The following is a 46,569-nucleotide window of genomic DNA, read 5'->3' as shown; positions in this document are numbered from 1 at the left end:
GTGCAAAATAATGTGAGTATTTATGAGGGAGTAGAATGCGAAGATGATGTGTTTTTAGGACCCTCAATGGTTTTTACTAATGTCATCAATCCACGCGCTTTTATTAATCGCAAAGAAGAATTCAAAAAAACTTTGCTCAAAAAGGGCTGTTCTGTAGGGGCTAATGCCACAATTGTATGTGGGGTTACCATAGGAGAATATGCTTTTATTGGGGCAGGAAGTGTCGTGGTGTGCGATATTCCAGCCTTTGCCCTTGTAGTAGGCAATCCCGCTAAACACATTGCTTGGGTAGATAAAGCGGGTAATCGCTTGGAATTTGATTCTAACGGGATTGCAACCGATAGTTATGATAAAAGCACATATCGCCTCTATAATGACAAAATTATAAAGATATGATATGTTAGCCCCACTCCCCACATTAGAATCCGCCCATATCGCCGTGATTGGCTTAGGCTATGTAGGATTGCCTTTACTTATGGCATTAAGCAAACACTACCCTACTATTGGCTTTGATATAAATCCTACTCGTATAGAATCACTTAAAAAAGGCATTGATACGACACAGCAAGTAAAAGCAGAGGAGATTCTACGCTCTAGCTGTAGCTTAAGCAATGCGCTTTGTGATATTGCACAGGCAAATATTTACATTATTTGCGTGCCTACACCTATTGATGAATATAAAGTCCCAGATCTCTCCGCACTCTTATATGCAAGTGAGCTTGTAGGCAAGGTGCTACAAAAAGGCAATATCGTTATTTATGAATCCACCACCTATCCCACTTGCACCGAAAATGAATGCAAAGACAAGCTTGAAGCCACCTCACACTTGCGCTATAATGAGGATTTTTATCTAGGCTACTCGCCAGAGCGCATTAATCCTAGTGATACCACCCATACCCTTAGCAGCATTTGCAAAATTACTTCAGGCAGCACAGATGAGGCGGGAGATTTGGTAGATTCTCTTTATGCTTCTATTATTACCGCCGGGACGCATCGTGTCTCTTCAATCAAAACAGCAGAAATGACAAAAATCATCGAAAATGCCCAACGTGATCTTAATATTGCCTTTGTTAATGAAATGTGTATCATTTGTGATTATTTAGAAATTGATACACTTGAGGTACTTGAGGCAGCAAAGACAAAATGGAACTTTTTGCCTTTCACGCCCGGCTTGGTGGGGGGACATTGCATTAGCGTTGATCCCTACTATCTCACGCATAAAATGAATAGTATTGGCTATATCCCGCAAGTTATTAGCTCTGGGCGTCTCATTAATGATACGATGCCGCATTTTATCGCACAAAAAATCATTAAGCTAATGATAAAAGCCCATATACAAGTGCTTGGAAGCAAGATTTTGATTCTTGGAATTACCTTTAAGCAAAATTGCCCCGATATACGCGATTCTAAAGTGCCACTCGTCAAAAAAGAGCTTGAAGATTTTGGAGCGCAAGTAAGTGTGTATGACCCACTTGCTAATCCTAAGCAAGTAGAGCAACACTATCACTTTTCACTCATTCAATCCCTACCCACAAAGTATTTTGATGCGATTTTTCTTGCCAAACCACATAATGAATTCTTACATCTTAAGCGCACAAATCTCGCCAAAGATAATCACATCTACTATACACTCACTCCCCATACACTTTTATAAACCATAAAGCTAAAAAATAAAAGCGCGAGAGAATGGAGGGCATAATAGAGCTTTTTTGTAAAAATTGCCCCAATAGCACAGAGAGCAAAAAGACAGAGAAACCACAATGGCGTATAAAATTCGATAGCATCAATATGCAGATTCATAGCCCATTGTAAAAAGCTATCACACAAAGCCCCAAATCCAAAAATATGTGCCACAAGCATAGCAGGAAAAAAGAAGACAAAAAGCAAACTAAGGGGGATACTTATCACACATAGTGGCGTAAAATAAGGAAAAAACCAATGCACAAGCGGAATCATATCAAGGAAAATAAGCGTATTAAATGCAAATGGCACATAGACTACTTTATGCCATAGCCCACGATTGAAGTGCATATATCGCACAAAAAGATAGATAAAAAACACTCCACTCACAGAAAGTCCAAAACCTACACTAAAAATAAGACGAGGAAAAAGTGCTAAACACACGCATACAACGACAAAAAGCAATCGAAAACTTACAAGCTTAATCCCGCTATATACAACCAAGAATCCACATATTGCCATTACAAATGCACGCAAAAATGAGGGGGAGAAATCAAGGATTAAAAGATAAACAAAAAGGCTTATGAGCACAAAAAATCCCACATCAAAATATTTATTACGATAACTTAGTCTTTGATGAAAGATACTATACACAAGACTTAATGCCCCACCAATAACAAAGCTTAGAATCCCCAAATGAAAACCACTAATAGCTATAAGATGTGCAATACCTAATTTATTGCTTAAATCGCGCCATTGTTTTGGAAGAAAATCCGCCATAAAAAGCGTTTGGTATAGCCAAGCAATCAAAGGCTCATCGTGTTGGGATTGTATCCATTCCCTAAGCCAATCCCTATAATCACGCTCTTCAAGTAATGATATACGATAGGAGACAAAAAAGCAATGTTGTAAATAAGCCACAAAAGAGCAATCTAGTCTTTTACCATAGATTCTAATAAAACGATGAGAAAGATCTTTAATATCCTCCCTGCTTGTTGTGTAAAATATCTCCCCCTGCTTTGTTTTAAGCTTAAGCACTTCATAATCTTTGCCATTTTTATGCTTTGTATATTGAGCAATCACTTGCGCATATATCTCTTGCGCCCCTTGAGGTGCAGTAAATTGCATATAAGAGCGATATTCCTGCCAAAGATTCAAAACAAACACACTCACACAAAGACATAAAAAAGTAAGCCATTGTTTTTTATTACTAAAAAGTTCTATATCAAAGGGAGAGTGGGGAGCTTTGATAGAATCTTGCACAATTAAAGGATTTTTGGCATTTCAACTTGCGGAGTGGATTGAGCATTTATTTCCTCCATAAACGCCTCGCCCTCAATGCTTGTCTCTCTCATTTCATATTCTGCTTCACGTGGCTTATCTTCAAAACGTGTGAAACGTTTATTAAACTGAATCTCAATAGTTTTGACTTCGCCGTTACGATTTTTAGCAATGATGATTTCTGTAGGCTCAATCTCGCGCTCTTGATGCTCGGGCTTAAAATCTTTTTCTTTTCCCTCTTTTTTTAATTTCGCATATCGCTCTTTATCCTCGCGCTTTTTATAAATATCTTCACGATACAAAAACAAAATCACATCAGCATCTTGCTCTATCGCGCCAGAATCACGCAAATCAGAGAGCGTAGGACGCTTATCATCTCTACTTTCTAAAAGACGATTGAGCTGTGAAAGAGCAATAATTGGCATTTCAAGCTCACGAGCAAGCATTTTTAATCCACGCGAAATTTCGGCAATTTCTACTTGCTTATTCTGCTCACCCCTACCTCCACTCATTAGCTGCAAATAATCAATAACAGCTGTACTAATTTCAGGGTGCTGTCTTTTTAATCGGCGCAACTCTCCCTTAAGTTGCGCAATGCTTAAAGATGAAGCATCAACAATATAAAGTGGCTGACTTGCCATTTTATCGGCTATTTGGCTTAAACGGCTAAGTTCGTCATTGGTAAGATTTGCTGTGCGTAGATTCTGCAGAGCAATGGAAGATTTTGCGCTTAACATTCTCATACCTAGCTGCAAATAAGGCATCTCAAGGCTAAAAATCACTACGCCTTTATTTGTATCTAAAATATGTTGCGCAAGATTAAGCACAAAAGTGGTTTTACCCATTGAAGGACGCGCACCAATAACAATCAAATCACCTTTGTTGAATCCTGTTGTGAGGCGATTAAGCTCCCTAAAGCCTGTATCAAGCCCTACTACGATATTATTACCACGATTTTTAAGCTCTTTGAGATAATCAATCACGCCACCTGCAACTGCTTGAGCATCATACACATTATTTTGTGCCTTATCTAGCGCTACATCATTGAGCCTACGTTCAACTTCATCAATAATCTCCGCTACATTTTGATTATTATCAAGTGATTTTTCGCGTAAAAAATTTGCTAAATGCTGTAATTCACGCTTGATACTTGCTTCTTTGATTTCATTGATATAAGCTTCAATATTTGCAATAGGATTAATAGCAAGAATCTCAAGTAGCTCTTCTTGTGTAATTTTCTTATTTGAAGGCATTTTGCTTAAAAGAATCTCGCTATCAATAGGGAGATTACTTTTTTGGAGAAAAAGACACATCTCAAAAATATGTTTATGAGAGGAGTGGAGAAAATCATCAGCCTTGAGCTGGGCGGCGATTTCTTCGAATTTTTCAGGGGAGAAAAAAATCGATGAAAGGACGACTTTTTCAATCATAATGATAGGCTCTTGCATAAACACTCCTTAAATAAAAGAACTATTCTACCCTTTTTTGCATTATGCTTCCTTGAGATTATGAACTTTATTCCATAAAAGTGTAAAGCAGCTCCCCTGCCCTCTTTGACTTTGCACTTCAATACGGATATGATACTCATCACAAATGCGTTTAATAAGCGTCAAACCTATGCCAAAGCCTCCTTGAAAATCATTACATCGCACATATCGCTCAAAAATCTTTTTGCACTCTTGTTCAGACATACCACAACCATTATCACTTATGCTTAAAAATCCCTCCTTAAGCGTAATACCAATCCTGCCACCCTTCTTATTATATTTAATCGCATTACTTAATAAATTATCAATCACACAGCTCATTTTTTCGCTACTTGCCACAATAAAACTCGGCGCAATCTCACTTTGTACCTGAATGGATTTTTGCTCAAAAAATGGCGCAAAATATTCTAGCCGCTCTCTTAAAAGCGCATCAAGTGCAATATTTTCGTTTTTATTGCTGATTGCGTGGGGAAAATTATATGCAACTAAATCCTTATACAAATGACTTAAGCTCTTTGAGGCAAGCTTAATGCGCTCTATTTTTTGCATCTGCTGTGGGCTAAGATGATCTTTTTGCAAAGTCTCTATGCTCATCAAAATAATACTAAGGGGTGTGTTAATCTCGTGTGTAGAATCTTTAATAAAACTATTAAGCGAGTTAATCTTTTCGCGCATAGGTTTGAGGCAAAGGCGCACCAAAAAATAAGCAATCACGCCCACTGCAAAAAATGATAAAAGAAAATATACAATAAGTTTAATTTGCAAAAACAACATTTGAGAATCAAGGCTATTATCTTGTATAAACACTTGATAACGTGGATTCTTATAGAGCTTGGAGGGTGGTGCTTTTTCTATTTTTTGCTCTCCTTCTTGCCTTTTGGGTGGAGGGGTAAATCGTGGAGAATACTCGTGCATTGAGGGTTCTATAATCACTTTATTACCACGATAGGCAATACCCTTTTTACGCTCGCTCTCACTTAAAGTTGTATCAAGCGTATCATAAACAATCTGTCCTTTGCGATTATAGATACCCAAAGGATAAGTGATATTTGTTTCAATTTGCTCTAAAGCCAAAGATAAATCATCTTTATTTGTATATAAAATATCATATACTTCAAGGCTTACTTCACGCAAAGTGCTAATTTGCTGTGCAAAGAGATGTCTTTTTTCCTTCGTATATAAAAATCCAAAAAATAAGCACAAAAAAATCCCTGTCGTGCCAAGATAAAGACATAAAATCTTTATAATCGCTTTTTTTGAATTCTCCATTGCGCTTAGACTTCCTCTACTCTCTTGCTATTTTCATTGTAGCAGTAGCCATATCCACGACTATTAATGATGCTATCCTTGCCTAGAATCTTGCGTAGATTCTTCACATAAACGCGCAAACTCATCTCACTTGGCTCTTGATCAAAGCCCCATAATGTATCAAAAATAAGCTCTTGTGGGACATATTTTCCTTTATTTTGAAGCAGAAGTGATAAGAGGAGAGTTTCTTTTTGCGTAAGAGGAACAATAGTTTGGTTTTCATCATAGAGTAATTGCGTGAGAATGCCAAATTTAAAACCATTAGCAAGGGGTATATAATCTTCTTGAGTATGAGAAAACGAACGTTTGAGCAATGTGCTTATACGATATTGAAGTTCTAAGAGTTCAAAGGGTTTTTTGAGATAGTCATCACAGCCTGCCTTATAGCCACTCTGCAAATCATCGATTCTATCAAGTGAAGTAATAAAAATTGCCGGTGTTTCTTTGCCACAATCTCGCAATTCCTTTAATACATCAAAGCCATTACCATAGGGCACTTTTACATCTAAAATCCATAAATCAAAATGTTGCTCATACGCCCCATCAAGCGCATCTTTGGCATTATCATACAATTTTACCTCATATCCTTGCTCCTGCAAAAATTCCAATAAAATTTCAGAAAGCACAAAATCATCTTCGAGCAATAAAATCTTAGCTGACATTTTCCTTCCCTTATTTCTTGCATATTTTAAGCCCTACCCTTAAAGAATAATTTTACAATCTAAAAGAGTGAGGCTTATACTTAATCTAATAAAAAGACTTTATTTCTTATCTTTTTTGCCTTTTTTATCATGCGGGCATTTTTTATCACCATTCATATGTGGCTTTAAACCACTCTCTTGCAATTCCTTAACGCTCATTGAAGAAATGCGCTTTTGAAGTGCTTCGTGTGTCGCTTTTTTGTATTCTCTTAACTGCTTCACAACCATATTTTCAGTGGCTTTTTCATATTGAGCTTTAAGCTTTTCTCTAAAAGCTTTTGCATCTTTTTCGGATTTTTTCTTTAATCGTTTTGAGATTTCAATATGATAATCAGGAAAATCCTCCACCTTTACACTACCAGAGAGCTTAATCAACTCTGCATCACTTTTTTTGCTATAATCTGCGGCATTAAGAGTAGCACAAAGCAATGCACTTAAAGCCATAGCCGCCACACAAAATTTAAGGTTTGTATTTTTCATCACAAACTCCTTATAAAATAAATTTGTCTTTATAGACTTTAAAATCTTGCAATAAGAATATAAAATCAAAGTGAATTAAAAATATTCTTTATAGAGCAAATTTGCACAAGCACAAAGCGAGACAATCACTACAAGAGGTTTAATGATACGCGCTCCATAAGTGGTAGCAAGAGCGGAGCCTAAGTTCGCCCCCACAAATTGCCCAAGTGCCATACATAGCCCCACAATCCACAGAATCTTCCCCCCAAATGCAAAAACAATCACAGAGGCAAGATTTGTAGCGAAGTTAAAAAGTTTCGTATGGGCAAGGGATTGAAGCAAACTAAAACCACCAAGCATAATAAGAGCTAACATAAAAAATGATCCTGTCCCCGGACCAAAAAATCCATCATAAAAGCCAATCCCTCCTAGCACAAATCCTAGAGGGATAGCCCCTATAAGTGCGGGGGATTGTGAATCTTGTGTAACTTTTGGAGAAAAGAGAAAATACAGTGCAAAAATCATAAGCAAAAAAGGAATACATTTACGCAAAAAATCAGATTCAAAGCTCTGCACACATAAGCTCCCAAGCATAGAAGCACAAAATACGACAACCACAAAAGGCAAATGTTTTTTAAGCTCAATATGTCCCTTTCTATAAAAATGCACGCTTGCCCCAAAACTCCCAAAAGAGCTTTGAAATTTATTTGTCCCAAGTGCTTCAAGCGGAGGGATTCCAGCCATTAGTAAAGCAGGGATAGTAATCATTCCTCCACCTCCTGCTATGGCATCAACACAGCCAGCTACAAAAGCTGCTACCACCAAAGCACAAATCGTCCATATACTTATATCAAGCTCCATATTAATCTAAAACCTCATACGATAATATTAAAAGGTGCATTATAGCAAATTGCTACATTGAATTATGTATTTACACCTTAAAATATAAAGCTAAAATCACAGCGCAATATCGCTAGAGACAGGGGATAACTCCCGCTCAAGCGCCTAAGAATCCTTGACAAAAAAGGAGGGTTGTATTATAATACCTCCCTTTTATGTCGGGGCGTAGCGCAGTCTGGTTAGCGCACTTGGTTTGGGACCAAGGGGTCGAAGGTTCGAATCCTTTCGCCCCGACCATTCTTCTTTTATGGTGGGCGTAGCTCAGCTGGTTAGAGCATCAGGTTGTGGCTCTGAGGGTCGTGGGTTCGAACCCCATCGCCCACCCCATTTATTCCCTTTTTTATGCGTTCGTAGCTCAATTGGATAGAGCACCAGACTTCGGATCTGGGGGTTAGGGGTTCGACTCCCTTCGGGCGTGCCACAATTATTTCTAAACAAAAAATAAGCTAGTAAGTTTGTAGCCAACAAAAGCAAAAATATATGAAACTACACTTGTAAAAATAAAAAGATAAGCAATGTATCGCTTTCCACCTGCTTCCTTGCCAAAAACAATACTTGCAGCAAAGCAAGGATTATAAAACATAATAAAAAGAATAAAAGCAACAGCACTTGGCAAACTGATATGCTCTTGCAACACATCGCGCAAAGGCAAATCATTGTTTTCATTAATTTCATCGCCAAGCGCATAAAGCACTCCCATACTTGAGATAATTGTCTCTTTTGCCAAAAGCCCATTAAGGAGCGATACAGAGAGTTTCCAATCAAAATCCATAGGCGAAAAAATAGGCTGTATAAACTGCCCTATGCGTCCAAGATAGCTCTGCTCCACCACTGCGGCTTGATAATTATGCTCTATACTATCAATTTGCTCTTGCAAAGATTCTAATCCACCTTGAATCCTTTCAATATTTCTAGCCTTCTGCTCGTCATCTCTGCCCTCAACACAAGGCACAAAGGCAATGCCCTGCTCTGTCTCCACGAGACACTTATTTGTATCTTGTGCATTCAAAATATCTATCATTATTTGCAAAGTCTGCGTGGATTCTAGCATCTGCTCTTTGAGATGCTCATTTTTAGGAAACTGCGTCCCCACCCAAATAATCACTGAAGCAAGAAGAATAAAAGTTCCTGCTTTTTTGATATAGCTCACAGCTCTATGCCACAGGCTAAAAACAATAAGTTGTGCGCTTGGAAAGCGATATTTTGGCATTTCCATTACAAAGGGTTCATCATCGCCTTTAAACGCAGTAAGCTTAAGAATCTTTGCCATACATAGCCCCACTAATGCGCCAAAAATATAGATTCCATATAGCATATTACCTGCCACTTGAGGTGCAAAAAACGCCCCAATAAAAAGCGTATAAACAGGCAAACGCGCGCCACAACTCATAAAATTAATAATAAAAAGTGTGAGCATTCTATCATTGCGATTTTTAAGCATTCTTGTGCTCATATACGCAGGAACAGAGCAGCCAAAACCTGTAACCAAAGGAATAAAACTTTTGCCGTGCAATCCAAACTTATGAAAAAATCCATCAAGCAAAAATGCTACGCGTGCCATATATCCTGTGCCTTCTAAAAGCACGATACCAAAAAAGAGAATCAAAATATGAGGCAAAAAGCTTAAAACCGCGCCAACTCCAGCAATAATCCCTCCAGAGAGTAAAGAGGCTAAAAACTCATACGCTAAATGCTCCTCTACCCAACTCCCCACATCTGCCATACCTTGCTCAATCCACACTTTAGGGAATTCACCTAGATAAAAGGTTATTTGAAATAAAAACCACATCAAAAGTAAAAAAATGGGAATCCCAAGATATGTATTGAGCAAAATATGATCAAGTTTTTGCGTAAAAGAAAGTCGTGTAGGCACATTTAAATGGCTTGATTCCATACTTGCACCCTTGGCAAAACTAAGCATATCATTATGAAAAATATTCCGCACATTTTTTTCATCACTCTGTTTATAAAGCCTATTAATACATTTTTGGCTAAAACTACTCAACTCTCCCCAACACCCCTTATCGTGTAAATTTTGACTGATAAAATTATCTTGTTTTAAAAGCCTTAACGCTATATCACGTGTATTACGCACACCTTTGTGATTAAGCATAAGGAGATGAGTGATTTCATCATATTGCTTCTCCTGCAAAAACTGATCTATATTATTTATCTCTTCCTCTAAAAAATCTGCATAGATGCGTTTATTGGGTTTTTTCTCACCTGTGGCAACTCTAAGGATAGCATCTAAGAGTGCATTGATATTATCCCCATAAAAAGCCGATACACTCACGCATTCTACGCCAAGAATCTCACCCAAATGCGCACTATCAATCTCAATCCCTTCTTTTTTTGCCTCATCACTCATATTCAGTGCCAAGCACAAAGGTGTATGCAAATCTAAAAGCTGAGTGCTAAGAAATAAGCAACGCTCTAAATTTGTAGAATCTATTACATTTAAAATTACATCATATTCTTCATTTTCTAAAAATTGCCTCGTTACACGCTCTTCAAAAGAATAATCATTTAAAGAATAGGTGCCGGGCAAATCGATAATGCGCAACACATAGCCTTTGTATTCAATGCTAGCTTCTGATTTTTCAATGGTTACACCTGTGAAATTCCCCACCTTTAAATGCACCCCACAGATTCTATTAATCAGCGAAGTTTTGCCAACATTTGGCTGCCCCACGCATACAATCGTAATTGTTTTCATTATATACCTTTAATATATTTTGTATGATTCTTACATAGAATCTTAAATCAATAAAATTAATATTTATTCTTAGATTTTGGTTTAAAATGCTAATTTTATACCAAGATTCACATTGGTGCTATGTGGGTAGTATCGCTCGGACCCGCCGTGAGTATTAAGCACATTTAAAATCGCACTTAAATGTTCGGTAAAGCCAAAATCAATGAGCAAGTTTGCCTCATTGACTCTATCGTAGGGATAACGCATATTTGTTAGACTCATTGCGCGAAACTTCGTGCTACCATATACAATCGCAAAACTTACACGATCAATCGCAAACATTACTTTTCCATACCACAAACTCGCATCAACTCCCTCAAGCAATGCTTTTCCACCCCACATAAAAAATGGACTGATACTATTGCCAAGGGTATTAAGCGACCCCCAACCAATATTTGCACCACTTCCTATATAGCCCCCACTCGCTTCAGCCATACCTTTAACACCCACATATATCTTCACATCAGTATTATAGCCATTGCCATTTTCACCCTTATATCTTCCATATGTTTGCTCAAAACTTGTCGCAAAATGCCCACTCAAGCCAATGTAGGATTGCGAACTTTCATATCGTGCGCTAGCTTTTGCTCCCGCCGCATAAAAGATAGAAGGATTAGCAATACCATAAAATTTTACATCAAACTTTTCGCCAAAATAATATTTCAAACTTGCCTGTGTAAGCCCTAATACGCTATGAGGATTGACTGCATAAAAACCTGTCATTTTATTGTATTGCACATAACCATTATTCTTTACCCACAGCGCTTCTATAAGTGTATTAGGCAAAGAACGATTACGCACATTCACACCATCGATAAGTCTATCTGCCCATTCTGAATCCGCAAATACCCTCCCCACCTTAATGCTTGTATCACCATCAAAATACTCTATATAAGATTGCCCAAGCATTGTGCGATCATTCATATAAAAGTCTCTTGAGGCATCACCTATACCATAACGACTAGGGTTATTAGCAAATTCATTTGCGCCCCATTGTGAATTTTTATCATTTTCATACATCACACCTAATGCACGAAAACTCACTGCGACACGCAAATATTTCCAAAATGCCGAGTGATAAGCTAAACCCACGCTCCCCACGACATAACTTGCTTGACTTAAATCATTTTTTGCACGAGAATTTAGCGGTGTATCTGCCCCATTTGTGTAATTTCCATAAAATGTAATATCTCCGCTTGAAACACCATTTTCGAGCGCCTCATCAAGGCTATCATACGCCCACACATTAGCACAAATTATCAAAATTAAAGTAATTTTTTTATACATAGCTATATCCATAAATTATCCAAAAGTCGTGTTTGCCCCACCTTTGCCGCGAGTAAAAATATACTCTCTCCTTGCGTAATATGCGTAATGGGAGCAAGGGAATGATTATAAAAATCTGCATAAAAAATATAATCCACACTCCCCAAACTCTGCAAGGCAAGAGAGCGCAGAGGCGCAACTTCATATTGTCCCCCCTCTATCTCCTCTTTAATACGCATAATCGTGCGAGGAATACATAATGCCCTCTCTCTCTGCTCTGGGCTTAGATAAATATTGCGCGAACTCAATGCCAACATATCACTATCCCTTTGTATGGGGCAAGGCACAATTTCTATGGGTAAAAATAAATCATTAACCATTTTTTGAATAATTAATACTTGTTGGGCATCTTTTTGCCCAAAATACGCCCTATGCGGCATAATAAGAGAAAAGAGTTTGAGGACAACTTGTATAACTCCTGCAAAATGTGTAGGACGATCAAAACCCTCTAGAATATAGCCCATTTTAGGGGGTGGATTAAAACTTATTTCATCAATACCATACATTTCTTGTGCATTAGGAGCAAATACCGCATTTACTCCCGCCTTTTCACATAAAGCTATATCTTGCTCTAATGTTCGCGGGTATGCACCAAAATCCTCATTTTCGCCAAATTGCGTAGGATTCACAAAAATAGATACAATTGTAAAATCATTTTCTTTTAAGGAAGTATGAATAAGACTTAAATGCCCAAGATGTAGCGCACCCATTGTTGCTACAAAACCTATGCGCCTATGAGCAAGGCTTTGGCGATAGGCTTTTATCTCTGCAACGCTATGAATGACTTTCATCGCACCTCCTTCAAATCGATTGAGCATTAATTTTATAGCTAATAAAGCAAAACATTATTGCATACCCTCAAAGCAAAGAATCCTCTCTACCACAGCAAGGGGATTATCTGCCTTATAAATAGGGCGACCAATTACCACAAAATCACTCATTGCTTCCTTAGCGCTCTCAAGTGTTGCTACACGTTTTTGATCATCTGCTTCCTCGCCAAAAGGGCGAATACCCGGTGTAATAGTTAAAAAATCCTGCTGTGTAGAATCTTTAATTGCCCTGCTTTCTTGCACAGAACATACCACACCATCAATCCCCGCACGATAAGCAAGGGTAGAGAGTTTTAGCGTATGAGAGAAAAGAGGGGCATTATAAATTTCCATAAAACCCTCATTTTCAAAACTTGTAAGCGCACTCACACCCACGATTAGAGGCATATTGCTTCTACTTTGTTTCAATGCTGCAATCTTCTTCATCGCCTCAAATCCACAACTTGTATGAATAGTAAGCATATCCACGCCTATTTTTTGCACCTCATCTATGGCATCAAGCATTGTGTTTGGAATATCATAGAGCTTCAAATCAAGAAAGATTTTATAATCTCCGCTATGACGCAAAGATTCTATGCCTTTAATACCATCACGGATAAAACTTCGCAAACCTACCTTAAGCCAAATGCGTTTTTTTTGCGCATCGCTTAAAGGCAAGAGATGATGCACCAATGCACAATTTTGCTCTAATGTGGGATTATCAAGGGCAATGCAAAGCTTCATCTGTATCCTTTATTATCCCTTATAAGCCGATGTGGTAAGTTTCTTTTGAGTTTTGCTTAGTGCATCAAGCACGCCATTAATGAATCTTGGCGCACTCTCTTCTCCACCATAGAGTTTGCCTAGCTCAACTGCTTCATTTATAACCACAGGTGTATCTGTGTCTGTGTAGAGTATCTCATACGCACCAAGCCTTAGCATAGCGCGCTCCATTCCACCCAAACGCGAAAATTCCCATTCTTTCAAATGGGGCGCAATACACTCATCAATTTGCGCTAAATGCGCTATTACCCCCTGTAAAAGAGCATAGGCAAAATCTTGCTGTTTATTTTTAATCTTTTTCTCATCAAACATACTACGCGCCATAAGCAAAATATCTTCATTTCCTACATCATAGGCATATAACATACCTATAACTGCCTCTCTTGCTTGTGTGCGTGTCGCCATAGCTATGCCCCGAGTTTTCTATAAAGATTAATAAGCTCAATCAGTCCTGCCATTGATTCAAAACCCTTATTTCCTACCTTTGTCCCCGCCCTCTCAATAGCTTGTTCAATGGTATCGGTTGTCAAAACACCAAAGGTTACAGGTGCGCCAAATTTAAGTGTAACATTAGCAATGCCTTTTGTAGCTTCTGCAGATACATAATCAAAATGAGGTGTAGCTCCTCGTATCACTGCACCCAAGCAACAAACGCCATCATATTCTCCTTGAGAGAGAATCTTTTGCAATGCAAAAGGGATTTCATACGCACCCGGCACAAGCACCAAATCAAGCAATTCATCGCGTCCTCCGTGGCGTAAAAAACAATCCTTTGCCCCTTCTACTAATCTATCAGTAATGAGATGGTTAAAGCGCGAACTCACGATAGCAATACGCTCATCGCCCATAAGCTGCAATTTGCCTTCAATAATATTCATTCCAATCCTCCAGATTCAAGATTTATTTTTGCATAAATTTATCTAATGCACAAAGCTGTTCTACAAGCGGGATAAGCGCATCTGTTTGCACCATATTTGGTCCATCACTCAATGCCTCTTTTGGATTTAAATGTGTCTCCATAAAGAATCCATCTACTCCCACAGCTGCTGCTGCTTTTGCAAGATAAGGCACAAATGAACTATCTCCACCGCTCTTACCTCCTGCAGCACCGGGCATTTGCACACTATGAGTAGCATCAAAAATCACAGGCGCAAACTGACGCATTATCACAAGTGAGCGCATATCCACGACAAGATTCCCATAACCAAAGCTACTGCCTCGCTCGGTAAGCCACACGCCATATTTTTGAGACTGCTCATAAGTTGCCTTATCCCCTCCACGTGTCTTTATAGCTTTTAAAACACTATGCTGCATATCTGCGGGATTCATAAACTGCCCTTTTTTGATATTCACAATGCGCTCTGTCTTTGCCACCGCCACAATCAAATCAGTTTGGCGACATAAAAATGCAGGGATTTGTATCACATCTGCTACTTTTGCAATAGTAGGTGCTTGGTAGCTTTCGTGTATATCAGTGATGATTTTATAACCAAATTGCTTTTTAATTTCACCTAAAATCTCAATCCCCTCTTCTAAGCCCGGTCCGCGATAGCTATCAAGACTCGTGCGATTTGCCTTATCAAAGCTTGATTTGAAATAAAAATCAATATTGGGATTCTCATTCAAAGGTTTTAATGCTTTTGCTACTGCGCTTAATGCTTCATATCCCTCAATAACACAAGGTCCGCTCATTAAAATCATTTTTCCTCCTTAATTTATTTTATTGATAAGCTTAAATTCACGTTTTATCATATTATAGTTAAAAATTTCGCCTGTTTCGATAATATAATACCACCCATAAATATTTAACTCCCCCCTATCAAATCGCTCCTCCACAAAAGGATAAGTCATTAAATTTTCAAGCTGATGCTCCACATTCATTTGTTCCATAAGCCAAGTGCGTTTAGCCTTTGAGCTAGGCTTTAGCTCATCGACTTTTTGCTTCACTGGCTCTAAAAGCTCAATCCATTTTTTCACATACGGCGCATTAGCAAGTTTTTCTGCATCTTCATAAATTGCCGAACAAGCCCCACAATCGCTATGCCCGCAAATAATCACATTTTTAATATCAAGGATACTCAAGGCATACTCAATCGCTGAAGTCGTTGCCAAATATCCCCCACGTATGCCCTTATCTTTTCCTAAATAAGGGGGGACAAGATTCCCCATATTGCGTATTACAAACAAATCGCCCGGCAATGTATTTGTAATGAGATTTGGCACAACACGTGAATCCGTGCAAGTAATCAATAGCGTATGTGGCTCTTGGTGCTTTTTGAGGCTTTCATAGAGGGCTTTATGCTCATTATAATCTTCCTCACGAAACTTAATCGCCCCTTCAAACAATTCTTTCATTGACTTTGATACCCTTTTATAAGCTTTATTTATTTTTTGCAAATACGAGATTCCAAACTAATGGATTCTGCGAAAACTTATGGCATTATATCAAACTAAAATAATCAAAAACGCTAGAATCTTAAATTCTTAGGGAACAAAATGGGCGAACTACTTGGAAATATCATTAATTATATTGTCGAGCTTGTGGGGACTTTAGGCTATGGAGGGATTTTTATAATGATGTTTTTAGAATCAAGCTTTTTTCCCTTTCCCTCCGAAGTAGTGATGATTCCTGCAGGGTATTTAGTTTTTAAAGGTGAAATGAATGCAATCATTGCGGTATTTTGTGGCATTCTTGGCTCACTTGCTGGAGCATTATTTAATTATTATATTGCCTTAAAACTTGGACGAGAATTTCTCATTGCTTATGGTAAATATGTTTTTTTTACAGAAGAAACAATGCAAAAAATGGAAGCTTTTTTTGAAAAACACGGACATATCAGCACTTTTGTTGGGCGATTAATTACTATCGTGCGCCAATACATATCCCTCCCCGCAGGACTTGCTAAAATGAATCTTGTGAAATTTTGCCTCTATACAAGTCTTGGGGCTGGAATCTGGGTGATTATTCTTACTCTCATTGGCTACTATGCCGGGGCATTTCTTACGCAAATAAGCCTTGATTCTATCATTCACGCCTTTACCTCAACAAATCCAACTGATGAGCAAATGCAGCTTAGAGGCATTGTCAAACAGGTAGGATTATGGATATTTGGCTTTGTGATACTCTGCGTTGGGGGCTATGTATGGTATTGGCGTATGCAAAAATCAAAAAATATCCATAAAGATTCTTTGTTATAATTTAAGATAATTAAGCATAGCTTATTACCCCTCTTTACACAAGGGTTTAGTTTATATTTTATTCCTAAAGGTTAAAAATGTCAAACACAATACTCCCTCAAACTCAAAATGCTCTCCCCATTCTTACCATAGCTGGGAGCGATTGTAGCGGTGGAGCTGGGATTCAGGCGGATTTAAAAACATTTAGCGCACATAAACTCTTTGGTATGAGCGTGATTCTAAGCGTAGTAGCCGAAAACACTGCACGCGTGATTTCTAGCTATGATGTGCCAATTCCTTCTATTAATGAACAAATAGAAGCAGTTTTTGAAGATATTCCGCCTTGTGCGACAAAAATTGGTATGCTTGGCTCAAATGCCATTATTGATTGTATTGCAGAGAATCTGCGCTATTATAAACCCCAAAATATCGTCCTTGATCCTGTAATGTTTGCCAAAAATGGCTTTGCGCTGATGCCACAAGACACTCGCAATTATTTTAAGCAAATGATTCCTCTCTGTGATGTGCTTACGCCAAATATCCCTGAGGCACAAGAGCTTTGCGGATTTGAAATACATAACATACAAGATATGCAAAAGGCGGCACTATGTTTGTATGATATGGGAGCAAAGGCGGTTTTGCTTAAAGGCGGACATAGCGTAGAAAATGCTAATGATGTGTTCTATAATGGGCATTTTCATATTTTAGAATCTCCTAAGATTGATACCAAAAATACACACGGCACAGGCTGCACATTAAGCTCTGCTATTGCTTGCAATCTCGCTCTAGGCTTTGATAGTCTCAATGCCATTAAAAGGGCAAAAGAATATGTGTTTAATGCGATTTTATATTCTCTCAATCTCGGCAAGGGTAATGGTCCCACAAATCACTTTTTTCGATGATTCTTGCTTTATTAAACATACAAAATCATTAGGCTTTATCAAAAGCCATATTGAAGATTTTTGATTCTAAGAAAAAGGAGTTGTAAAAAGAGGATTTTTACTTAAATTATGAAGCATATGGCTCTAGGCATAATCTCTTTTTTAGTTTTTAAGGGATTGGTATCTATGATTTTTTCATACCCAAGAAAAAAAGGCTTAATCTTTGCAATAAAGTGGGTTTTTGCTGTGAGTATTGAAGTAGGAGACGAAGAATCTTTTTGCGCCCAAAAAACAAAGCGCAATTCATCGGGCTTAAACCCATACCGCCATCGCCTTGGGGATTTGCGCCAAATTTGAGTAAAAGTTCTGCTATATGCTCATAGCCTTTGAAACACACACCTGCGAGGGGAGTATGGTTTTTATCATTTTTTTTATCAACTAATGCACCATATTTTAAGAGTAGCTCTGTTGCCTCAAAATGCCCATTATATGCAGCAAGCATCAAAAGTGTGTTGCCGCTTTCATTGCTCAAATTCACATTTAATCCTGCATCAAGTAGAATCTGCAAGGAATGCACATCATTATTGCGTGCGCAATCAAGTGCATAGGCGCAAAGCTCGGTGAGCTTTGCTTCTTCCTCTTGTGTAAATTTTACCTCACTCACAGCCCTACAAGCTCCGCTACTCGCTTACCATAAGCAGGGTCAGCTTTTGTAAAATGCTCAATTTGACGCTTTTTAATCTCTACGGGCACACCTTCCATTGCTTCCTTGATATTTTGACATAATATCTCTTTTTGCTCACTGCTCATTAGGCGATATAAATCTCCTGCTTGGCTGTAATAGTCGCTATCATCATCTCGATGATTGTAGCGATTCATCACATCACCTCCGCTTATGTGCAATGATGGCTCAAGCGCATTAGGATCTTCAGCATAATCATTAAATGCGCTTGGGTTGTAGTTACGCGCTCCACCAAAATCACCTCTTTGCATAAAGCCATCTCTATGTGTATTAACAACCGGCGCAACGGAGGCGTTCACAGGAAGTTGAGAGTGGTTAATACCAAGGCGGTATCGTTGTGTATCGCCATAGCTAAAGAGTCGTCCTTGTAGCATTTTGTCAGGACTATAACCAACACCCGGGACAATATTTGCTGGGTTAAAGGCAGATTGCTCAACTTCAGCAAAATAATTCTCCGGATTCTTATTAAGCTCTAGGATTCCTACTTCAATAAGTGGGTAATCTTTATGACTCCAAGTTTTTGTTAAATCAAAGGGGTTAAAGCGATAGGTTGCTGCATCTTTTTCTGGCATAATTTGCACGCAGAATCGCCATTTAGGGAAATTACCTTTTTCAATGTTTTCAAACAAATCTTTTTGATGAGATTCTCTATCTTTTGCTACAATCGCTTCTGCTTCTCTATTTGAAAGATTGTGGATTCCTTGCATTGATTTGAAATGGAATTTTACCCAAAAACGCTCATTTTTCGCATTAATAAAGCTATAAGTATGGCTACCAAATCCGTGCATTTCGCGGTAACTTCGTGGAATCCCTCTATCACTCATCAAAATGGTTACTTGATGCAAAGATTCTGGGTGTAAGCTCCAAAAATCCCACGCTGCTGTATTGCTACGCAAGTTTGTCTTTGGATCTCGTTTTTGAGTATGAATAAAATCAGGGAATTTAATTGCATCTTTGATAAAAAAGACAGGTGTGTTATTGCCCACAATATCCCAATTTCCTTCATTTGTGTAGAATTTAAGTGCAAAACCACGCACATCGCGCTCTGCATCTGCTGCACCCCTCTCACCTGCAACGGTTGAAAAGCGCAAAAATGCTTTTGTTTTCTTACCTACTTTGCTAAAAATATCTGCTTTAGAATAAGCAGTAATATCATTAGTAATTGTGAGTTCTCCATATGCTGCACTACCCTTAGCGTGAACCACGCGCTCTGGGATTCTTTCTCTATCAAAATGCGCTAATTTTTCTAATAGCCAAGTATCCTGCAAAAGTGTAGGACCTCTGCTTCCTGCAGTGATAGAGTTTTGATTATCGCCTATTGGCGTTCCTGTTGCTGTTGTAAATTTCTTTGACATTCGCATCTCCTTTTTAATTTAAGTTTGAGTTATCAATATAGCTAAAAATAATTAATAAATAATTATTATCCTTTGTATTTTTTCAAACAACCTATATTAACAATATTATTTTACAATGCGCACCCTTAAAATGCTTTTGAACTATAAATTTAGTTAAAAGATTGGGAGGGATATAATGAAATACGAAATATCAAAACAAGCCAAGCTGCCTACAAAATTTGGCGACTTTCTTGCTATAAGCTTTCGCGAATATCTCAATAATAATGCCAATATCAATCCAAATGCTTATATCAGCGATGCACCACGTGAGCATCTTATTGTTTTTACTCCTCATTTAGGACAAACTCCTCTTGTAAGAATCCATTCTGAATGCCTAACCGGAGATGTTTTTGGCTCAAAAAAATGCGATTGTGGCAATGAGTTTGTTTTGAGTATGGAGAAAATCGCACAAAATCCCGATGGAGGAATGCTTATTTATTTGCGTCAAGAAGGGCGTGGTATAGGACTCTTTAATAAGATTAATGCCTATGCTTTGCAAGACGAGGGCTATGACACGGTGGAAGCAAACCAAAAACTAGGATTTGAGAGTGATTTAAGGAGTTATGAGATTGTAGGGGAAATTTTTAAGTATTTTCAAATCACCCAAATCAATCTCCTTACTAATAATCCACGCAAAATTACTGCAATGGAAGCATATACAAAAGTTGTGCGCCATAGCATCATTACCCCGACAAATCCGCATAATGAGGGCTATTTAGAGGTTAAAAAAGAAAAACTCGGGCATCTGCTTTAGAATCTTTAAGGAGTGAGAATGGCAGATTATCCTACCCTTATAAGCTATGCAGAAGCAAATGAGATTTTACATACGCTCCCGCTAGAACCACTTGGAGTACAACAAGTGCATTTTAAAAATGCACTTTATAGAATCTGCGCTCAAGATTTATGCGCTCCCTATGATGTTCCAGCCTATCCCACAGCGGCAATGGACGGCTATGCAATTAATTTTGATGATATGCCCTTGCTCCTTACTCAAGGCTTACAGATTCTCCCACCAAATAAAGCAGGCAATCCTATGCGCCCTACATTACAAAGAGGCTATGCAATCAAAACTTTCACAGGCTCTATAATGCCTATAAATGCTGATACACTCGTTATCATAGAGCATATCTCATTGCAAGAAGATAGAATCTTCTTAAGTGCACCTCAAGAGCAAGTGCAAAAGGCAAAGTGGATTCGCCAAGTGGGAGATAATTATAAGCAAGGGCAAGTGCTTCTTCAAAAAGGAGATAGAATCGGAGCTTTTGAAATTGGTTTACTTGCTGAACTCAATCAAAGCTTTTTGCTTGTCTATCAAAAAGTGCGAGTGGGTATTTTATGTGTGGGTGATGAAATTATTGAAGTAGGACAGATAAGCCCACATCATAATGTTGTGCGTAGTGTAAATGCACATCTTTTAGAATCACTTTTGCTACAAATGGGGCAAGAGCCTATCGTCTATCCTCTGCTAAAAGATGATAAACAAGAAATTAAAAATGCCTATAAAAAGGCTTTAAATGAATGTGATATGATTGTGAGTGCCGGTGGTATGAGTATGGGAGATTATGACTACACACAAGAGGTAATAGCAGAGCTTACAAACATTGCATTTAAAGGTGTGCGATTAAAGCCGGGTAAGCCTGTTATCTGCGCTATATATGAAGATTCAAATAAGAAAAAACCTATCTTGGGCTTGCCCGGATTCCCTAATTCTTGTGCTATCACTTTTCTACTTTTTGGCTCTATCCTCCTTGCGCGTTTGCAAAATAGAATCTATCAGCCAAGTATTTTTTGTGCCACACTTTGCGAAGATGTCAAAAGAAGTGATTCTCGCCTCGAATTTCGTGCTTGTGATGTGCATCAACATAATGGCACCTTGCAAGTGAGCTTTAACACAAAAAAATCCCTACAAAGCTCAATGATTAATAATCTCACACATAATGCTGCCCTAGCAATTTTAGAGGAAAATGGGAGTAATTTAAAAGCAGGAGAACAAGTAAAAGTGATGTTTTTAAATCACTTTTAACTTCAGTTTTGCTATGATTTTTTAAGATTTTAATCCTTTTAAAATAAAAATATAAACAAAAGGGCAGACAAGGATATACGATGATTAAAGTTGAATTTTTAGGTCCTATGAGCGATATTCCATCTCGTGAATTAGAGGCGCAAAATCTTCAAGAGTTAAGAGATTTACTTACGCAAGATACATCTTTACACTCTTGGCTTGAAATAAGCGCTGTGGCAGTCAATGATGAGCTTATTGAGGAGCTTTCCTATCCGCTAAAAAACGGCGATAGAGTGAGTTTGCTCCCCCCTGTGTGTGGTGGATAATGCTCTCTCTCTATCAAGGTGCATTACCTACTTATGATATTTATATCAAATGGGAATCCCTTGCCCAAAGCAAAAATGCGGGGGCATTGAGCATTTTTACAGGCATTGTGCGCGAGGAGATTCAAGCAGAAGGGCAAATAGAAGCTTTGAGCTTTGATATTTATGAACCTCTTTTGCAAAAATGGTTTGATAAATGGCAGCAATATGCACAAAAAGAACACAATGCGTATTTATGTATGGCACATAGTATAGGCGATGTGAGTGTGCATCAAAGCTCTTATATGTGTGGCATTATCTCATCAAATCGCAAAGGCGTATTGAGTGTATATGAGCTTTTCATAGAGGATTTTAAGGCAAATGCGCCTATTTGGAAATATGATGTTATACATCATCGTAGAATCTATGCCAAAGAGCGAAGCAAAACACTTGCAGGTAGCGGGATTCTTGCGCCAAAAAGTTTTTGATTATAGAAGTATTAATGCAAGATTCCATACTTTCTCACAACAGCAACCAAAATCTAAAAAAGCCTATTGTTTTTGCTTTTAGCGGTAAAAGCAATAGCGGTAAAACAACGCTTATTTGCAAACTTTGCGAATACTTATGCGCATACAAAATTGCTATCATCAAGCACGATCCAAAGGATAAGGCAGTTTTTGATACTAAAGGCAAAGATTCCTATGAATTTTTTCAACGCGCCAATGCAGTCGCACTCATATCGCCTACACGCACAACCCTACAAATAAAGCACAATGCACAAAAAACAAAAAAGAAGCAAGAATCTCCCACGCAAGAAGCACAAGATTCTCAAACACAAGCCTTTTATGATACATTGGCACAATTTGCAGAGTATGATTATATCTTCATAGAGGGACTAAAAACCCTACCTTTTGCGCGTATTGTAGTAGCGCGTGAAACAATAGAATCTTCATATATTCCCTATGCTAATGCTTTTGCTATTGATGAGAGTGTAAAAAATGTAGATATTTTGCCCCCTCACTTGCCTATTTTGCCCTTAAATGATATAGCTTGTATTGCTCATTTTATTCGCAACTTTAGGCATTCACAATAATTTTATAAAGGAGAGCAAATGCAAGAGATGCAGACAATCAAAATTGGCATTATTGTTTCAAGTGATAGAGCGGCTCTTGGTATATATGAGGATATTTCAGGCAAAGCAATACAAGAGGTATTAAGTGAATTTATCCTTAATCCTTGCGAGTATCACTACCATATTATGAGCGATGAGCAAGAGATTATAGAATCTTATCTTAAAAAACTAAGCGATGAGCAAGGTTGTGATTTAATTGTTACTACCGGTGGCACAGGACCAGCACCAAGAGATGTGGTGCCAGAAGCTACACAAAATGTATGCCATAAGATGTTACCGGGCTTTGGGGAACTTATGCGTAGTGTAAGTCTTAAATATGTGCCAACTGCTATTTTATCGCGCCAAAGCGCAGGGATTCGCGGCAAAAGCCTCATTATTAATCTCCCGGGCAAACCAAAAAGTATTAGAGAGTGTTTAGAGGCAGTTTTTCCCGCTGTGCCTTATTGTATTGATTTAATAGAGGGGCGATATATTTATGAAAATACTCAACATATCCACGCCTTTCGCCCCAAAAATTAGATTCTAAAATACACAAAAATCCCAAAATAAGGAGTAAAAATGAATCTTACGCATCTTGATGAAAAGCACAATCCGCGAATGGTTGATGTCAGTGATAAATCTATCACTATGCGTGAGGCGTATGCAAGTGGAACTATCTCAATGAGTGAGCAAGCTTTTGAATCCGCCATAAATCACACAGGCAAAAAAGGCTCAATTACGCAAACTGCGATTATTGCTGCAATTATGGGGAGCAAAAAGACAAGTGAGCTTATCCCGATGTGCCACCCGCTTCTTATGAATAAGATTAATGTAGATATTACGCCAAATCCACATCAGCACTCTATCACACTTGGTGTGCTTGTCAAATGCGAGGGCAAAACAGGTGTAGAAATGGAAGCTTTAACGGGCGTAAGCATAGGGCTTCTTACTATTTATGATATGCTTAAAGCCATTGATAAAACAATGACAATAAGCGATATTTGCCTTCAATCAAAAAGCGGTGGCAAAAGCGGGGATTACAAGCGTGAAAAGTCAAAATAATGTATGCACTTAAAAATATGAAGGATTTATAAAATGATTGAAATACTCTTAGGTGGCATTGTTGGGCTTATATGCGGGGCTATGGGTATGTGGTTATGGCAAAGAAAAATAATTAAAGCCCTAGAATCTGCCTTTAATGAAAAAATAGAAAAGCAAAGATTAGAGAATCAAAGCCTCAATGAAAAATTAGAGCAACAAAGAGTAGGTAACCAAAGCCTTTCAGTCGCCCTTGCAGAATCCAAAGGAGCTATTCAATCCTTAGAATCTACCTATAAACAACGTTTTTTAGATATGCAAGAAGGCTTTGAGACGCGTTTAAAGGAAGAAAAAAGACATTATGAAGCAAGAATAAATGAGCAAAGAGAGTATTTTAATAAAACGCTTGATTCTATACAGAATCAATACAAACTCACACAAGAGGAAATACAACAAAAAGAGGCACAAAACAAAGAGGAGCTTAAAAATGCTTTTAAGGCTTTAGGTGCAGATATTTTGGAGCAAAATAAACAAAAATTTGCGCAAGAGCAGGTGCTCTCCTTGCAGCCTTTGAGGGAGGAAATTACCAAATTTGCAAAACAACTGAGCGATAATCATATAGGCTCAATTAAACAGCATAGCGCACTTGTTGCGCAAATTGAACAACTCCATAAGCTCAATATGCAACTTTCAAATGATGCTCAAAGCCTCACCCAAGCCCTTAAAGGCGAGAATAAAAAACAAGGAAATTGGGGAGAGATAATCTTACAAAAAGTGCTTGAAAATAGTGGATTAAGAGAGGGGCGAGAATATGAACTCCAAGTCAATATGCACGATGATGAGCATAGAGTGTTCCGCCCTGATGCAGTGATTAGACTTCCTCAAAGCAATGGTGAGCAAAGATGCGTGATTGTTGATGCCAAAACTTCACTTCTTGCCTATGAGAAATTGTGTAATGCCACAGATTCAGAGGAAAAAGAGAGGGCACAAAAGGAACTTGTAGCGTCAATAAGAAACCACTTTAACAATCTAAGCGCAAAAAACTATCAGCAATATTTAGAGGGGCAAAAACTTGATTTTGTGCTGATGTTTATACCCATTGAAGGGGCATTTTTAGAAGCTATGGCACAGAATATGAATCTCTATAATGAAGCCTATCAAAAAAAGGTAGTGCTTGTCTCTCCTACTACTATTATGGCGGTGCTACGCATTATCCATAATCTCTGGAATATCGAATACCGCAACAAAGAGAGTGATAAGATTTTTGCAGAGATTCAAAAGCTTTTTAGCGCCATTGAACGATTTGAGGGGAGCTTAAATGCTCTATGGCGTAATATTGACACACTCAATAAAACGCGTGAAGATGTGAAAATAAAATATGAGGGCAATCAAGGCATTGCTAAAAAAAGTCAGGCTATTCAGAATCTCCTTAAAGGGGCAGGCGTTACGGAACTTAAAGATTCTACAAATGGGCAAGAATCTTTGCTTGAAGAATAACATTAATTAAAATCTAAAATATTTTAAATCCAAAAAAATATATCCCTTAGAATAAAAAACTTCATAAAGATAAACTTTTGTTGAATAAAGCAATGTATAATGAAAACATAAATGTTGCTACATTGTGTTTAAGCGCGGTTGTATCAGCGTTTAATTATCTTTAAATAAAAATAAGGAGCTTATTATGGCTAAGTATATAGAATTGAGCAATGATAGTTTTGATGCAGAAGTTATGGGTGGTGGCGTTGCATTGGTGGATTTTTGGGCGCCTTGGTGCAATCCTTGCAAAATGCTCACTCCTGTAATCGACAAACTTGCTGAAAATTATGAGGGGAAAGCAAAAATATGCAAGGTCAATGTTGATGAGCACGCCGAGCTTTCAAAACGCTTTGGCATTAGAAATATCCCAACAATCCTCTTTTTCAAAGACGGAGAAATTAAAGAGCAAGTAACAGGCGCAAAATCTGAAGATGATATTCGCGCAAAGCTTGATTCACTCCTCTAAGATATTTGCACACTTGCCTTATAGCGGTGCTCGTTAGGATTCTTAAAAAATAGAATCTAGACAAGAAACATCGTTGCATATTAATGGCAATAACAGAATTCGCAATCCAAGTCTTGGGCAAGATTAAAATCTTAAACCCAATGGGTTACGACAAAATAGTATTATAAGGTAAGGTGCAAAAACATCTCGTATCACTCCTCTCTTATGGTTACGATTTTTTTAAAACTTTTTTCCTTTCAACTCAATTACCATTGGCTTACGCTCGGTGGTGCAATTTTCCTTACCTTATGCCTTAATTATTCTTTTTATACTACATTTGATGAAGTCGCTGCACAAACAGGCTTTACTTATCTTATCTTTTGTGGAAAAATCGTCTATATATTAATTTTAACTCTTGCGCTTGAGATTCTAAGCTTGCGCTTAAGTGTCAAATATGTGCTAGGATTTGTCCTACTTTTAAGTAGCGTATGTGCATATTATATGGATTCATTAGGTATAAGCATTAATGAAGACATCATACAAAGCGTGGTAGAGACACATACAGATGAAGTCTTTGATATGATTAATTTTGGACTTGTAATGTATGTGCTAGGATTTGGCATTTTGCCTTGTGTTGTGCTTAGATTTTTAAAATTAAAACGGCTCACATTTAAAAAATCCTGCAAACAAAAAGTTTTAATACTAGGGATTTTAAGTGCGCTTATTGCGCTAAGCTATATGACTTGGGGTAAGGACATTGTATTTGTTTTTAAAGCACAAAAAAGCCTAGCAGATAAGCCTAATCCTATCGCGCCCATTCGCTCTGCAATTCTTTATGTGCAACATTTACAAGAACACGACTTTGCACCTATGCTTGTAGCTCAAGATGCGCATTTGAATGCAAATACGCCACCACAAATCGTGCTTTTTGTCATTGGTGAAAGTGCAAGGAGTGCAAATTTTTCGCTCAATGGCTATGATAAACCTACAAATCCCTACACAAGCGCCCTCAATGTGATAAGTTTTAAAAATTTTTACTCCTGCGGAGTGGTTACGGCTATTTCTGTTCCTTGTATGCTCACACACTACACACATCAATCCTACACTCACCGCAATTTATCCCTCTATGTCAATAATATCCTTGATATTGCACAAGATGTAGGCTATGAGGTATGGTATTTGGGCAATAATGGCGGCAAATGCGTGGGAGGCTGTGATAGAAATATCAAACATACTATTATTTATCCAAGTGATAGCCTTGATAGTATAATGCTTCCTGATATAGCCCACATCGTAGAAAATGCACAAAAAAAGCAACAAAATACCTTTATTGTTGCGCACGGCTATGGTAGCCACGGAGCTTCTTATACCAATCGCTATCCTTTAGAATTTGAAACATTTACTCCTGTATGTAAAGAAAAAGAATTATCAAAATGCACTCACGAAGAGATTGTTAATGCTTATGATAACTCAATCCTCTATAATGATTGGATTTTAGCGCAAATGATACATATACTAGAAAAAGTCAAAATGCGCTCAATGCTATGGTATGTGAGTGATCACGGCGAAAGTTTGGGGGAGCTTGGGCAATATATGCACGGGGGATTAGGCTATACTCTCGCCCCAAAATATCAAATACATATTCCCTCAATAATGTGGTTTAATAATCAATGGGAAAATACCCCTACCCTTGCTTTAAACAAAAAAGATGCTACACTAAGCCACGATTATATTTTCCATACTCTGCTTACTTTGCTTGGGATTCAAACGCAAGATTATGATAAGAATCTTGATATTCTGTATCACCATACTATTAAAAAATAATATTTAATAATCATTATTTTTAATTTTTTAAACAAATTTCATACAATTTTTTATTTTATATGAATAATTCAAAACAATTACTTTTAGTAACTTTTATTGAGAAATATTCTATCTTTCCACATTTTGAATTCCCATTAAATTAAAAATAGTAATAGAATCATAAATGTTTCAGCAACAACATTTAAGTGAAGAAGGGACTGCTATGAAGACACAAAATGCACAAAAAGAGTTGTTTCAAAAAGCTTCTCAAAGACTTGAACAGCTCTCAAAACTTCCTGCCCACAGAGCAGACAAGGATTTATTCAAAGAGTTAGAATCAAAAGGATTCTCACGCCGAGACTTTATCAAATGGTCTGGTATGATGACAGCTGCGCTTGCGCTTCCTGCGACTTTTGCACCACTTACAGCAAAAGCTGCTGAACTCGCCAATCGCCTCCCTGTTGTATGGTTACATATGGCAGAATGCACCGGTTGTAGCGAAAGTTTATTGCGAACTGATGCGCCAAGTATAGATTCTCTTATCTTTGATTACATCAGCCTAGAGTATCACGAAACCGTTATGGCAGCAGCTGGTTGGCAAGCAGAAGCAAACCTTGAAAATGCGATTGAAAAATATGCAGGTGAGTATATACTTATGGTAGAGGGTGGTATCCCTAAAGGAAGCAGTGAATTTTACCTCACTATCGGCGCACACGGACGCACAGGTGCAGAAGAAGCGAGAGTAGCAGCAAAAAATGCAAAAGCAATCTTTGCTATTGGAACTTGTAGTAGCTTTGGTGGGGTGCAAGCAGCTTATCCAAATCCAACAAATGCAATGCCTCTTAGTGAGATTACAAATCGTAAAGTAATTAATGTGCCTGGCTGCCCACCAAGTGAAAAAAATATTGTGGGCAATGTATTGCATTTTATTCTCTTTGGTGAATTGCCTACACTTGATGCGTATAATCGCCCCACTTGGGCATATGGATTAAGAATCCACGATTTATGTGAGCGCAGAGGGCGATTTGACGCAGGACAATTTGTAGAACATTTTGGCGATGAAAACGCACAAAAAGGTTACTGCCTTTATAAAGTTGGCTGCAAAGGACCTTATACTTTCAATAATTGCTCAAAATTACGTTTTAATCAACATACAAATTGGCCTATTGGTGCAGGGCACGGCTGTATAGGCTGCAGTGAGCCAAACTTCTGGGATACGATGAATCCATTTGAAGAACCTATTGGCAATCGTCTTTATGCGACAAACTTCAATGGAATGGGTGCAGATAAAACAGCTGATACAATCGGTTCTGTAATACTTGGAGTAGCAGCAGTGGGTATTGCTGCACACGCCATTATTAGTTCAACACAAAAAGCAAAATAAGGGGTAAAAAATGACAAAACGTATAGTAGTAGATCCAATTACAAGAATCGAAGGGCATTTACGCATTGAAGTGATTGTTGATGATAATAATGTAATTACTGATGCGTTTTCTACTTCAACACTATGGCGAGGATTAGAAACCATTGTAAAAAATCGTGATCCACGCGATGCGGGCTTTCTCGTACAAAGAATCTGTGGTGTCTGCACATTTTCTCACTATAAAGCAGGTATTACTGCAGTGGAAGACGCGCTTGGCATCAAACCCCCGCTCAATGCAATTCTTACACGCACGCTAATGAATATTTCGCTTTTCTTGCACGATCACGCGGTGCATTTTTATACCCTACACGGACTTGATTGGTGCGATATTACCTCTGCACTTCAAGCTGATTGTGAAAAAGCAGCAAAGCTTGCATTCAAATATAGTCCGAATCCTATTTGCACAGGCGAAAATGATCTTAAAGCTGTGCAAGAAAAAGTAGGTGCTTTTGTTAAACAAGGTGCATTAGGACCTTTTGCAAATGCGTATTGGGGGCATAAGACTTATCGCTTTAGTCCAGAACAAAATCTTATTGTTCTTTCGCATTATCTCAAACTTCTTGAGGTGCAACGCGTTGTAGCGCAAATGATGGCAATCTTTGGAGCGAAAAACCCACACCCACAAAGCCTTACCGTTGGTGGTGTAACTTCTGTGATGGATATTTTAGATCCTAGTCGATTGGGTGATTGGTTGAGCAAATATAAAGAAGTGGTAGAATTTGTAAATCGTGCGTATTGGGCAGATATTATTATGGCAGCAGAAGCTTATAAAACCGAAGATTCTGTGTTGAAAGGTTGTGGTTTAAAGAATTTTATTAGCTTCCAAGAAATGCAAGTAGGCGAAGATGAATGGCTCTTTAGTAGCGGTATTGTAAAAGATGGTGATTTAAGCAAAGTATATCCTATTGATGAAAGCAAAATCACAGAGGAAGCTACACACTCTTGGTATGAAGATAATGAGCCTCTTCACCCCTATGATGGTAAGACAAATCCTAAATACACAGGCTTTAGAGATGCTCAAACAATCGGAGCTAATGGCAAACTTGTGGATTCTAAAATTATTGATGAAAATGGCAAATACTCTTGGATTAAATCACCTCGATATGACGGAGAACCTATGGAAGTAGGGCCTCTTGCTAGTGTGGTTGTAGGATATGCAAGTGGAAATCCAGCGATTGTAAAAGTTGTAGATGAGCTCTTAAGTGTTACAGGACTGCCAGTAGAAGCGATTTTTAGCACACTTGGCAGAACTGCGGCTCGTGCAATTGAGTGCAAGGTTGTAGCAGACAATGGCATTAAGGCTTTCAATGCACTTGTAGCAAATATTGCTGCAGGCGATAAAAACACTTGTGCAACTTATGCTATTGATAAGAACAAAGATTATAAAGGACGATACATTGGCAATGTGCCTCGAGGAATGTTGAGCCATTGGGTGCGCATCAAAAATGGTGTGATTGAAAATTATCAAGCTGTTGTGCCTTCTACTTGGAATGCAGGACCTAGAGATTCTAAAGGACAAAAAGGGCCTTATGAGATGAGTTTGATAGGCACTCAAGTTAAAGATATTACACAACCATTAGAAATTATCCGCCACATTCACTCGTTTGACCCTTGTATCGCTTGTGCAGTGCACGTAATGGATACACAAGGTAATGAGCTTAGTCAATATAAGGTAGAACCATCTTTTGCGAGACTTCGCTAAGGAGGCAATATGAACAAAGTTGAAATGTTTAAAAAAGAACTCCATATGCACGAGGAGTTTTCAGGACTCACTCGTTTGTTTCACTGGCTACGAGCATTGTGTATTTTTTCGCTCATTGCCACAGGATTCTATATTGCTTATCCATTTCTTATGTCTCAACCAGATGTAACACAAGCTACATTGCAAGGAAGCATAAAAGGAGAAGTGGTAATTGAGCAGCAAATGGGTGCGGTAGACACCTCATATCTTCAAGCCTATATCCGCAATGTGCATTTGATTATGGGCTTTGTGCTTATTGCTATTTCCTGCTTTAGAATCTATCTCTTTATTTTTGATAAAAAATCTTTGCCAGAGAGAATTTCTTTTGGGCAAGTTATAGATCCAAAAGTATGGATTGGACAGCTTAAAGCTTATCTTTTTATAGGCGCTCACCCACACATTAATGGCGCATATAACCCATTGCAATTTGTTACATACTTTTTCCTTGCTATACTTGTGCTTCTTATTTCACTTACAGGTATAGTGTTATACTATAATGTTTATGGAGATGGACTGGGTGCGATTTTGGCATTTTGTTTCAAATGGGTAGAGGTGCTTTGTGGTGGCTTGGCAAATGTGCGAAACATACATCATATTCTCACTTGGGCATTTGTGATTTTTATCCCTGTGCATATTTATATGGCAGTATGGAATTCACTAAAATACCCAAATGGCGGTGTAGATGCTATAGTAAGTGGTATGCGCTATACTGAAGATGTAAAAGTTTGATGAAAATTCTTGTGCTTGGCATCGGCAATATCCTCTTTGGCGATGAGGGTATTGGGGTGCATTTAAGCAATTTCTTAAAGCTAAACTATCGCTTTAGCGGTGAAAATGAGGTGGATTTTGTCGATGGTGGCACACTCGCTACTATGCTTATTCCCCTCATTACTTCTTATGACAAAGTATTAATCCTTGATTGTGTCAGTGTCAATAACGCCCATATTGGCGAAGTGTATTATTTTGATTTTGACAATGTTCCAAAAATCATTACTTGGGCGGGGAGTGCGCACGAAGTTGAAATGCTCCAAACCCTGCGCTTAACAGCTATCAATGGTGATTTACCTCCTGTAAAAATTATTGGTATTATCCCTGAAATTATTGGTGAAGATACAGCCTTTACTCTTTCAGAGCCTGTAAAAGAGGGAGCGAAAGTAATGGAAAAACTTGCCCTAGAATTTTTAGCAGAAAATGGAATCCACGCCCAAAGAATCGATAATAGAGATTTGCAAGAAGTTGCTAATGGTTCATTTCGAGGTTATGAATGATTTATGATTTTTGCTTCTCTAATACAAGCACTGACGAAGATTTTTTTTTCTATATCCTTGCTCATCAAGCTCACACTTTACATTTAAATGCCTTTTTTTATACGCATAATCAGCATACGCATTGCCTCATACCAGACTTATATACACTTATACAATCTCATAAGCAATCCACTCTCACAAGCCCTTTAGAGCAATTTATCAAAGATGATATAAACTATGCCCAACAGATTCTATCCTTTGCAAACAATATGGCTCACGCTCTACCGCTCTCACTTTATTTTTCTTTTATACAGCTCACGCCTATTACCCCATCACAAGCTTTCTATGATAGCCTTGATGATGTAAAATCTGCAGATTCCCTTAAAGATATTTTTGCTCACGCCCTGCCCTTTGCCCTATTAGAATCCCCACAGAATCTTAGCTTACACGATGAGCAAAATATACTTGCGCATTTTAAAACACCCAAAACTTACTATTACACGCCCTTGCAAACACAGCAGATTCTAAATCCTACAAGTGATGTTTTTGCAATGCTCAATCCCACTAATGCTCCTACACACAAGCCTCTTGCCAAGCAAGATAAAGCTTATTTTTTAGATATAATCCGCTCCCTAAAAGCTGGAGAGCAAAAGGTATTTTGCACATCACGTGGCACACAATTACTCTCTCTTACACCCAATGCACACACGCATACAACCATTTTATGCGATATTGGCTCACTCAAAACCTATTTTCGCACACATCAAGCCCGCATAGATATTTTGGCAAGCTTTGAAAAGCCCCTTACTCACCTTGTGCCAAAAGAAGTATTTGAATCTCTCTTTCCTCTTAATGAATATGGCTTGGTAAAAGTTGGTTTGCCCTATGATATGCCTTTAGCTCTTCTTGGTGCGTTGCTTTTACAAGATGAAATAGGCTATTTCTTTCTCTCTCATACACAAGAAGAGGCAGATTTTGATTTTTTACACTCCCCTACCCCTAAAGAACAGATTCTAAGCATTGCGCAAAATGGTATGTTTATTGATACACATATTGCACAAGATAACACATTCCAATCTCTCATAGATGCGCATTTAGGCACGGATTCTACACATTCTCACCTGATTATTTACCTTAGCACCAAGCACCCAAGTGCTTTTCTTATTTCACATCAATCCCCCAATCAGCCCCCTAGAGTCCTTTTAGACATTGACTTTGAAAATAACCCACAACTTATATGTGAGAAAATTATTCATTCTTATGAAAGTGGCGATGAACTTTTAAAAAATTTTGGAGCGCGTTTTCCACAGATTCTATCTACTCTTTTTGAGCTACCCGCTGAATCTCGTCCCACACGCAATCTTATCGATATTTTTGATACTTGCGCCCTTGTTTTAGGACTACAAAATAAAACCAAAGCTCACGCTATCAATAAAAATACGCTTTTTTATTATGCCTATCGTTTTGTGCGAGAGAGGGGACCACGCATTGATTATAAACTTTTGCGCGAAGATAATCGCATTTGGCTTGATTATTATCGCATTATCCGCTCCTGCCTTAGCTTTAAGTGTGCCAATATGGAAGATGAAGTTCTAAGCTTTGGCATCATAGATTCTTTGAGTGAATTCGTTGCCACACTTGTGAGGGACTGCATTACCAATCTTAATATTGATAAAGTCCTCTTGCTTGGAGATATGCTAGAAAATTATATTTTCCTTGATAAACTCTTAGAATATCTACCTAAAAATATACAGCTTATTCTCCCCAAAGATGGTTTTATTGATTACGAGTAGGTTACCCAAAATAGCTATAATTGCCAAGTTTTATAAAGGAGTAAAAATGAAATCTGTTTTTTCTGTCTTAATTCTAGGATTTGTAACTTTTATAATAGGCGCGTGCAGCAGTGAAAATACCGCCCTCAATGGTAATGAATGCCCACAAAATGCGCTTTGCCTCTATAAAAGCGTATCTATCTCGCAAGCTATTATTCCTAATGCCTACAAAGCAAATATTCGCATTACAGAGAGCGATACTCTGCGTAAGGGTGGCGAGATAGAACCAAGCACCAAAAAAGATATTGCCGATACGCTTAATGATATTATCAGTCTTAGTAAAAAACAAGAGCTATGTGAGGGAGGCAATCACGATTTACGCCCTAATATCCAATACAAAGATGGCGCGGCAAGAGACACAGTGGGCTATACGCTTAATTTTAATCTCGAATGCAATGTGCCAAGCAAAAAAAAGAAAGAATATGATAGCTTTGTTGCTGATATTGACAAAAAAATCAATAAAAACAAATATTTGAGTTTCCTTGCGCCAAATGTCAATATCATTGCCACACCCGAATCTTTACAAGAGGCACAGGATAAAGCCTTTGAAAATGCACTCACATTTGCAAAGCAAAAAGAAGGGGATTATTCTCGTATTGTCAATAAAAAATGTATCCTCTCGGGTGCAGATTCTATGAACGCACCTCTTATACAGCCCAAATTTGCCCTTACTCGCGCTGAATCAAGCAATACTACAAGCTATGCCGATACAAGCTGGGAACTTCCTACGCCCAAAGAACAAGAAATTACAGCAAAAGTTCAAGTCAAATATATTTGCAAATAAAGGTATTATTATAATGAAAAGCACATTTGATACACTCCTTATACACGGCGGAGCAACCACAGACCCACACACAGGTGCAGTAAATTGCCCGATATATCAAACCTCCACATATGCCCAAAGTGCGCTAGGTGAGCATAAAGGTTATGAATATTCTCGCACAAAAAATCCCACTCGCGATGGGATTGAAAGCCTTATTGCAGAATGCGAAGATGGAAAATTTGGCTTTGCCTTTGCTTCGGGTATGGCGGCAATTGGCACAATTTTGAGCCTTTTTTCAAGCGGAGATTGTGTGATTATCTCGCGTAATATCTATGGCGGCACTTTTAGAATCCTCGATAAAGTTTTCTCACGTTTCAAAATAGGCTATAAAATCATCGATACAAGAGATATAGATGCGCTTAAAAAAGCCATTACGGCAGATGTAAAAGCTGTGCTTATAGAAAGCCCTGCAAATCCGCTTTTAAATGTTACACCCCTCGCACAAGTGGCAGCTTTATGTAAAGAAAAGGGCATATTAAGCATTGTGGATAATACCTTTATGACGCCCTACTTACAAAAACCCTTGAATCTTGGCATTGATATCGTCTTACATTCAGCAACAAAATATCTTGGTGGGCATAGCGACCTTATCGCCGGGCTTGTAGTTGTCAATGACGAAGCACTTGCCCAAGAAATTGGTTTTTTACAAAATAGCATCGGCGGTGTGCTAGCTCCTTTTGATAGTTTTCTTTTGATACGAGGTATAAAAACACTTGGATTGCGTATGCAAAGACATTGTGAAAATGCACTTTTCCTTGCAGAGGCTTTGAGCCAACACGAGGCGGTAGAGAGAGTATATTATCCGGGATTAGCGAGTGATGAGGGCTATAAGATTCAAAGCTCACAAGCACGAGGTGGTGGAGGTATGATAAGCTTTGAGCTTAAAAATAACTATGATTACAGAATCTTTTTCAAATCAACCTCTATCATCGCATTAGCTGAAAGTCTTGGCGGGGTAGAATCACTTCTTTGCCACCCTGCATCAATGACACACGCCTCAATCCCGCAAGATATACGCGAGAGCTTAGGCATCAAAGAAAATCTTATTCGCCTATCAGTAGGCATAGAATACGCTCAAGATTTGCTTGATGATATACATCAGGCAATTACTCAATCAAAGCGATAAAATATGATTTTTAGCTCAAGCCTACAACTCATCGGCAATACGCCACTTTTAGAGCTTAGGCGCATAAAAATTCCAAACAATAATCGTATTTTTGCTAAATTAGAGTATTGCAATCCCGCAGGGGGTGTGAAAGATCGTGTAGCACTCTATATCTTTCAAAAGCTCTATGATGAGGGCAAACTCAAGAAAGATTCTGTGGTAATTGAGGCAACTGCGGGGAATACAGGGCTTGGCATTGCCCTTGTTGCGCAACATTTTGGTTGTAAAGCAAAGCTTGTTATACCTGATAAATTTTCTATGGAAAAACAAATCCTTGCCCGAGCGCTTGGTGCAGAAGTGATTAATACTCCCAAAGAAGAGGGCATACAAGGAGCGATAGATAAGGCAAAATATCTCCTTGATACTACGCCAAATGCTTTTAGCTTACATCAATTTGAGAATCCGCGCAATCCATACGCACACTATCTTACCACTGCCACAGAGATTTATGCCGATATGCAAACCCTTGAAAATGCACATTCGCCCCTTTTTGATTATTTTGTTTGCGGTGCGGGAAGTGGTGGAAGCTTTAGTGGCTGTATGCGCTATTTTAAAGAAAAAGATACGCGCATACAAGGGGTGCTTTGTGATCCTATTAATTCAGTAATTGGCGGCAAAAGTGAGGGCTGCGCACATATTGAGGGGATTGGCAATGATTCTATTCCTCAAACAATGGATACCTCACTCATTGATAGAGTAGAAAAAATCAACGATGAGGAAGCGTGTGAGGGGCTTACAATCCTTGCAAGACAAGAGGGGCTTTTGGTGGGAATCTCATCAGGGGCGTGCATAAGTGCCTCTCTTAAGCTTGCCCAAAAAGTGCAAGATTCTATCATTGTAACGCTTTTTGCTGATGATTTTAGTCGCTATTTCAATCATAGCGTTGTTGCTCGTATGCAGCTTACTTAAGAGCTAATCTCCCTTAAGACGCGCAAGGTATTTTAAGCGATAACCTTTGATTTTCTCTCGCGCAAATTTTTGCATATCAGCAGCCATATCAAATTCATCGATGATTTCCTCTCCCAAAAGTGTCTCAATTACATCTTCAAGTGTTACCACACCAACAAATTGCCCATAAGTATCTTGCACCACAAAAAGTCGCATTTTTTTGCGAGTAAAAAGATTTAAAAGCTGCAAAACCGAAACATCAAGCGCAATCGTATGTACAGGAGAGATAAGCTCATACATTTTCTTTTCTTTTTCCTTTTTAATGCCTTCTTCTAAAATATCTTGCGCATAGACAATACCAATGATGTTATCAAGGCTCTCCTCATAAATAGGAATGAGAGCGTGATGGTAAATCTCCTCAAGCTTTAAAACCTCCCCTATCTCCATATCGTGCGAGAGAGCAAAGACAACACTGCGAGGAGTAAGTATATCAATCACTTGATATTTTTTAAGTTCAAGGAGATTTTCAATAATATTTTCCTCACGCGCACTAATTGAACCACCTTTATGTCCAATTTGACTTGCTGCGAGAATCTCCTCACGACTTATGGGGTTGCTATCTACTTTTGGCTTAACAAAACGCGTGATGAATCTTGCTATCCACACAAAAGGAAAGGTGATTTTAAGCAAATAATGAATGGCAAGTGTTACAATAGGTGCAAAACTTTTCCAATAGGTCGTGCCTAGAGTCTTTGGGAAAATTTCACATACATAAATAAGCACGATTGTCAGCAATACTGCCCCAAAAGTCTCCCATTCCAAGCCATAAATGCGCGCTACTTCAATCCCCACACCTGTGGAAGTTGCTGTAACACCAAAGGTATTAAGCACTAAAATTGCACCCTCTGCATCATCAACATTATTTTTTAAATACCTTAAATATCCGCCAATTTTGGGGTTTTTCTTCTCATAGCTTGTAACATATGAGGGCGTGATAGAAAGGAAGACAGATTCCATAATAGAGCATACAAAGCATACAACAATGGCGATTGTGCAATATAAAATAAGTAATCCCATAAGTTCTCTAATCCTTTTGTGTAGCTATTTTATGTAGCCTTTATTTTGCCTATTTGCGTAAGGTCAGCTTGTGTATCGCCCACACTCAAAGTAGCACTTATCACATCATCAAGGCTTACGATACCTACAAGATTTTCTCTAGTATCAATCACTGCAAATAAATGCTCTTTTTTACTAATAAATTGCTCCAATAAATCAAGTAGATTCATATTTTCATTTATTTGTGTGATTTCTTTAGCAAAATGCTTAAGTGGCTTTTTCTTTTTTTTATCAAGCATTGCTTGAAGGATATGTTTGCGATACACAAGTGAGCAAATATTATTTTTTGCCCCTGCATACAGCGGGATACGCGAGTATTTATGCTCCTTTGTAGCCTTGATAGCTTCTTTAACACTCATTTCTTCATCAAGCGCAAAAATCTGCTTTTTTTGCGTCATAATATCTTTTACACTCAAAGTCTTTTGCTCAATAAGATGCTCTAAAATATCTCCCTCTAGCTCATTTATAGAGCCGCTTTTTTCGCCAAGCTCCATTACAGCTAGCACCTCATCACGGCTCATTTGATTCGTGGCATTATTTTTAAATAATCGCGTAATAATGCGTGAAACATATACCAAAGGAAAAACAATCCAATAAAGAGCTAAAATAATGTAACAAGAAGGGAGAATGAGGGTTTTCCAATAAGTCGCGCCAATGGTTTTAGGCACAATTTCTGAAATATATAAAATGCTTATAGTCATCACAAAAGCAACTACTCCTTGCCAAGCCTCGCCAAATATCTTTACCGCTTGCGCTCCCACACCTGCTGCACCCACCGTGTTTGCAAAAAGATTCACAATTAAAATTGCACCAATGGCATTATCAATATTTGCCTTAAGATATTGTAGAATCTTTCCACTTCTTGGGTGAAGTTTAGGATAGCTCTCCACAAAAGGCGGCGTAACAGAAAAAAGCACCGCCTCTAAAATGGAGCATACAAAAGAAATACTGATTGCAAGTAAAAAATAGGCAATAAGCAAACCCATTAGAAACTCTTTATCCTCTATTCATTAGCTTTGAAATGTCAAACATTTAGAATCAAAATAAGGAAGCAATTATAACATAATGCAAGAAAAATAAAGAATCAAAATACAATCGCTCTCTTAGAAAACAAAAGACAAAGATTGATAATATGATACAATGTCAAACATTTAATAGCTAAAGGGGGCAGAAATGATTCCATTTCTTGATGTGAAAGCTATCAATGAGCGATTGAAAGACGAGCTAGAATCTACTTTTAGCAAGGTGCTACAAAGTGGTTGGTATATTTTGGGTGAGCAGTGCAAGAGCTTTGAAGATGAATTTAGCGCATATTGTGGGACAAAATATTGTGTAGGCTGTGCCAATGGCTTAGATGCTCTAAGGCTCATCATAAAAGCTTATGGCTTTGGCGCAAATGATGAAATTATCGTCCCTGCAAATACTTACATAGCAAGTATTTTAGCCATTACTGATAATGCTTGTAAGCCCGTATTTGTCGAACCTAATCTTTCAACCTACAACATCGATGTAGATTTGATTGAGGCGCATATTACAGAAAAAACCAAAGCGATTATGGTGGTGCATCTGTATGGAAGAGTGGTTGAAATGGAAAAAGTATGGGCTTTGGCTCAAAAACATAAACTCGTAGTGATTGAAGACTGCGCTCAAGCCCACGGCGCGATATATCAAGGCAAAAAGGTAGGGAATCTAGCCGATGCGGGTGGATTCTCATTTTTTCCGGGAAAAAATCTAGGCGCATTGGGTGATGGAGGCTGTGTAACGACTAATGATAAAGCATTAGCAGATAAAATAAGAGCTTTGGCAAATTATGGCTCGCATCAAAAATATGTCAATATGTATGCGGGGATAAACTCAAGGCTTGATGAGATTCAAGCGGCATTTTTGCGTATTAAACTCAAAACCTTAGATAGTGATAATCAAAGGCGTAGGGAGATTGCGCGGGAATATTGTGCAAAGATTCATAATCCACTCATCACACTCCCGCATATAGGAAGCGAGGAAGGGGTAGTATGGCATCTTTTTGTCGTGCGCACAAAGCATCGTGCCTTATTGCAGGAGTATTTAACAAAAAAAGGGATTCAAACGCTCATTCACTACCCTATCGCGCCACATAAACAAGAAGCTTACAAGGAATACAATCATCTGCATTTGCCTATCACGGAGCAAATCCACGAAGAAGTGCTTTCGCTCCCTATAAGTCCGGTAATGAGCAATGAGCAAGTGAGTGAAGTTATCGCGGCTATAAATGCGTTTAGAGGGTAACGATGCAAATCTTCGGCTTGAATACTTACCAAAAGAGTTTGGAGCTTATAAAAAAATTTGAGATAGAGACTTATATTAAAGAGATTTATAAAAAACTAGGCAAAGATTTGTGAGAAGAAGTTTAACAAGAGGGTATAGAGACACAAACAACACTCCTTGTGGTTTCAAGAGTGTTTTTATATCTTTTTATCAAAACTAAATTAAGTCTTAATTTTCATTTAAAGCCTCTTTTGCCTTCTGTTTAAAAGGCTCTAAATCAAAAGCTTTTATCTTTTCTTCCATAATTTCAAAGTATTTATCCATATTTTTGGGCGTAAGAATGTGGGTGTTATTTTTTATCGCATCAAGATGCATCAAATTCATATCGGCATTATAATGATGTGGGTCTTTATAATTTGCGATATTATCCGCATAGTCTAAATCATCAAAGCCATAAATTTTCACATTAGGGTATTTACTTGTTTCTACAATAAACCATTTAAGCCAAGTCTCTCTATAAAAAGAATCACCAATGAGATGAGCCAATCTTGAATAAGTTGGGATAATAAAATAAAAATTAGTATTTGGATTTTCTTGAACAAAACTGAGGAGATATTTTTGCAAAACAGATTTATTTAATCTTATATCAATATTGCTTGAAGGATTAAATCCTTTGGAGGCAATTATTTGTTTCATTGTATCAATATACATTGCTTTATATTTATCTGATTCTAAATATTTTTTCCAGTTGTCAAATCCTCCAAAATATTGAGTTGTATCATCAATCCAGCTTGTTAGTTTTTCTATATCATCATATTCTTTTCCTACGCATTCCTCCTCTAAAGAATAACTTAAAGCACAAAACAAAAATTTAGGATTTTTAAAATTTATATATATCCCAAGAGGAACAAAAAAATTATTTTTGTCATTATAAATCGCTTCAAAATATCTTGTATCGGCTACTCTATCACCCACCCAAGCATCTAAAGAATAGATGATATTTTTAATTTCTTTCTTTTTGAGAGCATAATCTAAAATAATTGCTCTTTCATTGGCTGTACCACCTCCAATAGATAAATTCACCCATTTTCCACCCAACTTATTAGCTGATTCTTTAAGCGAAGTGTTTTGAAGCATTGAAGTACCCAAGATAATAGAATCAAAATTATATTGGTCGATTATTTTCTTAGCTTGAGTCCTATCTTTCACAAAAGTTTCTTTTCTAAAATAAGGCTTGTGATAAAGCTGAAGCGGGTCATAAATATAAAACAAAGCAGATAAAGCCATAAAGATAAATAAGGGAATAAATGAACTTAAAATCACCCATTTTTTATAAATATTCATAAAAAATCCTTAAAAATTAAAATAAATAAACTCAACATAAGGGATTGCAACTAAGGTAAAAAGGCTTATGACAAGAAGCAAACTCACAAAAACCATAGTTTTTTTATTTGGAGTGAAATTTTTATTGAGTTCTATGCTATTTTTACAAACCAAACATAGCACAAAGGCAATAATAATAAAAATTAAGGTTTCATTGCTCCCGCTGATATTTTCTAGGCTTTCTCTCATTCTGTGCCATTTAAAAGGCAATTCCACCCAAACTACACCAAACATTGATTTTAAAAGATTTATCGCCCCTTGTAAATTTTCACTTCTAAAGAAAATCCAAGCAATATTGATGAAATTAAAGGTTAAAAACCACGCCAAAATTCTATAAATTTTGTTTTCTAAGAATTTTCTTCCCTCTACCCAAAAACTATAAATTCTATGAAGTATCATTGCAAAAGCGTGTAAAAGCCCCCAAATCACAAATCCCCAACCCGCTCCGTGCCAAATTCCGCTCAAAAATGCCACGATAAAAAGATTTCTAAGATTAATAATTTTGCCTAAACGATTGCCACCCAAAGGGATATAAAGGTATTCTTTTAAAAATCTCCCCAAAGTAATATGCCACCTTCGCCAAAAATCTGCGATATTGAGGGATTTATAAGGCGAATTAAAATTAATCGGCAAAACTATGCCAAAAAAGAGTCCTAAGCCTATTGCCATATCACAATACCCACTAAAATCAAAATAAAGCTGGAATGTATAGCAAAGGCTTGTTGCCCACGCTTCTATAATATTTAAAAACTCTCCATTCTCTACGACTCTAAAACCCGCATTTGCCCACACAGCAAAGGAATCTGCAATATAAACTTTTTTGAAAAGCCCTATAGCAAAGATAAACAAACCCTTAGCCATTAATTCCCAATTTACAAGTTCTTTTTTAGTATTTAAAAGAGCGTGAAATTGAGGCATCATTTCTTTGTGATGGACAATTGGACCTGCGATGAGTTGAGGAAAAAAGCTGATAAATAAACAATAATCTACAAAATCAATCCTGTGTTTATTTTCTAAATCCGCATCGTTAGCCTTTTTATGACAATCAACTAAAAAAGCAATTTGTTGAAAGGTGAAAAATGAAATAGCCAAAGGTAAGAGTATATGTGGTAATGGAATCTCAAAATCTAAATTTACGAGTTTGGAAAAAAGATTGAAATTTTCTAAGAGAAAATCAGTGTATTTAAAAAAGCCCAAAAGTGCGAGATTAAAAATCACACCTGTATAAATAAATGCTCTCCCACCCCCTACACGTTTGTTTAAAATCATATTGGCGATAAAAAAATTCACCACAATCGAAAAAAGCAAGATAAAAAGATATTCAAGCTTCCAATACGCATAAAAAACAAAGCTCGCACCTACTAAGAAAATTTTAGCGAATTGATAAAATTTAAGACTTTTGAGTATATAAAATCCTAGCAAAGCACAGGGTAAAAAGATAAAAATAAAAGCAAAAGAGGAAAATACCATAATATAGCCTTATAATCTTTAATGAAATAAAAACGCATTATATCATTTTTTTTTTTTTTTAATCAATTTCACATATTTTTTAAAAAATTAATTTTCAAGCAAGATTTTAGTTTATGAATGTGAGTTTTAAACCTTAAAAACTTCCCTTTACATTAACTTTTCTCCACCATTAAACTTCTCTCCGTCATTGCAAGGCTTTTGCCGAAGCAATCTAAAAAATTTTAAAGCAATGCAATGAGCAGGACTACACACAAAGGCTTAGCGCGATTATAGAGAATTATCACCGCGCATTAGAATACATCAATGGCGACAAAGCACTCGACAAGGCTTTATATTTAATGGTAAATAAAGCTTAATCTTAGTAATTTTTTGGTATTCTCCAAATTTCTACTCAGTAATACATTAAATAACGCAGGAGCAGGTTTGAAAGGTATCATCTTAGCAGGAGGAAGTGGAACAAGGCTATATCCTAGCACGATTGCACTTTGCAAACAGCTTTTGCCTATTTATGATAAGCCTATGATTTATTATCCTTTATCTGTTTTGATGCTTGCTAAAATCCGCGAAATCCTCATCATTTCTACGCCTAAGGATATAGTGAGATTCCAAGAAATCTTTGGAAATGGGGATTGGCTAGGAGTGAGATTTGAATATTGCGTGCAGCAAAGCCCTGATGGCTTAGCACAAGGACTTATTTTAGCTGAAAATTTTGTAGGAAAAGATGAAATAGCTTTGATTTTAGGCGATAATATCTTTTATGGGCAGGGACTAAGCCCGATTTTAGATGATGCGAAAAAAGCCACTAAAAATCACCAAGCGACAATTTTTGCCTATCATATTAAAAATCCTCAAGCTTTTGGTGTTGTTGAGATTGATAAAAATGGGCAGGTTTTAAGCCTAGAAGAAAAACCACAAAATCCTAAGAGTCATTTTGCAGCTACTGGGCTTTATTTTTATGATAATGATGCGATTGGTATTGCTAAAGAGCTTAAGCCTAGCCCAAGAGGAGAGCTTGAAATTACTGATGTGAATATCGCGTATTTAAAAGCAAAAAGACTTAAGGCGCAAATACTACATCGTGGTTTTGCGTGGCTTGATACAGGAACACACGATAGTTTGCTCGAAGCAGGAAGTTTTGTCCAAACCATAGAGGCAAGGCAGGGCTATAAGATTGCTTGTATAGAAGAAATTGCGTATGCTAATGGGTGGATTGATGAAGATAAATTGCTTGAGAGAGCGAAGATTCTTAATAAAAGCAGTTATGGGCAATATCTTTTAAATGTGATAAAAGAGGGAAGATAGAATCAATGCGAAAGGTATTAATTACAGGAGGAGCTGGGTTTATAGGCAGTAATTTTATTGCATATTTTTTACAAAAATACCCCCAATATGAGCTTTTTAACTTAGATTCCCTTACCTATGCCGCAGATTTAGCCAATCTCAAAGAAGTAGAAACAAATCCACACTATCATTTTATCAAGGGCGATATTTGTGATGAAGCATTGGTGAAAGAAATTTTTGATACCCATACTATTGATAGCGTGATTCATTTTGCTGCAGAATCTCACGTGGATAATTCCATAGCTAATCCTAGTGCCTTTATTAAAACCAATGTTAATGGGACTTTTAATTTATTACATCAAGCTTATCTTTCTTGGTTTGATGCTCCTTTAAGTCCCAAAAAAGACAAGCAAAACTGCATATTTCATCATATTAGCACCGATGAGGTTTTTGGCTCTTTAGAGGAAAAAGGAGGATATTTTACAGAATCCACCCCCTATGCACCTAATTCCCCTTATAGTGCCTCAAAGGCTTCGAGTGATATGCTTGTAAGAAGCTTTCATCACACTTATGGGCTAAAGACTTTTATCACAAACTGCTCGAATAATTATGGTCCCAAACAGCACGATGAAAAGCTTATCCCTACGATTATACGCAAGGCTTTAAGAGAGGAGAAAATTCCTATTTATGGAGATGGGCAAAATGTGCGGGATTGGCTCTTTGTGAAAGATCATTGTGAGGGTATTGATAAGGTATTTCATAGTGAGTTTTTTGGAGAGAGTTTTAATATAGGTGGAAATTGTGAAAAGAAAAATCTTGAGATTGCTAAGGAAATTTGTGCAATTTTAGATACTCTTGTGCCTAGAAAAAATGGTAAAAACTATGCCTCTTTAATAGAATTTGTGCAAGATAGAGCCGGGCACGATAGACGCTATGCGATTGATGCAGGTAAGATTCAAGAAAAACTTGGCTTTAAGAGCAAAGAGGGCTTTACAAACGGCATTAGAAAAACTATAGAATGGTATATAAAGAAATATCAATGAAAATTATTCGCAAAATCGTAAAGAAACTCTACAAGATTCGTATTTTTTGGTTTAAAAAAATATTGTCTAATTACAAAATTAAAGGCAAATTTAAAATCAATTCGCCCACGATTTTTCTCACTACAAACAATGGTGGAGCAATAAAAATCGCAGATAGTGTGCATTTGGGATATTTTCCTTCACCTCATTTTTTCAATGCCTATAATCACTTAGAAGTAAGGGGGGGGGGGGATATAATGATAAATTCCCATACGACTATTAATAATAATTTTCTTATGTGTGCGGAAAAAGCAAATATTTATATTGGGAAAAATTGTTTGATAGGGGTAAATTTTTCTGCAACGAGTTCAGATTTTCACGGACTTAGCATTAAGGATAGAAATAATAGAGAAAAAATTAAAAGCAAAGATATTTATATAGATGATGATTGCTTTATTGGTTCTAATGTTACTATTTTAAAAGGCGTGAGGCTTGGGAGAGGTTGCGTAGTAGCTGCTTCAAGTGTAGTAACGCATTCTTTTGAGGATAATTCTTTAATCGCGGGGAATCCTGCAAGACTGATTAGAAAAATAGAACAGGAATAAAAATGCAGTATAAAATGATTGATTTACAAGGATTTTGCGATAAAGATTCTATTTTGGTTGCTCTCCAAAAAGAGTCAAATTGCCCTTTTGAGATTAAAAGAGTTTTTTATATCTTTGATGTTTTGCCCCATAGAGTGAGAGGGCAACACGCAAATAAAAATTCAGAATTTTTAATGATTTGTTTAAATGGTAGCTGCAAAGTAAAGGTTGATAATGGAAAAAAACAAGAAATTTTTGTTTTAGATAGCCCACAAAAGGGGCTTTATCTAGGCAAAATGCTGTGGAAAGAAATGTTTGATTTTTCTCAAAATTGCATTTTGCTTGTTTTGGCTAATACCTACTATGATAAAAATGAGTATATTTATGACTATGAAGCCTATAAAAATCTAATGGGGGGGGGGGTAATACA

Annotated in this window: 47 protein-coding genes and 3 tRNA genes; 30 read left to right on the top strand and 20 right to left on the bottom strand. The window is 37.5% G+C overall.

Features of this window, described 5'->3' with window-relative positions; translation table 11 throughout:
* The coding region (locus J1E28_RS02670; RefSeq protein ID WP_291026401.1) for an acyltransferase at positions 1 to 396 on the top strand (396 nt) is incomplete at its 5' end.
* A gap of 1 nt (position 397) precedes the next feature.
* On the top strand, positions 398 to 1,654 hold the full coding sequence (locus J1E28_RS02665; protein WP_291026400.1) for a nucleotide sugar dehydrogenase: 1,257 nt from the start codon (positions 398 to 400) through the stop codon (positions 1,652 to 1,654).
* On the opposite strand, the gene J1E28_RS02660 is transcribed toward J1E28_RS02665, so the two are convergent.
* From J1E28_RS02660 to J1E28_RS02635, 6 genes are all read right to left on the bottom strand, one after another.
* On the bottom strand, positions 1,624 to 2,943 hold the full coding sequence (locus J1E28_RS02660; protein WP_291026399.1) for a ComEC/Rec2 family competence protein: 1,320 nt from the start codon (positions 2,941 to 2,943) through the stop codon (positions 1,624 to 1,626). The genes J1E28_RS02665 and J1E28_RS02660 overlap by 31 nt on opposite strands.
* A 2-nt stretch (positions 2,944 to 2,945) precedes the next feature.
* The gene (locus J1E28_RS02655) at positions 2,946 to 4,409 is read right to left on the bottom strand and encodes a replicative DNA helicase (RefSeq protein WP_291026398.1); all 1,464 of its coding nucleotides are present in this window, start codon (positions 4,407 to 4,409) and stop codon (positions 2,946 to 2,948) included.
* A 42-nt stretch (positions 4,410 to 4,451) separates the two neighbouring features.
* Complete coding sequence (locus J1E28_RS02650; RefSeq protein WP_291026396.1) at positions 4,452 to 5,717, bottom strand: HAMP domain-containing sensor histidine kinase; 1,266 nt, start codon at positions 5,715 to 5,717, stop codon at positions 4,452 to 4,454.
* Between the two features lie 5 nt (positions 5,718 to 5,722).
* The gene (locus J1E28_RS02645; protein WP_291026395.1) at positions 5,723 to 6,418 is read right to left on the bottom strand and encodes a response regulator transcription factor; all 696 of its coding nucleotides are present in this window, start codon (positions 6,416 to 6,418) and stop codon (positions 5,723 to 5,725) included.
* Between the two features lie 99 nt (positions 6,419 to 6,517).
* Complete coding sequence (locus J1E28_RS02640; protein ID WP_291026394.1) at positions 6,518 to 6,937, bottom strand: DUF1104 domain-containing protein; 420 nt, start codon at positions 6,935 to 6,937, stop codon at positions 6,518 to 6,520.
* 75 nt (positions 6,938 to 7,012) lie between these two features.
* Positions 7,013 to 7,777: a TSUP family transporter gene (locus J1E28_RS02635; RefSeq protein ID WP_291026393.1), complete on the bottom strand. Its 765-nt coding sequence runs from the start codon at positions 7,775 to 7,777 to the stop codon at positions 7,013 to 7,015.
* Between the two features lie 198 nt (positions 7,778 to 7,975).
* Here J1E28_RS02635 and J1E28_RS02630 point away from each other — a divergent pair.
* The 3 genes from J1E28_RS02630 (at position 7,976) to J1E28_RS02620 (ending at position 8,237) form a co-directional block, all read left to right on the top strand.
* Positions 7,976 to 8,053: transfer RNA gene (locus J1E28_RS02630), tRNA-Pro, on the top strand.
* A gap of 13 nt (positions 8,054 to 8,066) precedes the next feature.
* Positions 8,067 to 8,143: transfer RNA gene (locus tag J1E28_RS02625), tRNA-His, on the top strand.
* Positions 8,144 to 8,160: 17 nt separating this feature from the next.
* A tRNA-Arg gene (locus tag J1E28_RS02620) sits at positions 8,161 to 8,237 on the top strand.
* A gap of 9 nt (positions 8,238 to 8,246) precedes the next feature.
* Here the strand turns inward: J1E28_RS02620 and feoB are convergent.
* The 8 genes from feoB to J1E28_RS02580 form a co-directional block, all read right to left on the bottom strand.
* Entirely contained in the window at positions 8,247 to 10,532 is a 2,286-nt protein-coding gene (gene feoB / locus J1E28_RS02615) for a ferrous iron transport protein B (RefSeq protein ID WP_291026392.1), read from the bottom strand.
* Between the two features lie 81 nt (positions 10,533 to 10,613).
* Positions 10,614 to 11,858, bottom strand: coding sequence for an Opr family porin (locus J1E28_RS02610; protein WP_291026391.1), 1,245 nt, complete (start codon positions 11,856 to 11,858; stop codon positions 10,614 to 10,616).
* A gap of 2 nt (positions 11,859 to 11,860) precedes the next feature.
* The gene (panC, locus tag J1E28_RS02605) at positions 11,861 to 12,688 is read right to left on the bottom strand and encodes a pantoate--beta-alanine ligase (protein ID WP_291026390.1); all 828 of its coding nucleotides are present in this window, start codon (positions 12,686 to 12,688) and stop codon (positions 11,861 to 11,863) included.
* Positions 12,689 to 12,742: 54 nt separating this feature from the next.
* Complete coding sequence (gene pyrF, locus J1E28_RS02600) at positions 12,743 to 13,450, bottom strand: orotidine-5'-phosphate decarboxylase (RefSeq protein ID WP_291026389.1); 708 nt, start codon at positions 13,448 to 13,450, stop codon at positions 12,743 to 12,745.
* 12 nt (positions 13,451 to 13,462) lie between these two features.
* Entirely contained in the window at positions 13,463 to 13,894 is a 432-nt protein-coding gene (gene nusB, locus J1E28_RS02595) for a transcription antitermination factor NusB (protein WP_291026388.1), read from the bottom strand.
* Positions 13,895 to 13,896: 2 nt separating this feature from the next.
* Positions 13,897 to 14,367: a 6,7-dimethyl-8-ribityllumazine synthase gene (gene ribH / locus J1E28_RS02590; RefSeq protein ID WP_291026387.1), complete on the bottom strand. Its 471-nt coding sequence runs from the start codon at positions 14,365 to 14,367 to the stop codon at positions 13,897 to 13,899.
* Positions 14,368 to 14,389: 22 nt separating this feature from the next.
* Positions 14,390 to 15,190 carry a 3-deoxy-8-phosphooctulonate synthase gene (gene kdsA / locus J1E28_RS02585; RefSeq protein ID WP_291026386.1) on the bottom strand — a complete coding sequence of 267 codons (801 nt, stop codon included), beginning with the start codon at positions 15,188 to 15,190 and terminating at the stop codon, positions 14,390 to 14,392.
* 9 nt (positions 15,191 to 15,199) lie between these two features.
* A complete protein-coding gene (locus J1E28_RS02580; RefSeq protein WP_291026385.1) occupies positions 15,200 to 15,844 on the bottom strand; it encodes a carbonic anhydrase in 645 nt (214 codons plus the stop codon).
* Between the two features lie 141 nt (positions 15,845 to 15,985).
* On the opposite strand from J1E28_RS02580, the gene J1E28_RS02575 reads away from it, so the two are divergent.
* Entirely contained in the window at positions 15,986 to 16,687 is a 702-nt protein-coding gene (locus J1E28_RS02575) for a DedA family protein (RefSeq protein ID WP_291026384.1), read from the top strand.
* A 77-nt stretch (positions 16,688 to 16,764) separates the two neighbouring features.
* Complete coding sequence (gene thiD, locus J1E28_RS02570; RefSeq protein ID WP_291026382.1) at positions 16,765 to 17,568, top strand: bifunctional hydroxymethylpyrimidine kinase/phosphomethylpyrimidine kinase; 804 nt, start codon at positions 16,765 to 16,767, stop codon at positions 17,566 to 17,568.
* A 163-nt stretch (positions 17,569 to 17,731) separates the two neighbouring features.
* Here thiD and J1E28_RS02565 read toward each other — a convergent pair whose 3' ends face one another.
* Both J1E28_RS02565 and J1E28_RS02560 read right to left on the bottom strand, forming a co-directional pair.
* A complete protein-coding gene (locus J1E28_RS02565; protein WP_291026381.1) occupies positions 17,732 to 18,211 on the bottom strand; it encodes an ankyrin repeat domain-containing protein in 480 nt (159 codons plus the stop codon).
* Complete coding sequence (locus tag J1E28_RS02560; RefSeq protein WP_291026380.1) at positions 18,208 to 19,644, bottom strand: catalase; 1,437 nt, start codon at positions 19,642 to 19,644, stop codon at positions 18,208 to 18,210. The genes J1E28_RS02565 and J1E28_RS02560 overlap by 4 nt, the downstream gene beginning before the upstream one ends.
* A gap of 175 nt (positions 19,645 to 19,819) precedes the next feature.
* Here J1E28_RS02560 and ribA point away from each other — a divergent pair, with 175 nt between their 5' ends.
* The 18 genes from ribA (at position 19,820) to J1E28_RS02470 (ending at position 37,060) form a co-directional block, all read left to right on the top strand.
* Complete coding sequence (gene ribA / locus J1E28_RS02555) at positions 19,820 to 20,437, top strand: GTP cyclohydrolase II (protein ID WP_291026379.1); 618 nt, start codon at positions 19,820 to 19,822, stop codon at positions 20,435 to 20,437.
* Positions 20,438 to 20,455: 18 nt separating this feature from the next.
* Positions 20,456 to 21,706, top strand: coding sequence for a molybdopterin molybdotransferase MoeA (locus J1E28_RS02550; RefSeq protein ID WP_291026378.1), 1,251 nt, complete (start codon positions 20,456 to 20,458; stop codon positions 21,704 to 21,706).
* Positions 21,707 to 21,786: 80 nt separating this feature from the next.
* Positions 21,787 to 22,011, top strand: a complete 225-nt coding sequence (locus J1E28_RS02545; protein WP_291026377.1) for a MoaD/ThiS family protein — start codon at positions 21,787 to 21,789, stop codon at positions 22,009 to 22,011.
* Positions 22,011 to 22,475, top strand: a complete 465-nt coding sequence (locus tag J1E28_RS02540; protein ID WP_291026376.1) for a molybdenum cofactor biosynthesis protein MoaE — start codon at positions 22,011 to 22,013, stop codon at positions 22,473 to 22,475. Before J1E28_RS02545 ends, J1E28_RS02540 begins: the two co-directional genes overlap by 1 nt.
* A gap of 14 nt (positions 22,476 to 22,489) precedes the next feature.
* A complete protein-coding gene (gene mobB / locus J1E28_RS02535; protein WP_291026375.1) occupies positions 22,490 to 23,080 on the top strand; it encodes a molybdopterin-guanine dinucleotide biosynthesis protein B in 591 nt (196 codons plus the stop codon).
* A 27-nt stretch (positions 23,081 to 23,107) separates the two neighbouring features.
* Complete coding sequence (gene mog, locus J1E28_RS02530; protein WP_291026403.1) at positions 23,108 to 23,638, top strand: molybdopterin adenylyltransferase; 531 nt, start codon at positions 23,108 to 23,110, stop codon at positions 23,636 to 23,638.
* Positions 23,639 to 23,677: 39 nt separating this feature from the next.
* Entirely contained in the window at positions 23,678 to 24,160 is a 483-nt protein-coding gene (gene moaC, locus J1E28_RS02525; RefSeq protein ID WP_291026374.1) for a cyclic pyranopterin monophosphate synthase MoaC, read from the top strand.
* 33 nt (positions 24,161 to 24,193) lie between these two features.
* Positions 24,194 to 25,633, top strand: a complete 1,440-nt coding sequence (gene rmuC / locus J1E28_RS02520) for a DNA recombination protein RmuC (protein ID WP_291026373.1) — start codon at positions 24,194 to 24,196, stop codon at positions 25,631 to 25,633.
* A 184-nt stretch (positions 25,634 to 25,817) separates the two neighbouring features.
* Positions 25,818 to 26,138, top strand: coding sequence for a thioredoxin (gene trxA / locus J1E28_RS02515; RefSeq protein WP_291026372.1), 321 nt, complete (start codon positions 25,818 to 25,820; stop codon positions 26,136 to 26,138).
* 204 nt (positions 26,139 to 26,342) lie between these two features.
* Positions 26,343 to 27,941 (top strand): sulfatase-like hydrolase/transferase, encoded by a 1,599-nt coding sequence (locus J1E28_RS02510; RefSeq protein ID WP_291026371.1) that lies wholly within the window; start codon positions 26,343 to 26,345, stop codon positions 27,939 to 27,941.
* A 202-nt stretch (positions 27,942 to 28,143) separates the two neighbouring features.
* The gene (locus tag J1E28_RS02505; RefSeq protein WP_291026369.1) at positions 28,144 to 29,304 is read left to right on the top strand and encodes a hydrogenase small subunit; all 1,161 of its coding nucleotides are present in this window, start codon (positions 28,144 to 28,146) and stop codon (positions 29,302 to 29,304) included.
* 10 nt (positions 29,305 to 29,314) lie between these two features.
* Positions 29,315 to 31,045: a nickel-dependent hydrogenase large subunit gene (locus tag J1E28_RS02500; RefSeq protein WP_291026368.1), complete on the top strand. Its 1,731-nt coding sequence runs from the start codon at positions 29,315 to 29,317 to the stop codon at positions 31,043 to 31,045.
* 9 nt (positions 31,046 to 31,054) lie between these two features.
* Positions 31,055 to 31,813, top strand: coding sequence for a Ni/Fe-hydrogenase, b-type cytochrome subunit (gene cybH / locus J1E28_RS02495; RefSeq protein WP_291026367.1), 759 nt, complete (start codon positions 31,055 to 31,057; stop codon positions 31,811 to 31,813).
* A complete protein-coding gene (locus tag J1E28_RS02490) occupies positions 31,813 to 32,352 on the top strand; it encodes a HyaD/HybD family hydrogenase maturation endopeptidase (protein WP_291026402.1) in 540 nt (179 codons plus the stop codon). Before cybH ends, J1E28_RS02490 begins: the two co-directional genes overlap by 1 nt.
* Positions 32,349 to 34,124 carry a hypothetical protein gene (locus J1E28_RS02485; protein WP_291026366.1) on the top strand — a complete coding sequence of 592 codons (1,776 nt, stop codon included), beginning with the start codon at positions 32,349 to 32,351 and terminating at the stop codon, positions 34,122 to 34,124. Before J1E28_RS02490 ends, J1E28_RS02485 begins: the two co-directional genes overlap by 4 nt.
* 46 nt (positions 34,125 to 34,170) lie before the next feature.
* Entirely contained in the window at positions 34,171 to 34,947 is a 777-nt protein-coding gene (locus J1E28_RS02480; protein WP_291026365.1) for a cystathionine gamma-synthase, read from the top strand.
* Positions 34,948 to 34,960: 13 nt separating this feature from the next.
* Positions 34,961 to 36,112, top strand: a complete 1,152-nt coding sequence (locus tag J1E28_RS02475) for a PLP-dependent aspartate aminotransferase family protein (protein ID WP_291026364.1) — start codon at positions 34,961 to 34,963, stop codon at positions 36,110 to 36,112.
* Between the two features lie 3 nt (positions 36,113 to 36,115).
* Positions 36,116 to 37,060: a cysteine synthase family protein gene (locus tag J1E28_RS02470; RefSeq protein WP_291026363.1), complete on the top strand. Its 945-nt coding sequence runs from the start codon at positions 36,116 to 36,118 to the stop codon at positions 37,058 to 37,060.
* A gap of 3 nt (positions 37,061 to 37,063) precedes the next feature.
* On the opposite strand, the gene J1E28_RS02465 is transcribed toward J1E28_RS02470, so the two are convergent.
* Both J1E28_RS02465 and J1E28_RS02460 read right to left on the bottom strand, forming a co-directional pair.
* On the bottom strand, positions 37,064 to 38,116 hold the full coding sequence (locus tag J1E28_RS02465) for a CNNM domain-containing protein (protein ID WP_291026362.1): 1,053 nt from the start codon (positions 38,114 to 38,116) through the stop codon (positions 37,064 to 37,066).
* Positions 38,117 to 38,145: 29 nt separating this feature from the next.
* Positions 38,146 to 39,141 (bottom strand): CNNM domain-containing protein, encoded by a 996-nt coding sequence (locus J1E28_RS02460; RefSeq protein ID WP_291026361.1) that lies wholly within the window; start codon positions 39,139 to 39,141, stop codon positions 38,146 to 38,148.
* A 187-nt stretch (positions 39,142 to 39,328) separates the two neighbouring features.
* Between J1E28_RS02460 and J1E28_RS02455 the strand changes: the two genes are divergently transcribed.
* The gene (locus tag J1E28_RS02455; protein ID WP_291026360.1) at positions 39,329 to 40,420 is read left to right on the top strand and encodes a DegT/DnrJ/EryC1/StrS family aminotransferase; all 1,092 of its coding nucleotides are present in this window, start codon (positions 39,329 to 39,331) and stop codon (positions 40,418 to 40,420) included.
* Positions 40,421 to 40,627: 207 nt separating this feature from the next.
* Here J1E28_RS02455 and J1E28_RS02450 read toward each other — a convergent pair whose 3' ends face one another.
* Positions 40,628 to 41,743 (bottom strand): hypothetical protein, encoded by a 1,116-nt coding sequence (locus J1E28_RS02450; protein WP_291026358.1) that lies wholly within the window; start codon positions 41,741 to 41,743, stop codon positions 40,628 to 40,630.
* 9 nt (positions 41,744 to 41,752) lie between these two features.
* The gene (locus J1E28_RS02445; RefSeq protein ID WP_291026357.1) at positions 41,753 to 43,252 is read right to left on the bottom strand and encodes an MBOAT family O-acyltransferase; all 1,500 of its coding nucleotides are present in this window, start codon (positions 43,250 to 43,252) and stop codon (positions 41,753 to 41,755) included.
* 423 nt (positions 43,253 to 43,675) lie between these two features.
* On the opposite strand from J1E28_RS02445, the gene rfbA reads away from it, so the two are divergent.
* The 4 genes from rfbA to J1E28_RS02425 all read left to right on the top strand — a co-directional run.
* The gene (gene rfbA, locus J1E28_RS02440) at positions 43,676 to 44,554 is read left to right on the top strand and encodes a glucose-1-phosphate thymidylyltransferase RfbA (RefSeq protein ID WP_291026356.1); all 879 of its coding nucleotides are present in this window, start codon (positions 43,676 to 43,678) and stop codon (positions 44,552 to 44,554) included.
* 5 nt (positions 44,555 to 44,559) lie between these two features.
* Positions 44,560 to 45,576 (top strand): dTDP-glucose 4,6-dehydratase, encoded by a 1,017-nt coding sequence (rfbB, locus tag J1E28_RS02435; protein ID WP_291026355.1) that lies wholly within the window; start codon positions 44,560 to 44,562, stop codon positions 45,574 to 45,576.
* Complete coding sequence (locus J1E28_RS02430; RefSeq protein WP_291026354.1) at positions 45,573 to 46,160, top strand: acyltransferase; 588 nt, start codon at positions 45,573 to 45,575, stop codon at positions 46,158 to 46,160. The genes rfbB and J1E28_RS02430 overlap by 4 nt, the downstream gene beginning before the upstream one ends.
* A gap of 2 nt (positions 46,161 to 46,162) precedes the next feature.
* The coding region (locus J1E28_RS02425) for an FdtA/QdtA family cupin domain-containing protein (protein ID WP_291026353.1) at positions 46,163 to 46,569 on the top strand (407 nt) is incomplete at its 3' end.

The sequence above is a fragment of the Helicobacter sp. genome (assembly GCF_022511165.1).
GTDB lineage: Bacteria > Campylobacterota > Campylobacteria > Campylobacterales > Helicobacteraceae > Helicobacter_C.
The sequence above is the reverse complement of the archived record's forward strand: the minus strand, read 5'-3'. Positions and strand labels throughout refer to the sequence as shown.

Coding starts and splice junctions, on each gene's coding strand:
- J1E28_RS02665 (WP_291026400.1), top strand. CDS start 398: ATGTTAGCCCCACTCCCCACATTAGAATCCGCCCATATCGCCGTGATT.
- J1E28_RS02655 (WP_291026398.1), bottom strand. CDS start 4,409: ATGCAAGAGCCTATCATTATGATTGAAAAAGTCGTCCTTTCATCGATT.
- J1E28_RS02650 (WP_291026396.1), bottom strand. CDS start 5,717: ATGGAGAATTCAAAAAAAGCGATTATAAAGATTTTATGTCTTTATCTT.
- J1E28_RS02645 (WP_291026395.1), bottom strand. CDS start 6,418: ATGTCAGCTAAGATTTTATTGCTCGAAGATGATTTTGTGCTTTCTGAA.
- J1E28_RS02640 (WP_291026394.1), bottom strand. CDS start 6,937: ATGAAAAATACAAACCTTAAATTTTGTGTGGCGGCTATGGCTTTAAGT.
- J1E28_RS02635 (WP_291026393.1), bottom strand. CDS start 7,777: ATGGAGCTTGATATAAGTATATGGACGATTTGTGCTTTGGTGGTAGCA.
- feoB (WP_291026392.1), bottom strand. CDS start 10,532: ATGAAAACAATTACGATTGTATGCGTGGGGCAGCCAAATGTTGGCAAA.
- J1E28_RS02610 (WP_291026391.1), bottom strand. CDS start 11,858: ATGTATAAAAAAATTACTTTAATTTTGATAATTTGTGCTAATGTGTGG.
- panC (WP_291026390.1), bottom strand. CDS start 12,688: ATGAAAGTCATTCATAGCGTTGCAGAGATAAAAGCCTATCGCCAAAGC.
- pyrF (WP_291026389.1), bottom strand. CDS start 13,450: ATGAAGCTTTGCATTGCCCTTGATAATCCCACATTAGAGCAAAATTGT.
- nusB (WP_291026388.1), bottom strand. CDS start 13,894: ATGGCGACACGCACACAAGCAAGAGAGGCAGTTATAGGTATGTTATAT.
- ribH (WP_291026387.1), bottom strand. CDS start 14,367: ATGAATATTATTGAAGGCAAATTGCAGCTTATGGGCGATGAGCGTATT.
- kdsA (WP_291026386.1), bottom strand. CDS start 15,190: ATGATTTTAATGAGCGGACCTTGTGTTATTGAGGGATATGAAGCATTA.
- J1E28_RS02580 (WP_291026385.1), bottom strand. CDS start 15,844: ATGAAAGAATTGTTTGAAGGGGCGATTAAGTTTCGTGAGGAAGATTAT.
- J1E28_RS02575 (WP_291026384.1), top strand. CDS start 15,986: ATGGGCGAACTACTTGGAAATATCATTAATTATATTGTCGAGCTTGTG.
- thiD (WP_291026382.1), top strand. CDS start 16,765: ATGTCAAACACAATACTCCCTCAAACTCAAAATGCTCTCCCCATTCTT.
- J1E28_RS02560 (WP_291026380.1), bottom strand. CDS start 19,644: ATGTCAAAGAAATTTACAACAGCAACAGGAACGCCAATAGGCGATAAT.
- ribA (WP_291026379.1), top strand. CDS start 19,820: ATGAAATACGAAATATCAAAACAAGCCAAGCTGCCTACAAAATTTGGC.
- J1E28_RS02550 (WP_291026378.1), top strand. CDS start 20,456: ATGGCAGATTATCCTACCCTTATAAGCTATGCAGAAGCAAATGAGATT.
- J1E28_RS02545 (WP_291026377.1), top strand. CDS start 21,787: ATGATTAAAGTTGAATTTTTAGGTCCTATGAGCGATATTCCATCTCGT.
- J1E28_RS02540 (WP_291026376.1), top strand. CDS start 22,011: ATGCTCTCTCTCTATCAAGGTGCATTACCTACTTATGATATTTATATC.
- mobB (WP_291026375.1), top strand. CDS start 22,490: ATGCAAGATTCCATACTTTCTCACAACAGCAACCAAAATCTAAAAAAG.
- mog (WP_291026403.1), top strand. CDS start 23,108: ATGCAGACAATCAAAATTGGCATTATTGTTTCAAGTGATAGAGCGGCT.
- moaC (WP_291026374.1), top strand. CDS start 23,678: ATGAATCTTACGCATCTTGATGAAAAGCACAATCCGCGAATGGTTGAT.
- rmuC (WP_291026373.1), top strand. CDS start 24,194: ATGATTGAAATACTCTTAGGTGGCATTGTTGGGCTTATATGCGGGGCT.
- trxA (WP_291026372.1), top strand. CDS start 25,818: ATGGCTAAGTATATAGAATTGAGCAATGATAGTTTTGATGCAGAAGTT.
- J1E28_RS02510 (WP_291026371.1), top strand. CDS start 26,343: ATGGTTACGATTTTTTTAAAACTTTTTTCCTTTCAACTCAATTACCAT.
- J1E28_RS02505 (WP_291026369.1), top strand. CDS start 28,144: ATGAAGACACAAAATGCACAAAAAGAGTTGTTTCAAAAAGCTTCTCAA.
- J1E28_RS02500 (WP_291026368.1), top strand. CDS start 29,315: ATGACAAAACGTATAGTAGTAGATCCAATTACAAGAATCGAAGGGCAT.
- cybH (WP_291026367.1), top strand. CDS start 31,055: ATGAACAAAGTTGAAATGTTTAAAAAAGAACTCCATATGCACGAGGAG.
- J1E28_RS02490 (WP_291026402.1), top strand. CDS start 31,813: ATGAAAATTCTTGTGCTTGGCATCGGCAATATCCTCTTTGGCGATGAG.
- J1E28_RS02485 (WP_291026366.1), top strand. CDS start 32,349: ATGATTTATGATTTTTGCTTCTCTAATACAAGCACTGACGAAGATTTT.
- J1E28_RS02480 (WP_291026365.1), top strand. CDS start 34,171: ATGAAATCTGTTTTTTCTGTCTTAATTCTAGGATTTGTAACTTTTATA.
- J1E28_RS02475 (WP_291026364.1), top strand. CDS start 34,961: ATGAAAAGCACATTTGATACACTCCTTATACACGGCGGAGCAACCACA.
- J1E28_RS02470 (WP_291026363.1), top strand. CDS start 36,116: ATGATTTTTAGCTCAAGCCTACAACTCATCGGCAATACGCCACTTTTA.
- J1E28_RS02465 (WP_291026362.1), bottom strand. CDS start 38,116: ATGGGATTACTTATTTTATATTGCACAATCGCCATTGTTGTATGCTTT.
- J1E28_RS02460 (WP_291026361.1), bottom strand. CDS start 39,141: ATGGGTTTGCTTATTGCCTATTTTTTACTTGCAATCAGTATTTCTTTT.
- J1E28_RS02455 (WP_291026360.1), top strand. CDS start 39,329: ATGATTCCATTTCTTGATGTGAAAGCTATCAATGAGCGATTGAAAGAC.
- J1E28_RS02450 (WP_291026358.1), bottom strand. CDS start 41,743: ATGAATATTTATAAAAAATGGGTGATTTTAAGTTCATTTATTCCCTTA.
- J1E28_RS02445 (WP_291026357.1), bottom strand. CDS start 43,252: ATGGTATTTTCCTCTTTTGCTTTTATTTTTATCTTTTTACCCTGTGCT.
- rfbB (WP_291026355.1), top strand. CDS start 44,560: ATGCGAAAGGTATTAATTACAGGAGGAGCTGGGTTTATAGGCAGTAAT.
- J1E28_RS02430 (WP_291026354.1), top strand. CDS start 45,573: ATGAAAATTATTCGCAAAATCGTAAAGAAACTCTACAAGATTCGTATT.